Source organism: Staphylococcus argensis, assembly GCF_002902305.1.
In the GTDB taxonomy this organism is placed as follows: domain Bacteria; phylum Bacillota; class Bacilli; order Staphylococcales; family Staphylococcaceae; genus Staphylococcus; species Staphylococcus argensis.
This window is the reverse complement of the sequence record NZ_PPPX01000001.1, coordinates 1071733-1129403: the sequence shown is the minus strand read 5'-3', so window position 1 is coordinate 1129403 and position 57671 is coordinate 1071733. Positions and strand designations below refer to the sequence as shown.

Genomic DNA, 57671 nt, shown 5'->3' with positions numbered 1-57671 from the left:
CAGTTTAGCGAAGATTGCTGCTGAAACGATGAAGATTACTGCCGATGATTTACATCAATTAGGTATTGCAGACGAGATTATCCGCGAACCTTTAGGCGGCGCACATAAAGATGTCGAACAGCAAGCTGAACGTATTAAAGCTGTTTTTGAAAAACAACTCGCTGATTTACAAACTCTAGACCAAGATGCACTTCTCGATCAACGCTACGATAAATTCAGAAGTATCGGTGAAGTGAACGAAGGCTAAACTGAGTTTTAAAATAATAAAAGTGAGTCCAACTCACATATGAACTCCCGCAAATGATTACAGACTTTCATTTGCGGGTTTATTGCATTTTATGCACTTTTTTCAGTATAGCTAATAGCGCTTAACTTTGATTGTGACATACCAATAACATAATCAAATCGATATAATATGACATACTTCTTCAATGTGTTTAATTAGTATAACCTTAAACGTTTTCATTGCTCATAAAGCCCTATATTAATAGCTCTAGAGCCATTTTTATGGTATTTTAAAACTATGAATTCTAAGTAAGAAAGGTAAATCGTTATGAAAAAAATTGCAGTCTTAACTAGCGGCGGAGATTCACCCGGTATGAACGCAGCTGTCCGAGCAGTCGTTCGAACAGCAATTTATAATGATATTGAAGTTTACGGAATTTACCATGGTTATCAAGGTTTAATCAATGATGATATACATCAACTCGACTTAGGTGCAGTAGGGGATACGATTCAACGAGGAGGGACATTCCTCTATTCGGCACGTTGTCCAGAGTTTAAAGAAGAAAGTGTTCGTCAACGAGGGATTGAGAACCTACGTAAAAGGGGTATAGAAGGACTAGTAGTCATCGGTGGCGATGGTAGTTACCGTGGCGCACAACGTATCAGTGAGGAATGTAAGGACATTCAAACGATTGGTGTGCCTGGTACAATTGACAACGACATCAACGGTACAGATTTCACTATCGGTTTCGACACAGCACTTAATACGATTATTGAGTCAGTCGATAAGATTCGCGATACAGCATCAAGTCACGCTCGTACTTTTATCATTGAAGTAATGGGTAGAGATTGTGGTGACCTCGCACTTTGGGCAGGACTCTCTGTTGGTGCAGAAACAATCATCTTACCAGAAGTCGATACGGATATTAAAGAAATTGCTGAACGTATCGAGAACGGTATTAAGAGAGGTAAGAAACATTCAATCATCATGGTTGCTGAAGGTTGCATGTCTGGTGAAGAATGTTCTAAAGAATTATTGAAATATATCAACGTTGATGCACGTGTTTCTGTACTCGGGCATATTCAGCGCGGCGGTAGTCCATCAGGTCAAGACCGTGTATTAGCATCGCGTCTCGGTGGCTATGCAGTTGAGTTATTGCTAGATGGTAAAACGGCACTCGGTGTCGGTATCAGAAATAATGCACTCACTTCTACACCATTTGAAGAAATCTTTAGAAATAATAAACATGAATTTGACTATAATATGTTTAAATTAACGAAAGAACTTTCTATATAGAAAAACAGGAGGTCATTAAATAATGAGAAAGACAAAGATTGTTTGTACAATTGGTCCAGCTTCAGAATCAGAAGAAATGATTGAAAAGTTGATGAAAGCTGGAATGAACGTAGCACGCTTAAACTTTTCACATGGTGATCATGATGAGCATAAAGCTCGTATCGAAACGATTCGTAAAGTGGCAAAACGCTTAAACAAAACGGTAGGTATCTTACTTGATACGAAAGGGCCTGAAATTCGTACTCACAACATGAAAGATGGCGTGATTGAACTTGAGAAAGGCTCAGAGATTATCGTAAGCATGACAGAAGTTGAAGGTACACCGGATAAGATTTCTGTGACATATGATCATCTCATTGATGACGTGGATGAAGGTTCTTACATTTTACTCGACGATGGTCTTATCGAACTACAAGTGAAAAGTATTAATAAAGATAAAGGCGAAGTGCTCTGTGATGTGCTTAACACAGGCGAATTGAAAAATAAAAAAGGTGTGAACCTACCAGGCGTGAAAGTGAACCTTCCTGGTATTACAGATAAAGATGCGAATGACATTCACTTTGGTATCGAACAAGGTATCGATTTCATCGCTGCTAGTTTCGTACGTCGCCCAAGTGATGTATTGGACATTCGTAAGATTCTTGAAGAAGAGAACTGTGACACAATCAGTATCATCCCTAAAATTGAGAACCAAGAAGGTATCGACAACATTAAAGAGATTCTTCAAGTATCAGATGGCCTCATGGTTGCACGTGGTGACATGGGTGTTGAAATCCCACCAGAATCAGTACCAATGGTGCAAAAAGATTTAATCAGACAATGTAATAAACTAGGTAAACCTGTTATTACAGCGACTCAAATGTTAGATTCTATGCAACACAATCCTCGTGCGACACGTGCCGAAGCAAGTGACGTAGCGAACGCTATTTACGACGGTACAGACGCGGTTATGCTTTCAGGTGAAACGGCTGCTGGTCAATATCCTGAAGAAGCAGTGAAGACGATGCGTAACATCGCAGTTTCTGCAGAAGGCGCACAAGACTATAGAAAGTTATTATCAGACCGTACAAATCTAGTACAAACTTCACTCGTGAATGCGATTGGGGTATCTGTAGCCCACACAGCTTTAAACTTAAATGTTAAAGCTATCGTTGCAGCAACAGAAAGTGGATCAACTGCACGTACAATTTCTAAATATCGTCCACATTCAGATATCATTGCAGTAACACCACATCCTGAAACTGCACGTCAATGTGCGATTGTCTGGGGAATCCACCCAGTCGTTAAAGAAGGACGTAAGACTACAGACGCCTTACTCAACAATGCAGTCGCAACTGCTGTAGAAACAGAACGTGTTCAGAATGGTGACCTCATCATCATTACTGCAGGTGTTCCTACAGGTGAACCAGGCACAACAAACATGATGAAACTTCACTTAGTAGGTGACGAACTGGCAAGCGGTACAGGTGTTGGACGTAACTCAGTAGTAGGTCATACAGTGATCGCGAAAGATGCACGTGATTTAGAAGGTAAAGATTTATCTGATGCCGTTATCGTAACGACTTCAGTTGATGAGTCTATCATTCCATACATTGAAGAAGCAGTGGGCTTAGTTACTGAAGAGAGCGGTATTACTTCTCCAAGTGCCATCATTGGTCTCGAGAAAGGTATCCCAACAGTTGTAGGTGTTGAGAATGCAACTAACGAATTTGAAGAGGGTGCTTTAGTAACAGTAGATGCGAACCAAGGTAAGATCTTCGAAGGTTATGCAAACGTACTTTAATTTATAGCTAATGAGTTAGAGGCTCTATGTAAAATAAGAGTGGGACAGGAAATGATCGTATTTCTTGTCCTACTCTTTTTCGTTATATATAGACAAATAGCTAGCGTACGTTGAAACGCGTATTCGTACCCTAGTCTCTTTAGCGCAAATTCTAAATAAAAGCGTAAAAATGCCTGATTGCACGGACGGATGCAATCAGGCGAAATTTATTTAATCGATATTCGAATTGAACATATAATCATATGAGCTTGTGTAATCGACGCGTTAGTTATTCTTAGTTACCTTCTTATAGCGTAGGTACATTAAGATTAAGATAATGAACCAGATTGGTGTGATATAGATTCCGACTCTTGTTTCTTGATTGACGAACAAGAGAGCAAAGATAATTAAGAAGAATACTAATATAATATAACCCATGTACTTTCCACCAGGTAATTTATATTGTGCTTTCTTATGACTTTCAGGATTGTCATGATGATACTTAATATACGCAAGTGTAATAAGCATCCAAACGATGATGAATAATACTGTTGAAAGTGTTGTAACGTATGTGAATACTAACGTTGAGTTCGGAATCACATAGTTTAAGAATGCTGCGATAAAGAGCAATGCTGATGATACGATAATTCCGATATTAGGAACGCCATTTTTATTCGTGTTTTCAAAAATAGGTGGTGCTTGTTCTTTTTTAGATAAACCGAACAGCATACGACTATTTGAGAAGATACCACTGTTACAAGAGGATGCAGCAGCAGTAAGAACTACGAAGTTAATGATACCTGCCGCAAACGGTATACCGATTAACGCAAACAGTTTAACGAAAGGACTATCATCCGGATTGATTTGCGTCCAAGGAATGATCGACATAATAACAGCTAGAGCACCTACGTAGAATACGAGAATACGTAATGGCACGCTATTGATCGCTTTCGGAATAATTGTCTTCGGATCTTTCGTTTCACCAGCCGTCACACCGATTAACTCAATACCTACAAATGAGAAAGTTGCCATTTGGAAGGACATCATGAAACCGTTGAGTCCATCTGAGAAGAAACCATGTTTGTAAATATTTGATAATGATGCGTGGCCGAATGGTGTCTTAAATGCAAAGAGAATCATTACTATACCGATGACGATTAAAGCGATAATCGTTACGACTTTAATGATTGCGAACCAGAATTCTAACTCGCCAAATAACTTAGCGCTCAGTAAGTTTAAGAACATCAAGAAGAGCACACAGAATAGGGCGGTAATCCAGTTCGGAATTTCTGGGAACCAATAACTCACGTATTTCGCTACGGCTGTAACCTCAGCCATACCCGTAATGACCCAGCTGAGCCAATATGTCCATCCAGTGACGAATCCCGCGAAAGGCCCTAAGTAATGGGCAGTCACATCTGCGAAAGACTTAAATCCTGTGTTTGCTACTAATATCTCTCCCAAACCTCTCATAAACATGAAGAGCATAAATCCTATGATGATGTAAGTTAATAGGATAGATGGGCCAGTGAGATGAATCGTTTGTCCAGCACCTAAGAATAGACCCGTACCGATTGCGCCACCGATGGCAATGAGCTGGACATGGCGGCTACTTAATTCTCGCTGTAATTGTTGTTTTGCCATGATAATTACTCCTTTGTTGAATTTCTTTGATCCGTTCATAGCAGCCAAATAAGGTGTGGAACTCAACTACTATGTGTGATCACAAATCTGTGTCATAACTCATCTAGTTGTTAACTAACGTATTGTGATAACACGATCCCCTTTATTAAAAGTGAAGTGAGTATGTCTCTAACAAGCAACTACGTGGCTCCCAATTTATCAAGTTAATTGAATATTGTGAAAGCGATTTCGGTGATTCACAACGTTCATTATATAAGTCGTTCTTCACCTTTGTAGAAGCTTGAGCGCACTCACTTATCTTAATAAACCTATTATGATACTTTTTTATGGATAAGACAATTATTTTTAGTATATAAGTGTAAAACTGCTCTTTAATGTTCATATATTGTTATTAACAGTGATAAAGAATTGAAAAGCATAGAAAAATTGATGTGAAAGCGATTTACCCTTAAAATATAGATATATCAAACTTCATGATGGATCTACACCATAATGAAATAACACAATAATTTCATATAAAAATGGCATGTATTGAGTTTGACGTAAAAGGGTAAAGTATAAGGAAAGTCGTATGTGTTGAATGAGATAATATCGACTTTATGGATAGTTATCATCAACCATACTAAGTTATAAGGTTTCATAATTACATGAATTTCGGTATAATATACGTTGAAAGCCATTTCATTATGAAAGAGAAAAGGGGAATTTATCATGGCAGAATTACAAAAAGGCCTAGAAGGGGTTATCGCAGCTGAAACTAAAGTAAGCTCAATCATCGATAGTCAATTAACATATGCGGGCTATGATATTGATGATTTAGCTGAAAATGCAGAATTTGAAGAAATCATCTATTTATTATGGCATTACAAATTGCCTAATAAACAAGAACTTAAAGAACTCAAAGAGAAGTTACATGAGTATATGCCACTCAATGATAGTGTCTATAACCACTTCAAAGAATACGCTGCAGATCATGTTCACCCGATGACTGCTTTAAGAACTTCAGTATCTTACATCGCTCACTTTGATCCAGATGCTGAAGACGAAGGTAAAGACAAGAAATTTGAACGTGCAATCCGTATTCAAGCTAAGATTGCATCACTAGTAACTGCGTTTGCCCGCGTGCGTGAAGGTAAAGATCCTGTAATGCCTAACAAAGACTTAAGCTATGCGGGTAACTTCCTATACATGTTACGTGGTGAAATGCCTACAGATATCGAAGTAGAGGCATTTAATAAAGCATTAGTGTTACATGCTGACCACGAATTAAACGCATCAGCATTCACAGCAAGATGTGCAGTTTCTTCATTATCTGATATGTATTCAGGTATCGTAGCTGCTGTTGGTTCATTAAAAGGACCTTTACACGGTGGTGCAAACGAACGTGTTATGAACATGCTTTCAGATGTGAAGACTGTTGACGCTGTAGATGACTACATTGATGAAAAAATTAAAAACAAAGAAAAAATCATGGGCTTCGGTCATCGCGTATACAAAGATGGCGACCCACGTGCGAAATACCTTAAAGAAATGAGTAAGAAGATTACAGAAGAAACAGGTCAAAGCCAACTCTTCGATATCTCTGTGAAAATCGCTGATAAAATGCACGAAGAAAAAGGATTAATTCCTAACGTAGACTTCTATAGTGCAACGGTTTATCACAGCTTAAAAATTTCTCACGATTTATTCACACCAATCTTTGCCGTAAGTCGTACATCAGGTTGGATTGCTCATATGTTAGAACAATATAGAGACAACCGTATCATCAGACCACGTGCACAATATATTGGTGAAACAAATCGTACTTACTTACCAATTGAAGAACGTGACTAAGTTCTTCAATTGCTGTAAGGCATAATTGACTCAATACTAAATTTAGTAAAAGCGGAGGTTTAACTCATGGCAGGAGACAAAATTGTAAAACAAAAAGATGGTTTAAACGTACCTAACGAACCAATCATTCCATTCATTATCGGTGACGGTATTGGACCAGATATTTGGAAAGCTGCAAGCCGTGTTATCGATGCTGCAGTTGAAAAAGCATACAATGGTGAAAAACGCATCGAGTGGAAAGAAGTATTAGCAGGTCAAAAAGCTTATGACGAAACTGGCGAATGGTTACCACAAGAAACTTTAGATACAATTAAAGATTACCTTATCGCAATCAAAGGACCTTTAACTACTCCAATTGGTGGCGGTATCCGCTCACTTAACGTTGCGTTACGTCAAGAATTAGACTTATTCACTTGCTTACGCCCAGTAAGATGGTTCAAAGGTGTACCTTCACCAGTTAAACGTCCTGAAGATACTGATATGGTGATCTTCCGTGAAAACACAGAAGATATCTATGCAGGTATCGAATATAAAGAAGGAACTCCAGAAGTTAAGAAATTAATCGACTTCTTACAAAACGAAATGGGCGTTTCAAACATCCGTTTCCCTGAAACTTCAGGTATCGGTGTGAAACCTGTTTCTAAAGAAGGTACAGAACGTCTCGTACGTGCTGCAATCAACTATGCTATTGAAAACAACCGCAAATCAGTGACATTAGTTCATAAAGGTAATATTATGAAGTTCACTGAAGGGGCATTCAAACAATGGGGTTACGACCTTGCACACAACGAATTCGGCGACAAAGTATTCACTTGGCAACAATACGACGAAATCGTTGAAAAAGAAGGTAAAGATGCAGCTAACGAAGCACAAGACAAAGCTGAGAAAGATGGTAAAATTATCATCAAAGACTCAATCGCTGATATCTTCTTACAACAAATCTTAACTCGTCCAGCTGACCACGACGTCGTAGCAACTATGAACTTAAATGGTGACTACGTTTCTGACGCACTTGCTGCTCAAGTAGGCGGTATCGGTATTGCTCCTGGTGCAAACATTAACTACGAAACTGGACATGCGATCTTTGAAGCAACTCATGGTACAGCACCTAAATATGCTGACATGAACAAAGTTAATCCATCTTCAGAAATCTTAAGTGCTGTGCTTATGCTTGAACACTTAGGATGGCAAGAAGCTGCTGATAAGATCACAGAAGCTATTGAAACAACAATCGCTTCTAAAGTAGTAACTTATGACTTTGCACGTTTAATGGAAGGTGCTGAAGAAGTTTCTACTTCAGCATTCGCTGACGAATTAATCAAAAACATTAAATAATTAATGAAATGTGCACATCTGAAATAGATGACGAAGAGGTTAGGCAACAACGCGTTGCTTAACCTCTTTTTTGATACCAGAAGAGGATAGCCAGCATAAAATGCTTGTAAATTTCCATTCTCTCATTAAATTTTTATAATGAATTGTTAAGTTTATGTAAAAGGTATTTTAACCTATAATAATTTAAATTAAACTTGAAGTATAAGCGAGTGAATTCAGTTCTGGAGGTATCCTATGTCTTATAAAGTATTAGTTGTAGATGATGAACAATCAATCGTAACATTATTAAAGTACAATTTAGAACAAGCTGGTTATATGGTCGACGTGGCCTACGATGGCAACGAAGCGTTAAGCAAGCTAGAAACGTTTAACCCCGACCTCATTGTTCTCGATGTCATGTTACCTGAGAAAGATGGTATTGAAGTATGTAAGACCATTCGCACAGAGAAGAATCTTGTGCCGATATTGATGTTGACTGCTAAAGACGACGAATTTGATCGTGTACTGGGCTTAGAGCTAGGCGCTGATGACTATATGACGAAACCATTTTCACCTAGAGAAGTTGTAGCGAGAGTTAAAGCTATATTACGACGTTCAGAAATGGTCCAAACTGCAAACCAAGATGATACAGATGAAGATATAATTATCGGCTCAATTCGTATACGTCCCGATTTCTTTGAAGTGTATAAAGATGATGAGTTATTAGAATTAACACCAAAAGAGTTTGAATTGTTGCTCTATTTAATCGAACGTCAAGGCCGCGTCATGTCACGCGAACACATGTTGAACTCCGTGTGGAATTATGAGTTTGCTGGCGATTCAAGAATTGTAGATGTGCATGTTAGTCACTTACGAGATAAATTAGAAGAGAATCCGAAACAACCGACATTAATCAAGACAGTGCGTGGTTTAGGTTATAAATTGGAGCGACCTAAAGATTAATGCTGAAATTTCATCATAAACTTCTGTTATTACTTTGGACAGTCACAATCGTTAGCTTTATCTTGCTCGGCATTATCGTCACACATGTAGTGACACAGGTGGTCTTCGATAGTCAAGAGCGTGAATTAGCGCATGAGAGTGAGCATTATGTCGATTTACTTAAACATGGTAAGAAAGATCAGCTCAAGAATATTATTGAAAATAAAGCGTTAACGGTCTCGATTCGTAAGCATGGAGAAGAGATTTTTACTGAAAAGGGACAAGTCGCTACGAATCCAAATATAACTGAAGAAGCGAATCCCACGCATTTTATCTATGATCAACACCAAGGGAAGCATCGTTTCACTTCACTGAATCATTCAGGGAACTATCGCGTAATCATCAGTGGTGTGGACGACAAAGTGCACGATTTACGGATACAAATATGGAAATATCTTGCGCTTATCGGTGTCGTAGTCATGATTCTGCTATATCTCATTGTGCGCTACATACATCGGTCTTATATTCGTCCAATCAATGATGTGGCCTATGCGACATCTCTGCTCGTGGAAGGCCATTATCATATTCGAATTCCAGAAAGTAATGTCAAAGAAACGAAAGCACTCTTCGTAACGACGAATAAGTTAGCACGACAACTTCAACGGCTCAACCATGCTCAGAAGTTGCAAGCGCATCGATTAACGACAACGATAGAGAATATCCCTAGTTCCATCTTGATGATCAATAACCGTGGTGAAGTGGTGGTAGTTAACCAAGCTTACTATCATAACTTCAAACCCACTGCTTCACTGAAAGGAGAACGTTACTCGACATGTCTCAATCCTAAACTACAACAATTTGTGGCTGAAAGCTTCAAGACTGAGAAACCGTTGTATGAGCAAATCAATCTGCAACTTACAGACGTCCATGACAAATACTTTGATATGGCTTGTGTCCCTGTACACTCGAGCAATCAGAAGTATCTTTATGGCATTATCGTCGTTCTACACGATATCACGCAGTTAAAGAAATTAGAGAATTTACGTCGAGAATTTGTGGCGAATGTCTCGCATGAGTTAAAGACTCCGATTACATCGATTAAAGGCTTCTCTGAAACATTGCTTGATGGTGCAACTCAGGATACAGATTCCTTAAAGATGTTCTTGAACATTATTCATAAAGAGTCAGATCGTATAGAATCGCTCGTTTCAGATTTACTAGATCTTTCACATATTGAGCAACAGGCGTCATTAACGACCGAACGCTTGAATTTATCTGAACTAACGCTAGAAGCTGTATTGAACTTGAAGCATCTTGCGTCGGAGAAAGCGATTCAAATCAATGATGCTATTGATGAAGATATCTTTGTTAATGGTCATCGCGACAAACTCATGCAGGTCATCGTCAATTTGATCTCTAACGCGATAAGTTATTCGGCTGCGGAAAGTCAAATTCAAGTGCGGTTGTCTCGTCTCACACATCAATGTATGCTTGAGGTTGAAGATCAAGGCATGGGCATTGCGCCAGAAGATCAATCACGTATTTTCGAACGTTTTTACCGTGTGGATAAAGCGCGAAGTCGTGACTCTGGTGGTACAGGTCTCGGCTTGTCGATTACGAAACATATTATTGAGGCGCATGAAGGTCAGATTGAAGTCGACAGTGCGTTGGGCAAAGGTTCAACGTTTAAAGTGACCTTAGATTTGAGCGAGTAATTTAAGTATGCAGGTAATCCAGAACTTATGGCCTGTTTTTGGAAAAGTAGGATAAGTACCGTTGTTAAAATTAATCTGACGGGTTCTAAATCTACTATAAGAGTGGCAAGTATCTCAAAATGACGAGGGCTTGTCACTTTGTTTTATGGATTACGAATACGTTTATAAATATCAGTTCAATCTCTCACTCAGTGTTGCGTCACAGCAATATTTCAATACCTTTTACTCCGCACTATTACTCATTTTAAAAAGGCCTTCCAACACAATCATAAGCATTTACTTAACTTTCTCTCATTCAAGTTATCTGTTGCTTATAGGTTCGAGTGTAGTTCGGTTTATGGTAGAATGGTAGTAAACGAACGTTGGAGGTTACAAGATTGAGTAAATTAGTCTTAGTAGACGGCAATAGTTTAAGTTTTCGTGCTTTCTATGCTTTACCGTTATTACAGAATAAGGCCGGCATACTTACGAATGCAATTTATGGTTTTGCGATGCTGTTAGAGAAAATATTAAAAGAAGAGCATCCTGATCATTTCTTAGTAGCATTTGATGCCGGAAAGACCACTTTTAGACATCAAACCTATGGTGATTACAAAGGCGGTAGACAGAAGACGCCTCCTGAATTAAGTGAGCAGTTTCCATATATTCGTCAATTATTAGACGCATATCAAATTAAACATTACGAACTAGAGAATTACGAAGCCGACGATATCATCGGTACTTTAAGTAAAGAAGCCGATCAAGCTGGAATGGAGACAATCATCATTACCGGCGACCGAGATCTCACTCAACTTGCGACTGATCGAGTGACAATTTACTACACGAAGAAAGGTGTCACAGACGTCGATCATTATACGCCTAAGTTTATCGCAGAGAAATACAACGGCATTCAACCTAAACAGATTATCGATATGAAAGGGCTAATGGGCGATACTTCAGATAACATCCCTGGCGTGGCAGGCGTAGGTGAGAAGACAGCACTGAAGTTGCTCAACCAATTTGAGTCAGTTGAAGGCGTGTATGAGCATTTAGACGATGTCTCAGGTAAAAAGTTAAAAGAAAAGCTAGAGAATGGTAAGTCAGATGCATTAATGAGTAAACAACTCGCAACAATTAATGTAGATAGTCCGCTAGAAGTTAGCTTAAACGATACAAAGCTTCCAGATTCAATGGATGAACAAGATAAAATAGAATTATTCAAGAAATTAGAATTTAATCAACTACTTAACAATTTAGATGTTGAATCTGTTGATAGTGGAGATACAGAATTAGATATTGACGTTCAAACTTCGTTAGACGCTATTGATTATACTCAACTTGAATCAGCTACGATTCATTTCGAAATTGATGGTAGTAACTATTTGAAAGATGATATTCTTAAATTCGGTATTTATGCGCAAGATCAACATGTAGTGGTTGATGCTCAAGATGCTGCTGCACATGGTGCACTCGTTAAATGGTTGGAAGATTCTCATACAGAAAAGGTTGTTTATGATGCTAAGAAGACATATGTCGTAGCACATCGACTAGATATTCAGATCGAAGGTATCCAATTTGATGCCATGCTAGCAAGTTACATCATCGATCCATCACGCTCTATAGGTGATGTGAAATCTGTGGTTGAGCATTATAACCAATATTACGTACCTTCAGATATACAAGTTTATGGCAAAGGTAAAAAACGTGCGGTGCCTGAAGATGATGTTCTGAATGAATACGTAGGCAAGATAGTTCATAGTATTTCAGAAAGTAAGCCAGAAATGATAGAGCAGTTAACTGCGCATCAACAACGTGAATTACTCTATGATATAGAGTTGCCACTTGCTCGCATCCTTAGTGAAATGGAAGAAACAGGTGTTTATACTGATCGATCTGATTTAGAGGAAATGGAACAAGAAATCAAGGAGAAACTTGACGTTTTAGTTCAACAAATTTATGATGCTGCTGGTGAAAAATTTAATGTGAATTCACCTAAGCAATTGGGTGTAGTGCTCTTCGAAAAACTTGAACTTCCTGTGATTAAGAAGACGAAGACAGGTTACTCAACAGCAGTCGATGTACTTGAACAACTACAAGGTGAACACCCAATTATCGACTACATTCTTGATTATCGTCAGCTCGCGAAACTACAATCAACTTATGTTGAAGGCTTACAGAAGATGATCAGTAAAGATCAGCGTATTCATACACGTTTTAACCAAACGCTTGCTCAAACAGGTCGTTTATCATCTATTGATCCTAACTTGCAGAACATTCCTGTGCGGTTGGAAGAAGGAAAACGCATTCGTAAAGCATTCAAGCCTACACATGAAGACAGCGTCATTTTCTCAGCTGACTATTCTCAAATCGAACTACGTGTGCTTGCGCATATTACTGGTGATGAAAGCATGAAACAAGCCTTTATTCATGATCATGATGTGCATACGGCTACGGCTATGAAAGTATTTAATGTGGAAGCGGATGAGGTTGATAGTTTAATGCGTCGTCAAGCGAAAGCAGTTAATTTCGGCATCGTCTATGGTATCAGTGACTACGGACTCAGCCAAAGTCTAGGTATTACGCGTAAACAAGCGAAACAATTTATCGATGATTATTTAGATAGCTTCCCAGGCGTGAAAGAATATATGCATAATATTAAGAAAGAAGCGAAAGCGAACGGTTATGTTGAAACATTGTTACACCGTCGTCGTTATTTACCAGATATTTCAAGTCGCAACTTCAATATGAGAAGTTTCGCAGAACGTACAGCAATGAATACACCAATTCAAGGTAGTGCGGCAGATATTATTAAACTCGCGATGGTCAATTATGCGAAAGCGATTCAAGATACCGACTTTAACGCTACGTTGTTACTTCAGGTTCATGACGAACTCATCTTTGAGATTCCAAAGGACGAAGTGGATGCATTTAGTGAATTTGTCACTGAAATTATGGAACATGCACTTGAGCTCGATGTGCCATTAAAGGTTGAATCAAGTTACGGTGCAACTTGGTATGATGCGAAGTAGAAAGAAGGTGAGCATATGCCAGAGTTACCAGAAGTTGAACATGTAAAACGAGGTATCGTGCCTGATGTTGAAAGTACCACAATTCAATCTGTCACATTTTCAGAAGCGGTTAAGCTAGGTAAAAAGAATCAGCGTGAAACGATTATTAAAGGACTTGAGCTGGATACCTTTAAAACGTTCACAGAAGGCTATAAGATTAACCAAATTGAGCGTCGTAGTAAATATATTTATTTCTACTTAGAACGCGAAGATGACCAACGTATTCTCGTGAGTCATCTCGGTATGGCTGGTGGGTTCTTCGTCGTAAATGAGCTTGATGAAATTCGAGACAAGAATTATCGTAAACATTGGCATGTCATCTTTAATTTAGATAACGATAAGATGCTAGTATATTCGGATATACGTCGTTTCGGTGAGATTCGCAACCTCCCTGAATTAGCCGCATATCCTTCGCTATTGGAAATTGCACCGGAGCCGTTTGACGATGATGCCTTAGATCACTATTTAGCTTATTTTAATGAAAGAAAGTTTTACAACAAACCTATTAAAGCCATGATTCTAGATCATCGTGTGATTGCTGGTTGTGGAAATATCTATGCATGTGAAGCGCTTTTCCGTGCCGGTATTCATCCTGCTCGTAAAGCTGACAGCCTTACGTTGCAAGAAAGAAAAATGTTATTCTACTATATTAGAGAAGTGTTAGAAGAAGGTATCCGCTATGGAGGTACGAGCATTTCAGATTACCGGCATGCCGATGGTCGGCGTGGTGAAATGCAGAACCGTTTAAATGTCTATAAACAAGACACATGCAAAGTGTGCGGAACACCTATCGAAAGGCAGGTCATTGCGACTAGAAATAGTCATTTCTGCCCAGAATGTCAAAGTTAAAGAAAGAGGGAAAGTATGCCTAAAGTAATTGGACTCACAGGTGGAATTGCGACAGGCAAATCTACCGTATCAGAACTACTCTCAGCTCACGGTTTCAAGATTATTGATGCTGATATCGCTGCGAGACAAGCAGTCGCTAAGGGTTCGAAAGGTTTAGAACAAGTGCGTGAAGCCTTTGGTGAAGAAGCGATTACCGAAGAAGGTGAGATGGATCGTTCTTATGTGGGCGACATTGTTTTTAACCAACCTGAGAAGAGAGTGGAATTAAATAATATTATCCACCCGATTGTCCGTGAAATTATGGATAAAAAGAAAGCGGAATATGTTGAACAAGGACACAATGTCATCATGGACATTCCTTTATTATTTGAAAATGAGCTACAAGATACAGTGGATGAAGTGTGGTTAGTCTACACATCTGAAAGTATTCAAATCGATCGTTTAATGGAAAGAAATGATCTTTCTGCTGACGACGCCAAGGCTCGAATTTATAGCCAAATTTCAATTGATAAGAAACGTCGTATGGCTGATCACGTTATCGACAATCGTGATAGTAAACTAGAGTTAAAGCAAAATCTTGAACGTTTGCTACTCGAAGAAGGTTATATTAACCACACACTTGAAGATGATGAAGAGGAAGAGCAAGCATAATGTGAAAACGTGCTCGCCTATGACTGAAATCGAATAAGGTATAGTGTTTGCTTATGCATATACGTTTGTCATAGTTGAACAGATGCGAAATAGCTATAGAAATCTCAAGTAAAGAGAAGTTTCTATAGCTATTTTTTAGCTACAGCTATTAAGTGGGGGAGCGCCTCGCAACCTAATATCGAAATAAACGAGTAGGTGTATATAGTATAGTAGTCGGGTTACAAATCAAGTTCATTGATCGATTATCATTTACTTTAGAAAAGCGATAGCATTATATAGCATAACCTGATTTATAAACTTCAACTCATACGCGTATGTAAGCTTTTTCATAAAGTTATTAGAAACCGCTTTCAAATTAGTAACTTTATGTTATACTAATGCCATAAAGTATAACACATAATTCGAGGGGTGCTTTTTTTATGTCGACAAATATTGCAATTAATGGTATGGGTAGAATTGGCAGAATGGTGCTAAGAATCGCATTAAAAAATGATAATTTAAATGTAGTAGCAATCAATGCAAGCTATCCAGCTGAAACTATTGCGCATTTAATCAAACACGATACAACTCACGGTAAGTTTGATTTAGATGTCGAAGCGACAGACAATGGTATTAAAGTAGAAGGTCATGAAATCAAATTACTTGCTGACCGTAATCCAGCTAACTTGCCATGGAAAGACTTAAACATTGATATTGTTATCGAAGCGACAGGCGTATTCAACCATGGTGACAAGGCACAAGCACATATTGATGCAGGCGCTAAAAAAGTATTACTTACAGGTCCTTCTAAAGGCGGTCATGTACAAATGCTCGTTAAAGGTGTTAACGATAGCGACTTAGACGTGAATGAATACGATATCTTTGGCAATGCGTCATGTACAACAAACTGTATCGGTCCGGTAGCGAAAGTACTTAACGATCAATTCGGCATCGATAATGGTTTAATGACTACAGTTCACGCGATCACAAATGATCAGAAGAACATCGACAATCCTCATAAAGATTTAAGACGTGCACGTTCATGCAACGAAAGTATCATTCCAACTTCAACAGGTGCTGCGAAAGCATTGAAAGAAGTCTTACCTGAACTTGAAGGTAAATTACACGGTATGGCTTTACGTGTACCAACTAAGAACGTGTCTCTCGTTGACTTAGTTGTAGACTTAAATAAAGATGTCACAGTCGATGAAGTGAACCAAGCGTTTAAAGAAAACGATTTAGGTGGCGTGCTTGCAACAGAAGATGCACCACTCGTTTCTTCAGACTTTAATACAAATCCTCATTCAGCTATCGTTGATACACCAAGCACTATGCAAATGGGTCCTCGTAAAGTGAAAGTTATTGCTTGGTACGACAACGAATGGGGTTATTCAAACCGTGTAGTAGATATCGCTGAACAAATTGGCCAAGCGCTTTAATAGATGTTGAGCCAGTGATTGAATCTATTTTAGCACTAACATGTTGAATCAGTAGGGTAGGTTATCAATAAGTTATAAATGTGATTGATGCCATAAATGGAACGAAGGTTTGTCTCGGATTGAGATTCGTCTCACGAGGCAAGCCTTTTTATTATCTAAGGTAAAATGAACCAACAGTGTATCTAATAGAGAACTCATCGCCTTTCGAAACTTCACTCCCTCGATTCAAAGCACCATCGTAGGCCTTTCTTTAGTCTCATAATTATTTATAGTATAATAATGTGTAATCTAGAAGAGAGGATGAATATCGATGAAGTGTCCTAAATGTAGTGCGACCAATTCTCGCGTCGTGGATTCACGTCATGCGGACGATGTTAATGCGATTCGTCGGCGTAGAGAATGTGAGAACTGTGGTACGAGATTTACGACGTTTGAACATATCGAGAAACGACCACTCATCGTCGTTAAGAAAGATGGAACGAGAGAACAATTTCTACGCGAAAAGATCTTAAATGGCTTAGTACGTTCCTGTGAAAAACGACCGGTTGGCTATCAACAACTTGAAGAAATTACGAATCACGTAGAGTGGAAATTAAGACACGATGGTCACGCAGAAATTTCTTCTAGAGAAATCGGTGAACATGTGATGAATCAACTCATGCATGTCGATCAGGTATCCTATGTGCGCTTTGCTTCAGTTTATAAAGAATTTAAGGATGTCGATCAATTGTTAGCTTCTATGCAAGGTATCTTGTCGAAAGATGAGCGGAGTGACGATGAATGAATTTAAAGTCTAAAGATTATGGTTTGAGAGCGAAAGATGACTTTCAAATCCTACGCCAATTTCAATTTCATAGCAATCATATAGATATTCTCAACCGACTCTTCACACCTCTCATAGGCTCTAGTAGTACAGGTTTGTATATTTATTTAGACCAGTTTAGTGAACAGACATCGCAAGCTGAGCTGACACATTATACGATTATGAGTGAGCTCAAGATTAATTTATTAGATTTTCGCAAGCAGATGGATGTGCTTGAGGCGATAGGTTTAGTGAAGACGTACGTTCATCATGATACGGCGCATTCGCATTTTGTCTACGAACTCATTCAGCCACCGACGGGCAAACAATTCTTTGATGATCCAATGCTGTCAGTGTTTTTATATAGTGAAGTCGGACATCAACGGTACCATCAATTGAAGCATTTCTTCGCATCTTCTAAGAAGCAAGTGGACTTGAGCCAGTTTACCGAAATCACGCGTAAATATACAGATGTATTCAATATTCCGCATCAGCGCGTGCCTGAAACAGACATTGAAGTGACGGAAGCACAAACGTATCAAGGGCTTAATTTATCTGATGTCGAATTTGATTTTGAAGTGTTATATGATTTACTGCAAACGCATTTTATCAGTAGTAAAATTATTGGCAGTCAGACGAAACAATTGATTACGCAACTCGCCACATTATATGGACTAACGCCAGAAGCGATGAAGAGTATTATTTTAAAATCACTTACAAGCGACCAAGAACTCTCTTTCGAAGAGTTGAGAAAGCATGCACGAACGTATTACTTGATGGAACATGATCAACAACTTCCGAAGATACAAGTTAAACAACCTCCTCAAACAAAAAAACAGAGCGAAACTAACAAAGAAACGCATAAGGAAGAAGATGAACTCAAACCTGGTTCAGATCGTTGGCTAGAATTGCTCGATAATACGAGTCCAATTGAAATGCTGGCGTCGTGGTCAGAGTCTGAGCCAACTGATCATCAGAAGCGGATGGTTGAAGAATTGATTGAACGTGAAAAGCTTTCTTTCGGCGTGATTAACATCCTCTTACAATATGTCATGTTGAAAGAAGATATGAAGTTACCGAAGAATTATATTATGGAAATTGCTTCGAATTGGAAGAAAAAAGGGTATACCACTGCGAAACAAGCTTATCAACAAACGATGCAGCAAGAAACGAAAAAGAAAGAGAAGAAAGCACAACCTCAAAGAAATTACCGACCACAATACCAACATTATTCACGTGAGTTAACCCCAGAATGGCTGAAGAATCGCGATCAACGTGATCAACAATCAAAGGCTTCATCCGAAGAAGAACATGATGAACAGTTTGAAAAGGAACGTCAAGCCTTCCTGAAGGACTTACAACAGACATGGAATGGAGGTAAGAAAGAATGAAGAGCTTAAATGATATATTAGGCAATTCGAAAGATTTAAATCAGCGGCTCGAAAAGATCAAGAGAGATGTCATTAAAGATCCTGACGTCAAAGCATTTCTAGAAGCACATCGCTCAGAAATTACCAATTCAATGATAGATAGAGATTTAAATATTCTTCAAGAATATAAAGACCAACAGAAACATTATGATGGCCATGCTTTCGAAGATTGTCCTAACTTCGTGAAAGGGCATGTGCCAGAACTATATATAGAGAATGATCATTTCAAAATTAAATACCTTCCGTGTCCTTGTAAGATTAAACATGACGAGGCGAAGTTTAAAGCACATTTAATCACTGCACATCATATGCAACGCGCAACTTTAGATGCTGAGTTGAAAGATATTTATACGAATCGCCGCGATCGCCTAGATGTAGCTATGGCTGCGAATGATATTTGCAAGCGTATTAAAAGTGGAGAAACGGAATACTTGAAGGGGCTTTATCTATACGGTCCATTCGGTACAGGTAAATCATTTATTCTCGGTGCTATGGCGAACCAATTGAAGAGTGAGAATATCCCTTCAACGATGGTTTACTTACCAGAGTTTATACGTACGTTGAAGAGTGGTTTTAATGATAATAGTTTTGAAAAGCGTCTCAATCAAATCATGAAAGCCAATGTCTTATTCCTAGATGATATTGGTGCCGAAGAAACGACACCATGGTCAAGAGATGAAGTGATAGGACCACTACTTCATTATCGAATGGTGCATGAATTGCCAACATTTTTCAGCTCAAATTTAAACTTCAAAGAGCTTGAGCATCACTTTTCACTTACACGCCAAGGTGCAGAGGCAACAAAAGGCGCGCGTATTATGGAACGTATCAAATCACTAGCGCATCCATACTTTCTTGAAGGCGTTAATTACAGGGATGTTTGAAATTTATAATAGATGGTGTATAATAAGAATAAATCTAAATCGACATGAACGTATAAGGATATGATAAACAAAGCTCTGTTACACAGAGAGTTAGCGGTGCTGAGAGTCTAACTGACATCTTTGTTTGTTACTCCCTTTATTATTGATATTTGTAATGAATATCCGGCTCAAGACCGTTATCTTAAGTAAAGTGAGATATGTAAATGTAAGATTGACATATCTAATTAGGGTGGTAACACGGCGTCCTCGTCCCTTTGTGGGTGAGGGCGTTTTTTATTTGGATTATTATACAAGTACTAGAATCATTTCAACCAAGATATCATAGCTTGAATAACACTACGTCTCATGTCGAGAGATCATAAAGTATAAATAGGAGGGTTCTAGATGGAACAAATTAACATTCAATTTCCAGATGGTAATAGTAAGGCGTTTGATAAAGGCACAACTACAGAAGATATCGCACGTTCTATTAGTCCTGGATTGAGAAAGAAAGCGGTCGCAGGTAAATTTAATGGACAAATGGTAGACCTTACTCGTCCACTTGAAACAGACGGTGAAATCGAAATCATCACACCAGGAAGCGAAGAAGCGTTAGAGGTGCTTCGTCACTCCACAGCACACTTAATGGCTCAAGCATTGAAACGTCTTTATGGTGATGTGAAATTTGGTGTAGGTCCTGTCATTGAAGGTGGTTTCTACTACGACTTTGACATGGATGAACGCATTTCTTCAGATGACTTTGAGAAGATCGAAAAGACAATGAAGCAAATCGTGGATGAAAATCATCCTATCGAACGTAAAGTGGTTTCACGTGATGATGCGAAAGAATTCTTCAAAGATGACCCTTACAAATTAGAACTCATCGATGCGATACCAGAAGACGAAAATGTCACACTTTATTCTCAAGGTGAGTTCACTGACTTATGTCGTGGTGTGCATGTTCCATCTACATCTAAAATTAAAGAGTTTAAACTGTTATCAACAGCAGGTGCATACTGGCGAGGAGACAGCAACAATAAGATGTTGCAACGTATTTACGGTACAGCATTCTTCGACAAGAAAGCTTTAAAAGCGCATCTTCAAATGCTTGAAGAACGCAAAGAACGTGATCACCGCAAGATCGGTAAAGAGATGGATTTATTCACTAATAACCAACTCGTCGGCGCGGGATTGCCACTCTGGTTACCAAATGGTGCTGTCATCCGTCGTGAAATCGAACGTTATATTGTAGACAAAGAAACTAGCATGGGTTACGACCACGTCTATACTCCAGTGATGGCTAACGTGGATTTATATAAAACTTCAGGTCACTGGGATCACTATCAAGACGATATGTTCCCACCGATGAAACTCGATGAGAATGAAGAGATGGTGCTACGCCCAATGAACTGTCCGCACCACATGATGGTTTATGCGAACAAACCACATTCTTATCGTGAATTACCTATTCGTATTGCCGAACTCGGCTTACAACATCGTTACGAAGCAAGTGGTGCAGTTTCAGGTTTGCAACGTGTACGAGGCATGACTTTAAATGATGCGCATATCTTCGTACGTCCAGATCAAATTAAAGAAGAGTTTAAACGTGTAGTACAACTTATTCTTGATGTGTATGACGACTTTGGTTTTGAAAACTATAGCTTCCGCCTAAGTTATCGTGATCCAGAAGATAAAGAGAAATACTATGATGACGATGATATGTGGAACAAAGCTGAAGCGATGTTGAAAGAAGCAGTAGATGAATTTGGTTTAGAATATGAAGAAGCGATTGGTGAAGCGGCATTCTACGGTCCTAAACTCGATGTTCAAGTTCAAACTGCGATGGGTAAAGAAGAAACATTATCTACAGCGCAACTTGACTTCTTACTACCACAAAAATTCGATTTAACTTACATCGGTAACGATGGCGACGAACATCGTCCAGTAGTCATTCACCGTGGTGTAGTGTCTACTATGGAACGTTTCGTCGCATTCTTAACTGAAGAAACTAAAGGTGCCTTCCCAACTTGGTTAGCACCGCGTCAAGTTGAAATCATCCCAGTAAACGTAGACTTACACTATGACTATGCGCGTGCTTTACAAGATGAATTGAAATCACAAGGTGTACGTGTCAATATCGACGACCGTAATGAAAAAATGGGGTACAAGATCCGTGAAGCACAAATGCACAAAGTACCTTACCAAGTTGTCGTAGGTGACAAAGAAGTAGAAAATAATGAAGTCAACGTTCGTAAATACGGCTCTAAAGATCAAGAGACTATGGAGAGAGACGACTTCATTTGGAACTTAGTTGATGAAATTCGCTTGAAAAAACAACGCTAAACTTGAAAAAGAATAACGTTTACTGTATATTAAAATCTAGTCAGATAGAAATTTGATGAATATTACAATAAGAGTTAGAGGTTGCGACTTCGATGAGTAATTAAGGTGAGGCAGAATGATGCCGAAGAGACTTAAGTGAAAGGCGAAGCCGCCGAAGCAATATCAATCCTCATTCATTGATATTGTTGGGTCAGTCATCGAAAGGTGCTGGACTGTCACAATTGTGATGTGCTACCTATAATAAATCTTCAATCGGTTGCATATCCCAAGGGTATGCAACCTTTTTTAATAGGATAATAAATAGAGAAATAACCAAATAGCGAGCACTAGTGAAAGAGAGTAACCTCTAAAGACTAGAAAGGGAGCTTCTATGGATAAACATTCAAATCAGAACGAAGGGATTCAAAGAGGTCTGAAAGATCGCCATATTTCGATGATTGCGATTGGAGGCTGTATCGGTACAGGGTTATTTATGACCTCAGGTGGTGCGATTCATGATGCAGGTGCACTCGGTGCATTATTAGCATACGCCATCATTGGTGCTATGGTCTTCTTCCTAATGACCTCACTTGGTGAAATGGCAACTTACTTGCCTGTTTCCGGATCATTCAGTACATATGCCACACGTTTCGTCGACCCATCACTTGGCTTTGCCTTGGGTTGGAACTATTGGTTTAACTGGGTGATCACTGTTGCAGCAGATGTGACGATTGCAGCTCAAGTAATTCAGTATTGGGCGCCGATGAAAGGATTAGCAGCGTGGGGCTGGAGTTTAATCTTTATCGTGATTATTTTTGCGCTCAACGCATTGTCTGTACGTGTCTACGGTGAAAGTGAATACTGGTTTGCTTTGATTAAAGTAGTCACTGTCATTATCTTTATTATTATTGGTTTACTCACTATCGTGGGTATTATGGGTGGTAGTTACGTTGGTTTCGATACATTTACGAAAGGTGACGGACCTATCCTCGGTAATGGTGTCGGTGGCAGTTTACTGTCCATTCTCGGCGTATTCTTAGTCGCTGGTTTCTCCTTCCAAGGTACTGAGCTCATCGGTATCACTGCAGGGGAATCTGAAAATCCAGAACGTGCCGTACCGAAAGCGATTAAACAAGTCTTTTGGCGTATTCTTCTCTTCTACATTATTGCTATTTTTATCATCGGTATGTTGATTCCGTATGATAGTTCAGCGTTAATGGGTGGAGATAGTGATGTAGCGACTTCGCCATTTACTTTAGTGTTTAAAAACGCAGGTCTCGCCTTTGCGGCATCATTCATGAACGCCGTCATCTTGACTTCAGTATTATCCGCCTGTAACTCTGGTATGTATGCGTCAACGCGTATGCTTTATTCAATGAGTAAGGATCGTCTCGCTTTTCCAATCTTTGGCAGAACGAACAAGCACGGTGTACCGTACATCTCACTCATTGCTACTGGTGTGATTGTATTAGCGATCTTCGGCTTACAACACCTTAATGGTGATGCTTACGAGTATATCGTAGCAGCCAGCGGTATGACTGGTTTCATAGCATGGGTCGGTATCGCTATCAGTCACTATCGCTTCAGAAAGGCATTTGACGCACAAAATTATGATAAGTCGAAATTAAAATATCATGCGAAACTGTTCCCATTCGGACCTATATTTGCAGGTGTCCTTTGTGTGATCGTTATCATTGGTCAGGACGTTGATTTCATCAAGACAGGGCACTTTGATTTGAATCGCTTTATCACGACTTACATGGGGATTCCGGTCTTCTTAATCTTCTTTATTTATCACAAGATACGTTATAGAACGAAGAAGATTCCTTTAGATCAAGTGGATTTACGCCAAGATGTTAAAATGGATGATATTAAACACCATTAAAAATCGAATTAAGCATTGACTTATGAATTGAATATTGGTATGATTGTTCATGTTGAATACGAAACGAACCAAGTAGAAGTATCCGCTTCTCACCTGTAGCGACGCGTGAAGCAGTTGGCAGGTCAATAGACATGGACTAATCATGTGATTGAAGAGCGGGTAGAGTCTACCCGCTCTTTTTACTTGGTGTTACTTTCGTAAAAATAATGGAGGTGTCAACCATAGCAAAAAATCAAACTCAAGTTAACGAACGTATTCGTGCAAAAGAGATTCGTCTAATCGGTCAAAACGGTGACCAAATCGGTGTCAAATCTAAAAAAGAAGCTTTAGATATGGCAGACCGAGTAGGATTAGATGTTGTAGTAGTGGCTCCGAATGCTAAGCCACCTGTTGCAAGAATTATGGACTACGGTAAGTACAAATTCGAACAACAGAAAAAAGAAAAAGAAATGAAGAAGAAACAAAAAACAATTAACGTTAAAGAATTACGTTTAAGTCCAACAATTGAAGAACATGACTTCCAAACTAAGTTGAAGAATGGACGTAAATTCTTATCTAAAGGCGATAAATGTAAAGTTTCTATTCGTTTCAGAGGACGTGCAATCACTCATAAAGAGATTGGTCAACGCGTTCTTGAGAAATTCGCTGAAGAAACGAAAGATATTGCGACGATCGAACAAAAACCTAAGATGGATGGTCGTCAAATGTTTATCATGTTAGCACCTAATGCTGACAATGAAAAATAATATTAGGAGGAATTTATCATGCCAAAAATGAAAACACACCGTGGAGCAGCTAAACGTGTTAAAAGAACTGGTTCAGGTAAATTAAAACGTTCTAGAGCTTTCACTTCACACTTATTTGCCAATAAACATACAAAACAAAAACGTAAATTACGTAAAGCTAAATTAGTTCATAAATCAGATATGAAACGCGTAAAACAATTATTAGCTTACAAAAAATAATTTAAAATCAACTATTTGTTAAAGATATTAGAAGGAGGAATTTACTATGCCACGAGTAAAAGGTGGAACAGTAACTAGAAGACGTCGTAAAAAAACGATTAAATTAGCAAAAGGTTACTTCGGTGCTAAACGCACATTATACAAAACAGCTAAACAACAAGTAATGAAATCAGGTCAATACGCTTTCCGTGACCGCCGTCAAAGAAAACGTAACTTCCGTAAATTATGGATTACACGTATCAATGCGGCTGCACGTCAACACGACATTAGCTATTCACGTTTAATGAACGGTTTAAAACAAGCTGGTATCGATATTAACCGTAAAATGCTTGCTGAAATTGCAATTTCTGACGACAAAGCATTCGGTGAATTAGTATCTAAAGCGAAAGAAGCTTTAAAATAATTAACTTTTTATTCCTTCCAAAGATGGCTTTGCTCCATTTGGAAGGAATTTTTTACATACTATAGGTCTAACGTAGTTGAAATTCGTTTCAACAGTTGAGTACGAATGTTGAGAAATGAACGGGCACGAATACTAATCACTATATTTACGATTGATATGTGTGCAACGTTTGATAAAATAAAGCCAGATGACAAATGATAAAGGAGATTACTATGTCTAAATTTGATGAGATGATTACAGTCGTACCACGAGATTTAGTCTTCGATAATGAACGCAATCAATTTAATGGATTTTTAAACAAATCAACAGCTCAAGGGCAAGAGATCTTTAACTCACTTTCACACTATGAGGTGAAACGTCGCGGTGATATGGAAGAAGATCCTAACTACAAGCAACTCGTATCCTATTGCTTACTCGAGAATCATCAAGGCGAGCTGCTCGTGTACAAACGCTTGTCTGGTGGCGGCGAGTCACGTTTGCACGGTCAAGGTTCTATTGGCGTAGGTGGACATATGAACGATGTGTCCGGTGCAGAGTCCATTAACGAAGTCTTACGTACGAATGCGCAACGTGAGCTCGAAGAAGAAGTCGGTCTTTCACCAGCTAAGAGTCAGAACCTTCAATACTTAGGGTTTATTAATGATGATACGAACGAAGTAGGTAAGGTTCACTTAGGTGTAGTATTTAAGATTACTGTTGATAAAAATGACGTTGAAGTTCAAGAAACTGATACCCTAGCGATTGAGTGGGTTGAGCAAGGTAAGATAGAGGATACGAGCAACTTTGAAACATGGAGTAGCCTGATATTAGAAGCGCTATAAGAGAGGTGGCTCATTATGTCTGACATTATACCCTTTCCACGAGCAAAGCAGAAGTTAATCAAAGAGATTAAAACGGCTTATTATGACAGCTCGTATGAACATGCTTCAGATCTCTTTGAAGAATATGAACGGTACTTTGAACTTGATGATCTACTCGCTGAATTGAAATGTGATATCTTGTATCAACTTGAACGATATTTAGAGCTACGCGAAGAAGCGATTATCCTGCTCAAACAAGGTTTAGGTAGTTATGATACGCTCATGATTTACTATGTACAAGCATTGAACGGTCTAGGGCAGTATTTCGAAGTGGTTAAAGTCATTGATCAAGTCATTGATGAAGTGAGTAACCATCAGTCTCGCATGCGTCTCTTTCCATTGAAAGAATATGCTGAATCTCAGCTCGAAGCATACAATAGACAGGCAGCACAACAACTCGAAAGCTTTGACCAATTGGCTTTACACGAACAGGTACAAACGATCTTAACACTCATCGACTACAGTCAATTTAATTACAAGTCGAGCGTAGCTAATTTGATTGAGACACTTGATTTAGCACCTAATCTCATCAGTATTATGCTCGAATATTTACGTTTAGCACATTACGAAGAACGTTTAACGCTGACTAAATACGGGCATGAGATGACTGTTATACCTGATGACTTACCTGGGATTGAATATTCTGAGATGAAACAACAATTGATACCTCAGGTGTTGGAATTTGTTGAACAAGAGGCATCACAGCTAGTTCGAGAGGCATATCGTTTATTGACGAACCATGCCATTATGCTCTATCCATTGGATATTTTTAATCTTGGCTCACAGGAAGCATGGATTGCGGCATATCAGAATTATTTCAGATCAATGCTCGGCATGAGTGAGCTCGACGATCAGAACGAATTAGTTCAATTAATCATAGCGATTGATCGAGAGCCGTAATATGCTTCAAGAGAGCGAATGGTAATAAATCTAGTCATTTGTGTAGGTTCTAGACCTGTGCTATAATGATGAAGTTGAAAAATTAAAATAGGATTATCATGGAGGTTTTTATACATGACAGCAACTTGGGAAAAAAAGGAAGGTAATCAAGGCGTACTATCTGTTACAGTACCCGCAGAAAAATTTGATAACGCTTTAGATAAAGCTTTCAAAAAAGTAGTTAAACAAATCAATGTACCAGGTTTCCGTAAAGGGAAAGTACCTCGTCAAATCTTCGAACAACGTTTCGGCGTTGAAGCATTATATCAAGATGCAGCTGACATCGTATTACCTGAAGCTTACGGTGAAGCAATTGAAGAAACAGGTATCAAACCAGTAGATCAACCAGAAATCGAAGTACAACAAATTGAAAAAGGTCAAGATTTCAAATTTGATGCTACAGTAACAGTAGAACCAGAAGTAGAACTTGGTGACTACAAAGGTCTTGAAATTGAAAAACAAGATGCTGACTTAACTGACGAAGAAGTTGACGAAGCCATCAATCAACAACTTAACCAACTTTCAGAAATGGTTGTTAAAGAAGACGGCGCTGTTGAAGAAGGCGACACAGTAAACATCGACTTCGACGGCTATGTTGATGGTGAACAATTCGAAGGTGGCCAAGCGGACAGCTATGACTTAGAAATCGGTTCAGGTTCATTTATCCCTGGATTCGAAGAACAATTAGTTGGCGTGAAAGCTGGCGAAGAGAAAGATGTTAACGTGACATTCCCAGAAGAATATCACGCTGAAGAATTATCAGGTAAAGAAGCAACTTTCAAAACGAAAGTAAATGAAATTAAATATAAAGAAGTTCCTGAACTTGACGACGAAATCGCTAATGAACTTGATTCAGATGCTGAAACTGTTGATCAATACAAAGAGAACTTACGTAAACGCTTAGCAGAGCAAAAGCAAACTGAAGCTGAAAATGCTCAGAAAGAAGAAGCGATCCAAAAAGCTTCTGACAATGCTAAGATTGATATCCCAGAAGCAATGGTTAACACTGAGTTAGACCGCATGCTTCAAGAGTTTGGTCAACGTATGCAACAACAAGGTCTTAGCCTTGAAACTTACTTCCAAATCTCAGGTCAAGATGAATCTCAACTTAGAGAACAAATGAAAGACGATGCTGAAGCTCGTGTACGCACTAACTTAACACTTACAGCAATCGCTGATAAAGAAGACATCGAAGTATCTGAAGAAGATATCGATAAAGAACTCGAAAAAATGAGCGAGCAATTCAACATCTCAGTTGAAGATATCAAGAATACTCTAGGTAATACTGACATCGTGAAAAACGATGTACGTATTCAAAAAGTAATCGACTTACTCGTAGACGAAGCGAAATTAGTCGAACCATCTGAAGACGATAAAGACAACAAAGACGAAGAGTAATTTTAATAAAGCAACCTAATTTCATAAATTGCAATCACATATTGCTGTTTTGAAGTAAATAATTTGAGGCCCCAGCATAACTAAAGTTTAAATTTTATGCATGCTGGGGCTTATATTTTTTAACAAACGGGGAAGTTAAGTCAGAACTCTCAAAAATAAGGCATTTAACTTGTAGTTACCGTCAGTTGCATATTAAAATTCATTCTAGTATAGTCTTTAGGGAATAGGGGTGTAAATATAATGTTTAAATTCAATGAAGATGAAGAAAACTTAAAGTGTTCTTTCTGCGGAAAGGATCAAGATCAAGTTAAAAAATTAGTTGCTGGTAGCGGCGTTTACATTTGTAATGAGTGTATCGAATTATGTTCTGAAATCGTAGAAGAAGAGCTCTCACAATCCGCGCCAGAAGGTTTAACTGAATTACCTACTCCTAAAGAAATCATGGATCAGTTAAATGATTACGTTATTGGACAAGAGAAAGCTAAGAAATCCCTAGCAGTTGCAGTCTACAACCACTATAAACGTATTCAACAACTCGGGCCGGATGACGACGATGTAGAACTACAAAAGAGTAACGTTGCGTTAATCGGACCTACAGGTAGCGGTAAGACATTACTCGCGCAAACATTAGCTAAGACACTCAACGTGCCTTTCGCTATTGCCGATGCGACGAGCTTAACTGAAGCAGGTTATGTGGGTGATGATGTTGAGAACATCCTCTTACGTTTAATCCAAGCCGCTGATTTCGATGTAGATAAAGCTGAAAAAGGAATTATCTATGTCGACGAAATCGATAAAATTGCACGTAAATCAGAAAATACGTCAATCACACGTGACGTTTCAGGTGAGGGTGTACAACAAGCCTTACTCAAGATTCTTGAAGGTACGAGCGCAAGTGTTCCACCACAAGGCGGACGTAAGCATCCGAACCAAGAATTGATTCAAATCGATACAACTAATATCCTCTTCATCTTAGGTGGTGCCTTTGATGGCATCGAAGACGTGATTAAACGTCGTCTAGGTGAAAAGGTTATCGGATTTGCTAGTAGTGAAGCATCTAAATATGACGAAGATGCCTTATTAGAACAAATTCGACCAGAGGACTTACAATCTTATGGTTTAATTCCAGAATTCATCGGTCGTGTTCCTATTGTTGCTAATCTCGAACAATTAGACGTAGAAGCACTGAAAAACATTTTAACTCAACCTAAGAATGCGTTAGTTAAACAATATACGAAGATGCTCGAGTTAGATAATGTAGAACTCGAATTTACTGATGAAGCATTAGCAGCAATCAGTAACAAAGCCATCGAGCGTAAGACTGGTGCACGTGGTCTGCGTTCAATCATTGAAGAAGCATTAATCGACATTATGTACGATGTGCCTTCAAGCGATGGTGTAGTTAAAGTTGTCATTACTGAACAAACGATTACTGATGAAACTGAACCAGAACTGTATGATAAAGAAGGTAATTTAGTTAACAAAGAACAAACTTCTGCATAGCTAAAGTGCTATAATTTTTAAAAGTTTGTACTATAATAGTGTCGCTCATTTGTCTTTATAAGACAGATGAGCGATTTTTTATTTGTGTAAGAAATCGTAACAAGAGGTTAAAAGCAAGTGGTGCGGAATTCGGTGCATTTTAAACTGAACTGAAATCATAATTTAGAATGGATAATATGAAACTTTCGTGACAGCGCTCGCATCTCGAGACGCAATATAATATAATGAAACAGTTAGATTAAAAGAGAAAAGAGGGTAGCTATGAAAGTTAATCCGAATAAAATTGAACTACTCATCAGTGCGGTAAAGCCAGAGCAATATCCTGAAACAGGACTAAGTGAAGTGGCGTTGAGTGGGCGTTCTAATGTGGGGAAATCGACCTTTATCAATAGTATGATTGGGCGAAAGAATATGGCGCGCACATCCGCTCAACCAGGCAAGACGCAAACTTTGAACTTCTATGATATCGATAGTCAGCTTATCTTCGTTGATGTACCAGGATACGGGTATGCCAAAGTGAGTAAGAAGAAGCGTGAAGAGTTTGGCAAGATGATCGAAGCTTACCTTACACAAAGAGAAAGTCTGAAACTCGTGGTGCAACTCGTAGATATTCGTCACAAACCGACCGAAGACGATGTGTTGATGTATGACTACCTGAAGCACTTTGAGATACCCACACTAATTGTGTTGACGAAAGAGGATAAGATTAAAAGAGGTCAAGTACAGAAACAACTCGCTATGGTAAAACGGGAATTAGAGCTTGAAGAAAGCGACCAAATCATTAGTTATTCTTCAATTAAAGGAAACAAGCAACAACAAATTTGGGACGCTATTGAAAGTTATTTATAATTATTCTAATGTGATAGCAGGTTGTAAGAAAAAGAGAGTTCAAAAAACTGTAATTTAAAGTGAAATCGAGGCTAGATTAGAATGAGCTGACATACGTTTGAGTTCATTCTCAAGTGAACCTCTTTCTATAAGTGGGACTAGTACTCAAGTATAGAATTACGGTGCAGTTCGTTCACTTTTAAACCATAAATAGTTAACCTACGGATTCTTACATTAGAATATTTATAAATAAATCAAGCAGAGTGCTTAACTACGGGATAAATTGTGTTATAATGTAGTTATTGTAATATGTATGGAGGGCGTTATAAATGCATTTAATTGCGATAAGTATTAACCATCGCACTGCAGATGTAGCATTAAGAGAGAAAGTTGCCTTCAAAGAAGATACCATACGTTCAGCGAATGTTGATTTATTTGAAACGAAAGCGATCTTAGAGAACGTCATTTTATCAACATGTAATCGCACAGAAGTATATGTTGTCGCAGACCAAATTCATACGGGACGCTATTACGTTCAACGCTTTTTAGCGCGTAATTCTGGTCTTGAAGTGGAGGATATTAAAGCAATTTCAGAAGTTAAAGTGGGGGACGAAGCAGTAAATCATTTATTGCGTGTAACTTCTGGATTAGATTCCATCGTACTTGGCGAGACGCAAATTCTTGGTCAAATGAGAAACGCGTTCTTCATCGCGCAAGAAGAAGATACGACTGGAACTATCTTCAACCACTTATTTAAACAAGCAATTACTTTTGCGAAGAAAGCGCATAATGAGACTGACATTGCGGACAATGCCGTAAGTGTATCTTATGCAGCTGTTGAACTCGGTAAGAAGATCTTCGGTAAGATCGATAATAAAAAGGCAATCATCATCGGTGCAGGGGAAATGAGTGAACTCTCACTCTTAAATCTTAAAGGATCAGGTGTTAATGATATTACAATCGTTAACCGCACTGTTTCAAAAGCAGAAACACTTGCAAATAATCATGGTGTTTCTTATGCTTCAATTGATTCATTACCAGCTTTATTAACAGATGCTGATATGGTTATCAGCTCAACAAGTTCAAGTGACTACATTATTACTAATGAGATGATGCAAAGTATTGCACCTCAACGTAAGAATGACTCACTTGTACTCATCGATATTGCGTTACCACGTGATGTGGAACCGAATATTAACGCAATCACGGATGTCTTTAATTATGATGTAGATGATCTTAAAGGATTAGTGGATGCTAACTTGAGAGAACGTCAACTTGCAGCGGATGCAATCGCCGCGCAAATTCCTCAAGAAATAGATGCACATAACGAGTGGGTGAACATGCTAGGTGTTGTACCTGTCATTCGTGCTCTACGTGAAAAAGCCATGAATATCCAATCTGAAACAATGGATAGCATCGACAGAAAGCTACCACATCTTTCTGAACGAGAAAGAAAGGTTATTTCTAAGCATACGAAAAGTATCATCAATCAAATGTTGAAAGATCCAATTAAACAAGCGAAAGAGCTAGGTAATGAGAAGAAAAGTAATGAAAAACTAGAGCTATTCCAAAATATTTTCGACATCGAAGCAGAAGATGCGCTTCCTAAGAAAAAGGAAAGACGCCAAAGTTCTAAACAAGATCTTCGCACTCAAATTCTAAGTTTTGAATAAGCTCAAGCTAATATGGTGATGATATGCAAGATACGTTGTTCATTCGTTTTCATGAACTCATATTACTCGTTTATTTAATCAGTATTGCTTGTTATTTTTATGATTTTCTGAATAAAAATTATAGAATAAGAAATTTTGGGTTCATCACTTTAGGTATTGTTTGGGTATTACAGACAATCTCTTTGTCTATCTATATCAATATGACGCGACACGTGCCTTTAAATAATATTTTTGACGTGTTCTTCGCATTGACTTGGCTCATCATTTCGATTTCTATAGTCATAAGCGTAATCAAGCAACTTAATTTCTCGATATTTTTATTCAATATTATCGGGTTTACTTTGCTTGCGCTCAATACATTTCAACCGACCTATAATCAAACTGAAGGTCAGAAATTAACGCTTATCAACGAGTTACTTATTGTACACGTATGCTTTGCGACGTTGAGTTATGCCGTGTTCGCTTTCGCATTCGTGAATTGCTTGTTGTATTTGATTCAATATCGTAATCTAAAGGAGAAACGATTTACACAGAAGTATTTCCGTATAGGAAGTGTAGCGACGTTAGAGAAGACAGTATTCTACAGTTCACTCATTGGTTTTATATTACTCATCGTCAGCACCATTCTAGGTGCACAATGGGGTGTGAACTCTTTAGATCATCAGTTCGTCATTGACTCGAAGATGATTCTCTCTATCGTTATTATCGTCTTGTACGGTTTATATCTTCTATGTAGGGTAAAGCAATTATTGAATAAACAACTGCTTATCTATTTCAACATCGTTCTATTTGGATTATGTATGGTGAATTTGCTTTTCGCATCCCATATACCGAATTTCCATCAATGGACGTCATTGTAATTAATAATATTTATATAGGAGGTTGCGCGAGATGCGTAAACTAGTCGTAGGTTCACGACGTAGCAAATTAGCTATGACTCAGAGCCGACAATTTATTGATACGCTTAAAAAGGTAGATCCTTCTTTAGATATTGAAATTAAAGAGATCGTAACTAAAGGAGATCAAATCGTCGATAAGCAATTATCCAAAGTAGGTGGAAAGGGCTTATTCGTTAAAGAAATAGAGAACGAATTGTACAACCACGATATCGATATGGCGATTCATTCATTGAAAGATGTGCCAAGTGTAATTTCATATGGCTTAACTTTAGGCTGTATACCTGATCGCGAGAATCCATTTGATGCATATGTAGCAAACGACCATGTCGCGCTTGAAGACTTACCTGAAGGAAGTATCGTGGGTACAAGTTCTTTAAGACGTGGGGCGCAGATAAAAGCGAAATATCCCCATGTTGAGATTAAATGGATTCGTGGTAATATCGATACGCGATTACAGAAATTGCAAGATGAAGATTATGATGCGATTATTCTTGCAGCCGCTGGTTTAAAACGTATGGGTTGGTCAGATAATATTGTCACAAGTTATCTAGATAAAGAAACGCTCGTCCCTGCCATAGGCCAAGGCGCATTAGGTATCGAATGTCGTTCAGATGACCAAGAATTACTCGATTTACTAAATCAAGTTCATAATCAGAATGTAGCCGATTGTGTCACAGCAGAACGCACTTTCTTAAAGCAAATGGATGGTAGTTGCCAAGTGCCTATCGGTGGTTATGCGACGAAAGATGAAGATGGTACAATTGAGTTTACCGGCCTCATCATGTCTACAGATGGTCAAGAACGCTATCAACATACAGCACGCGGTAAAGATCCCGTTCAATTAGGTCAAGAAGTAAGTCAAGTATTGAAAGATCAAGGGGCTTACGAAATTATTCGCAAGCTCAACGAAGAATTATAAGAGGATGACGAATATGAATTCAGTTATAGTAATGACACAGACAAGTAATTATAGTCAGGACGGCTTATCTATAGTTCATAAACCACTGATTAAGATTGAGCCACTTTCTTTTAATTTAGACTTGTTAAAGTTAAACTATGACTGGATTCTTTTTTCATCTAAAAATGCTGTGAAATACTTTTATCCCTATCTACAACAAACCTCATATCGTTATATAGCTGTAATCGGTAAGAAGACGAAAGCGTATTGTGAAGACCAAGGTATAGCGGTTGATTTCTGCCCAAATGATTATTCACAAGAAGGCTTTCTAGCTGACTTTCAAGCATCAGCACACGCCAAAATCCTCGTGCCATCGAGTCAAGCTGCTCAACCGTTACTCGTTGATACTTTGCGAGACAGAGGTTTGAATGTAACTAAGATTGATCTCTACAAACCGAGTGCGTGGTCGTCGCATGTTACAGACATTGATCAATTGTTGGCACAACACAAAGTGGGTGCCATCACTTTTGCTAGTTCTTCAGCAGTAAATGCCTTCTTTAATCGCTCGCTTCCAGAGACCACGAAGGCATTTTCAAATATATATGCGATAGGGCAACAGACTTTGTCTACAATCCAGCAATACGGGGTAGAGGCTAAAGTAGCAGATGAACAAACTTTAGATGGATTAATTGAAAAAGTTAAAGAAAGTTGGATGTAAAGTATGAAATTCGATAGACACAGACGTTTACGTAGTTCTAAAACGATGCGAAATATGGTGACTGAAACACGTATCAATAAAGAAGATTTAATCTATCCAATCTTCGTTGTTGAACGTGATAACGTCAAAGAAGAAATTCCTTCTATGCCAGGAATTTACCAATTAAGCTTAAATATCTTGGAAGAAGAATTGAAAGAAGCATATGATTTAGGTATCAGAGCAATTATGTTCTTCGGCGTGCCTAACGAGAAAGATGCGACTGGCTCAGGTGCGTACGATCACAACGGTATTATTCAAGAAGCGACGCGTAAGGCGAAAGCGATGTATGATGATTTACTCATCGTTGCCGATACGTGCCTCTGTGAATATACAGATCATGGTCACTGTGGTGTCATCAACCATGAGACGAAAGATGTGGATAACGATCAATCATTAACATACTTGGTTAAGACAGCGATATCACAAGTTGAAGCTGGTGCAGATATTATCGCGCCAAGTAACATGATGGATGGTTTCGTTACTGAAATCCGTCAAGGTCTTGACGACGCAGGTTATGAAAATGTACCGATTATGAGCTACGGTATTAAATACGCATCTAGTTTCTTCGGTCCATTCCGTGATGCAGCAGAATCTACACCACAATTCGGTGATCGTAAGACTTACCAAATGGATCCAGCGAACCGTCGCGAAGCTATGCGTGAACTCGAAAGTGACTTACGTGAAGGTGCTGACATGATGATTGTTAAGCCTGCATTGAGTTTCTTAGATATTATTCGTGATGTTCGTAATAATACTAACGTTCCAGTTGTCGCTTACAATGTAAGTGGTGAATATAGCATGACGAAAGCAGCTGCACTTCAAGGTTGGATTGATGAAGAAGCTGTAGTTATGGAACAAATGATTTCTATGAAACGTGCAGGTGCGGACTTAATTGTCACTTACTTTGCCAAAGATATTTGTAAATATTTAGATCAACAATAAAGGAGGATTACTATGTCTCGTTACGCTAAATCAGAGCGCGCAACGGAAGAAGCTCTACCGCTTATGCCAGGAGGCGTTAACAGCCCGGTGCGTGCATTCAACTCTGTAGATACACCAGCGATCTTCATGGATCATGGTGAAGGTTCTCATATCTATGATATTGATGGAAATGAATATATTGATTATGTGCTAAGTTGGGGACCACTCATTCTAGGTCATAAAAATCCACGTGTGATTGAGAAGTTACACGAAGCCGTTGATAAAGGTACAAGCTTCGGTTCTTCAACTTTACAAGAGAATAAACTCGCTCAACTCGTGATCGACCGTGTACCGTCTATCGAGAAAGTACGTATGGTATCTTCTGGTACAGAGGCGACATTAGATACGCTACGTTTGGCTAGAGGTTATACAGGACGTAACAAAATTATCAAATTTGAAGGCTGTTACCACGGTCACAGTGATTCACTTTTAATCAAAGCAGGATCAGGCGTAGCAACATTAGGTCTACCTGACTCTCCGGGTGTTCCAGAAGGTATTGCCAAGAATACGATTACGGTACCTTACAATGACTTAGATGCCATTCAAACGGCATTTGAGAACTTTGGTGACGACATTGCCGGTGTGATTGTTGAACCTGTCGCAGGTAATATGGGTGTTGTGCCTCCTCAAGAAGGTTTCTTACAAGGCTTACGTGATATTACTAAAGAGTACGGTTCACTCTTGATCTTTGACGAGGTTATGACAGGTTTCCGTGTAGGTTACAACTGTGCTCAAGGCTACTTTAATGTCACTCCAGACTTAACTTGTTTAGGTAAAGTAATCGGTGGTGGACTTCCAGTCGGTGCCTTTGGTGGTAAAAAAGAAATCATGGATCACATCGCACCAGTAGGAGACATCTACCAAGCAGGTACACTTTCTGGTAACCCACTTGCTATGACAAGCGGTTACGAAACGTTAAGTCAATTAACTCCAGAGTCATATGATCACTTCAATCATTTAGGTGATTTACTCGAAGAAGGCCTTAAAGAAGTGTTCGCTAAACACAATGTGCCAATTACTGTTAACCGTGCAGGCTCTATGATCGGTTACTTCTTAAACGAAGGCCCGGTGACTAATTTCGATCAAGCCAATAACAGTGATTTAGAGCTCTTTGGTCAAATGTATCGCGAAATGGCGAAAGAAGGCGTCTTCTTACCGCCATCTCAATTCGAAGGTACATTCTTATCAATGGCGCATACTGAAGAAGATATTAAGCAAACAATACAAGCATTTGATACGGCATTAGGTCGTATTACAAAGTAATTCAATAGATTATGTTCATGTTGAGGAAATCGGATGACGATTGTTTCAAAGTAGAAAGATTAAATTTACTTATCACTTTGATTTATCGTTATTCGGTTTCCTTATTTTTATTTATTAACAATCGAAATCATAACTTATACTTAGTGCGATGATGGGATTTTGATAAGAATCACTTATTTATATTGTGTACGGGGTATTGCATTTTTGTTGCTACAGGGCGCGTTTTGTGTCACTTTTAAGGTAACAACAATAAGGGAAGTAGTGATAAGTATGAAACGTAATTGGTTAAATAATCTCATCGTATTACTGCTTGCTATTGTAATCAGTTTATTACTCAAAGCAGTTCATATGTTGCTTCCATTCATGTTCGGCCCAATCATCGCCGCACTCATATGTGTAAAGCTGTTCAAGATGGAAGTCAAATGGCCATTCTGGATTAGCCAGCTCGGTTTAATCTTGCTCGGTGTTCAAATTGGTTCAAGTTTCACTAAACGTGTCATCGGCGATATTAAAGACGATTGGTTAACTGTTGTGTTAATATCGGTATTATTATTAGTCATCGCATTAATTGTATCTATCTTCTTTAAGAAAATAGCTAAGGTGAATACAGAAACTGCCATATTAAGTGTTATACCTGGCGCCTTAAGTCAAATGTTGCTCATGGCTGAAGAAGATAAAAATGCCAATATTATGGTAGTCAGTTTAACGCAGACTTCACGTATCATCTTCGTGGTTATACTCGTTCCATTTATTTCTTATTTCACAAGTACATCTAGTGGACAGAAATCGAGTCAAGGTGCAGTCCAACCTGATTTTACTCAAGCGATTAATATTCCTAATTTCTTAATACTCGTTGCAGCCATAGCTATCGTATATTTCATCATGGCTAAGATCAATTTCCCGACGAAACAAATGTTAGCGCCTATCGTCGTGTTAATCGCTTGGAACTTAATTACAGGAATTACGTTTACTTTAGATAATTATCTCATTGCGGCGGCGCAAGTGATGTATATGATTCGCATCGGTATCCAAATTGCGAAGCTCGTTGATCAACTGAAAGGACGTATTGCTGTAGCAATTGCTTTCCAAAATATTATGCTTATTCTCGTAGCGTTTGTGATGGTTTGTATTATAGGTTACGCGACGCATCATCCGATTAACGATCTCTTCCTCGGAGCAGCTCCAGGAGGAATGAGTCAAATTATTTTAGTGGCGATGGAAACTGGGGCAGATGTAGCGATGATTTCGAGTTATCACATCTTCCGGGTATTCTTCATCTTATTCTTAATCGCTCCGTTGATTAATTATTATTTAAAATATCGGGCGCGACGTTAGCTGACGCAGATAAAAGGATTTTGTGACACTAGAAATTGACATGTATCGTTAGATAAAATACAAAATTTGAATTTCAAAATAAAGAAGGTGCACCCTAATTGTCATTCACTTCAATAGGGTGCACCTTCATAATTTAATGCGATAGCATTTATCATGGTGGCGTGTTCTGATCATCAATTTAATCTATATTCAAACTTTACAGTTCTCTTTCAGGTTCAGTAAATCGGTTTATCGGATTATACGGACAATCTACTAAATGACTATTATATAATCCTGCCGCTTCTAAAAATGAAAATACAGTCACTGGCCCTAAAAATTTAAATCCATAACGCTTTAAATCTTTAGAAAGTTGGGTCGCACGTTCATCTACAGTAATGCGCTCTGAAGCTGAGTGATAATTCATGTTCACAGGTGTATTATCTACATACGACCATAAGAAATCACTAAAGCTACCATAATCTTGCTCTATTTGTAAATATCCACGTGCTTGATCGATAATCGCCTCTAGCTTCTTGCGATTGTGTACAATATTTGGGAAGTCCATTAACACGTCTACATCTTCATCAGTCATTTCCGCAATCTTCTCAGGATCAAAGTCATAGAAAGCATCTTCATAGGCTTCTTTCTTTTTTAAAATAGTTAACCAAGACAAACCAGCATGTTGCGACTCTAAAGCAAGCAACTTAAAGAGTTCAAGACTGTCGTAATGGGGTTGTCCCCAATAATGATCATGATAGTCAATATATAACGGATCCGTCGCGTTGAAAGCACAAGCGTTCATAAATTTCCCTCCAGTACATTGACTTATTGTGCGTTCCATTATACTATAATTAAAGTAAATATAATAACGTAAGTGGGAAGAGTAACTATGATTTCATATTTCCAGAGAGTATACATGAGCTGAAAGTATACATATGAACGTAGTGAAGGTAGCCCGATTGAACTTTAGTTGAAAGCGAGTATTGCCATTAGACTAAAGCGTGAATTGAGCGTTAATCAAGCAAACAAGTGCGTAAGTCGGTGCGATATTTCATCGTGAGCTTACGAAGTTAGGTGGTACCACGGAAGATCCGTCCTATTATTAAGTTAATAGAACGGATTTTTTTACGTTAAGGAGGAAATGCTATGGAAATGAAACCTAAATACAATCCACGTGAAGTGGAGCAAGGGCGCTATGAAGAGTGGGTCGATAAAGGCTACTTCAAAGCGGCTGAAGATGACAAAAAAGAAACGTATACGATTGTTATTCCACCCCCAAATGTCACAGGTAAATTGCATTTAGGGCACGCTTGGGATACAACATTACAAGATATCATTACGCGTATGAAACGTATGCAAGGTTATGACACATTATATTTACCTGGTATGGACCATGCAGGTATCGCGACACAGTCTAAAGTTGAAGCGAAGTTACGTGAAGAAGGGATTTCTCGTCATGATTTAGGTCGTGAGAAATTTTTAGAAAAAGCATGGGACTGGAAAGAAGAATATGCAACGTTTATCCGCAAACAGTGGGCGAAGCTCGGCTTAGGATTAGATTATAGTCGTGAACGTTTTACGCTAGATGAAGGGCTCAGTAAAGCTGTGCGTAAAGTCTTCGTTGACTTGTACAATAAAGGTATTATCTATCGTGGCGAATACATCATCAACTGGGACCCAGTAGCGCAAACTGCGTTGTCTGATATCGAAGTTATTCACGAAGATGTGCAAGGTAAGTTCTATCACTTCAAGTATCCTTACACAGATGGTGATGGCTATATCGAAATTGCGACAACACGTCCAGAAACAATGCTCGGTGATACAGCGATAGTAGTTAACCCTAATGACGAGCGCTATCAAGACGTGATTGGCAAGACAGTATTACTGCCTATCGTCAATCGTGAACTCCCTATTCTCGCTGACGAATACGTTGATATGGAATTTGGTAGTGGGGCGATGAAAGTAACGCCAGCCCATGACCCTAATGACTTCGAAATTGGTAATCGTCATGATCTTGAACGTATCGTTGTGATGGATGAAGCAGGTAAAATGAACGCAGAAGCAGGCAAATACGAAGGTTTAGATCGTTTCGAATGTCGTGAACAGCTCGTTGAAGATCTTAAAGCCGAAGATTTAGTTATTGATATCAAAGACCACGAACACTCTGTAGGTCATTCAGAACGTTCAGGTGCGGTCGTAGAACCTTATTTATCCACTCAATGGTTCGTGAAAATTAAACCGCTCGCTGAACAAGCACTCAATAACCAAGATACAGATAATCGCGTGAACTTTGTTCCACCTCGCTTTGAAAAAACATTCAATCGTTGGATGGAAGAAATTCGTGATTGGACGATTTCAAGACAACTATGGTGGGGTCATCAAATTCCAGCTTGGTATCATAACGAAACGGGTGAACTTTACGTTGGTATGGAAGCACCTGAAGATGCGGAGAATTGGACGCAAGACGAAGATGTGCTCGACACATGGTTCTCTAGTGCATTGTGGCCATTCTCAACGCTAGGTTGGCCGGATGTTAGCAATGAAGATTTCCAACGCTATTATCCAACAAATGCCTTAGTTACAGGTTATGATATCATCTTCTTCTGGGTTGCTCGTATGATCTTCCAAGGTCTTGAATTTACAGATCAACGTCCTTTCAGTGATGTGTTACTTCACGGTCTTGTACGTGCTGAAGATGGTCGTAAGATGAGTAAATCTCTTGGTAACGGCGTGGATCCTATGGATGTTATCGACGAGTATGGTGCAGATAGCTTAAGATACTTCCTAGCTACTGGATCTTCTCCAGGTCAAGATTTACGTTATTCAACTGATAAAGTCGAATCAGTGTGGAACTTTATTAACAAGATTTGGAATGCGGCTCGCTTTAGCATTATGAATATTGGTGACGACTTTAAAGTAGAAGATGTGGACTTGTCCGGCAACTTATCTCTTGCAGATCAATGGATTCTTACACGCTTGAACGAAACGATCCAAACTGTAACAGATTTAAGTGATAAATATGAATTTGGTGAAGTAGGTCGTGCACTTTACAACTTTATTTGGGATGAGTTCTGTGACTGGTATATCGAAATGAGTAAAATCCCTATGAACGGTGATGACGAAGCTCAGAAACAAGTGACGCGTTCAGTCTTAACGTATGTTCTCGATAATACGATGCGTATGCTACATCCATTTATGCCGTTTGTGACTGAACAAATTTGGCAGAACCTTCCACATGCTGGTGAAACAATTGTGACTGCAAGTTGGCCAGAAGTAAAAGAGGCGTTCACTTTTACCGAAAGTAAGGAAACGATGGAACAACTCGTAGAAATCATCAAGTCTGTGCGTCAATCACGTCAAGAAGTGAACACGCCAATCTCTAAAGCCATTCCGATTTATATTCAAGCGAAAGATGATAATATCAAAGCTACGCTTGAAGCGAATGCAAACTATATCGATCGATTCTGTCACCCTAGTGAATTAGTGATTGAAACAGATATCGATATTCCTGAAAAAGCAATGACATCTGTAACTACAGCAGGTGACGTAGTGCTCCCACTTGAAGGATTAATCGATATGGATAAAGAAATCGCACGTCTAGAGAAAGAATTAGACAAGTGGCAGAAAGAATTAGATCGCGTCAATGGTAAGTTGGCAAACGAGAACTTTGTCAATAAAGCACCAGAAAAGATTATTAACGAAGAGCGTCAGAAGAAAGAGAACTATCAAGATAAATATGATGGTGTGAAACTTAGAATCAAACAATTAAAATCGTAGGAGTCCTTATCATGAATTACCTAGATAGCTTATATTGGATACATGAGAGAACGAAATTTGGCATCAAGCCAGGTGTGAAACGTATGGAGTGGATGTTAGAGCGTTTAGGGCATCCTGAACGTCATATTCGTGGCATCCATGTAGGTGGGACAAATGGTAAAGGTTCAACGGTCGCTTACCTTAGAGCAGCCTTAAATGACAACGGCTACACGGCGGGGACCTTTACCTCTCCATTTATTGAAACATTTAATGAACGAATTAGTATTGACGGTCAACCTATTTCTGATGACGCCATTGTTGAATTGGTTCAGAAAGTGAAACCTGTGAGCGAGGAATTAGAACAAGAGACCGAATTGGGTACGGCAACCGAATTTGAAATTATTACGACGATGATGTATCTGTTCTTTGGTGAACTTCATCCTGTTGATTTCGTCGTGATTGAAGCTGGGCTAGGCGTTAAGAACGATTCAACGAACGTCTTTGATCCTATTTTGACGATCTTGACGAGTGTAGGCCTCGATCACACTGAGATTCTTGGCGATAGCTATACCGATATCGCTAAGGATAAAAGTGCGATCGTCAAACCTCACACGCCCGTGATTTACGCCGTGAAGAACGAAGCAGCTTTAAAAATTATGCGCGATCAGGTTGAACAACTTGATGCGAAAGGTATCGAGTTTGATCGTGATATCACAATTGTGTCTGAAGACGACGAATTCACTTATCGTTATAAAGATTATGAGCTCGAAACATTAGCTTTAAATATGGTTGGGGAACATCAGAAGGAGAACGCTTCACTTGCGATTACTGCATTGATTGAGTTAAACGAAGCAGGTTACGTTAATCTTGATTTTAATAAAATGATCGATGGCATCGAACATGTGCAATGGACGGGTCGTATTGAGCGCGTTCAAGATGAACCATTGATTATTATCGATGGCGCCCATAATCGCGAAAGTGTTGATGCGTTGATTGATACGTTGCAACATTATTATCATATTGAAGATATTGATGTGCTCTTTTCAGCGATTAAAGGGAAGCCGATCGATGATATGGTCAGTCGTTTGAAAGGGATTGCACGTCAGTTTTACGTGACTGATTTTGATTTTCCTAAAGCATTGCCGAGTGAAGAGATTATAGAAGCGGTCCCTGGAGACAACAAAGAAATCGTCGAAGATTATGTTAATTTTATTAAAAATTATCAAGGTGATGCTTTACTCATTACAGGAAGCTTGTATTTTATTAGTGAAGTGAAATCTAAGATTGATTTTGATGCTTAATCGATGAGTGAGATAGGCTGATGGATTAAGTTATTTTGAAGAAAATTTTTCAGTAGTGCTGTTTTTATTTTTATTGAATGAAAACAGCGCTACTTTTTTATGTTTCGATAGGAGTAGGTTGCAATTTTCGATATTTATTGTGTTTTACTTTGAAATGTTTAAAATAAATAAATTTGTTATTTAATGTTAATGCGTGCTATAATCGTTCTGAGGAGGTTCGGATGATTTTAGCGTTTATAATGTTTCCTATCTTATTTAGCTTTTTGTATCAACTCTCTAGTGAAGAACAACTCACGTTCAAATATTTCCTACAGCGTTCTACTTGTGACCACTGCCATCAACCTTTAAGATTCTATAATTTAATCCCTATACTTAGTTTCTGCGGCCAGAAAGGGAGGACATCGTGCTGTAGACAACGATTATCTATATACTATTTTATAGGTGAATGCTTAGCAATGGCAGGTGCGCTTTTACTTTATTGGCAGCTACCCATTTCACGCTCATTATTTATCGCTCTATTTCTTCTATTGCTTACTACTGCAATAAGTGATATCGCAACTTTAACAATTTCACTCAATCTCTTGTTTGTTTTTGTGGTGGCTTGTTGCGTTTTATTTCACTGTGAATGGCTCCAATTTCTAATTGTACTACTTATTTCTCACATTTTATTTTTCATTGTTCGCTCTGGTATAGGCTATGGCGATATACTGTTGATTAATTTTCTTGCTTTATTTTTACCTTTTCATCTATTTACTTATGTTTTATTATTTACTTTCATTTTTGCGGGACTGTTTGCGGTTATAGTTATCCTCTCTGGTTACTACCGTCGACGTCTCATGATACCACTCGTTCCTTTTATCTTTAGTGCCTTCTGTTTTGTAATGGTAAGTTATACCACTTTATTATTTGGAGGAGAAATTCTATGAAAATTAAAGAACTCGCACCTACTGAAAAACCTCGTGAACGTTTATTACATTACGGGGCAGATAAATTATCACACACTGAATTACTAGCAATACTTTTAAACACAGGAAGAAAAGGCTACTCAAGTGTAGAAATTGCTGGAGAACTGTTGAAGCAGACAAAATCGTTAAAAGCGTTAAAACAGTTATCGATTAATGAACTCACGGAAGTTAAAGGAATAGGTATGTATAAAGCAATCATACTAAAGGCTGCTTTTGAACTAGGAGAACGCATGCATTCTGCAGATACTTCTGAGAAATTTCAAATTAAGAGTCCAGAAGACGTGGCCAGATTTGCGATGGGACGTATGCAGCATCTTTCTCAAGAACAATTTGTCGTTCTGTACTTGAACGCTAAAAATATTGTGATGAAATATAAAGAGATATTTCGTGGCACACTTACTTCTTCAGTCGTCCATCCTAGAGAAGTATTTAATGAGGCGGTCAAGATTGCATGTAACTCTATTATTGTAATGCATAACCATCCATCCGGAGATGCAACGCCGTCAGCTGAAGATATTGAAACGACAAAGCGACTCATGCATTGTGGAGCGCTGTTAGGTATTGAACTTATCGATCATGTCATCATAGGCGATAATCAATTTACGAGTTTAATTGAAGACGGTTATTTAGAAGGATAGTGGAAAGGAGAAGATTATCATGTGGTTAAAAGTGATTGAGATCAAAAAATAAACAGCCTATTTAAGCGTCTATCACAAACACTTAAAAAGACTGTTGGAACTTGGATATATTATTAGTAATGTGTTGCGTATAGTTAATTGAGAAATTGCTGGTAATTCTCGGAGATCCACAAGATTCCTTGATAAATAAGATATATACACAATGCTAGAATACCCAGCGATATAATGAAACGTAATAACCGTATGCCAATTTTAAATAAGATAATTGCGAGAAAAACAATTAATATAATCGCAAGTACGTTCATGTAGTTCACTCCTTTATAATATATTATAATAGTTGATGGCTAGACGTGCATCGGTCTTGAGCAGTCGTTTAAGTCGTGCTTAAGACGGATTCATATTCGTATAATTTTAAGTATAATTGATGTAATCATATAGGAGGGTGTAGTATGCGTTTTATCTTTTCAATAATAAAAAACATCATAGCAATTGTACTCATTATAGCAATAGTACTTGTCGCTTTAAAATACGCACCTTTCTTAAAAGATAAGGATTGGAATCCTGTAAATCATCACACACCCTCGATGATACAGAGCGATAATCCACCAGAACTAGAGCATGGCGAGCGTTATAGTCTAGAGAAGAATGATATTCTAAATAATGTGCCTCTAAGCCAAACTGAAAATGTTTTTAACTGGATAGATAAAAAAGAGTTTATGTCTGTCACAGGTTTCTCTAAAATGGGGTATAATGATGAGTTCCTCATCGGTCAACGAGACGAACAGTTCATCATGTATCGATTTGGTTCAGATGAGATGCGTGTCTATGCTACTGAAATTGAAATGAAACAAGATTTGAAGCAGCTCGGTCAAGATATCGAACTCAAACCTGCTTCAAGCTTTGAATAGAGTATTTGAAATACGCAATTAAATGCGTTAGCGTTATATTGTATAAAGCTAATAAAGGTTGGTGTCAAAGAATGAGTGAACAATCTAAAGCGAAAAAAGCGGATGAACAAGCAAAAGCGCAAAATTTATTCGCACGTTGGAGAAAAGACGAAACTTTATATAAAGAAGACGAAAAAGATAACGATAAAGAAGAAACGGATTCAGACAATCAAAACAAAGATGACTAAAATAAAATAGCAACGTCTTCGAACATGATTGTAAGGGTTTAGGTTGATGATGAAGTAACTTCAACTTAAACCCTTTATTTATTTCTAACTTTATAAACAATGAGTCAATCTTCTTTAACTTCGCTCATGACTTTAGACTTTGTACTTTATTTAGGGGGATCATTTAGATAGAATATATAAAGAACATTAAATTTCGGGTTATATTAGAGGTGTTTAGGTTGTCAAAGTTTTTCAAGAATAACAAGCTAGTGGTGATATTATGCTCGATTATCGTATTTATCGCCCTCATCGGCTTGTCTATACGTTCGCAGTCGCAATCTTCTGTTGAACAATACATAGGGGACTCATCATCAGCAGGTCAACGTATAGTCAGCTATCCTGTTCAATTTGTAGCAGGCTCTATCGGAAAGGTCTTTTCTGGAGACGAGTCCAAAGCTACTAAGAATAAAATCAAACAGCTCGAGGCTAAGAATGAAAGTCTTGAAGCTGAAAATAAAAAGTATAAAAAAGAATTAGATATTGAAGATATTTCTAAATATGATCCTATTTCAAGCACTGTCATCGGACGTAATCCTGATCAGTGGATGAACACGATTGTCATTAATAAAGGTGCGAAAGATGGAGTCAAAAATAATATGGCTGTCATGACTTCAGAGGGGCTTGTGGGGCGTATTACGAAAGTCAATCAATTCTCTTCACAAGTCGATCTCATCTCTACAAATACGCGAAATAATCGCTTATCTGTGAATATTCAACATAAAGACGCTAATGTCTTTGGATTAATCGATCACTTTGATGATAAGACTGGGGAACTCGTAATTAGTGATATTAATAATAAAGATTCAGTCAAAAAGGGTGATAAAGTCGTTACGAGTGGTCTCGCAGACCAGTTGCCAAGTAAGCTATACATAGGCGAGGTAACGAAGGTTGAGAACGATGGCTATGGCTTAGCGAAACAAGTTCGCGTGAAGACAGGTTCAGAACTCAGTGATCTTAATCATGTTTACGTAGCTCAACGTGAAGCAAGCTCAGCGGATAGCGAAAGTGGGGATAACTAATGCGCGCACTTTCTTACTTTCTCATCGGTCTCTTACTTTTCTATATTGATGTCGCTATCAGTCTAGTTATCCCTATGCATATCGGACACACAAGTATCATCTTCGTGCCACATCTCACACTCATGTATTTAGTGATGATATGTATTTATCGAGGTCTCAATGTAGCTTTGATCTTGTCCATCGTATTAGGCATCATTACCGATGTCACGATTGGCACGATTTACGGTATTTACTTATTTGGGTATTTACTACTTGTCGTGTTATTCGATCAGCTATTTAAAGTGTTCTATCGCGACAAGTCGATGTTATTTGTCTTGGTGTTACTCAGTACGCTATGTTTTGAAATTTTTTCAGCTATCATTTATGGCGTGCTTGGTCTTATCGACTTTAACATTATATCGTTTATCTTTTTCCGGATCGTACCAACACTAATTATTAATCTAATACTGTTGATTATTTTATTTCCGATCTTACACAAGTTTTTTTAAAATATTCAACGTAAGATTGACAATCTACATGGGTAATGCTAAAATGCAGAAGTTGAGTAGTTTATAGCTACATACAACCGCTCGATTTCAGGTTTAAGTACATGACTGTCACCTGAAATTGGCGTGACTTAGATTATAGGAGGTGCAAAGTATGTTTGCTATTATCGAAACAGGTGGAAAACAAATCAAAGTAGAAGAAGGTCAAGAAATCTTCGTTGAGAAATTAGATGCTAACGAAGGTGACTCATTCACATTTGATAAAGTCTTATTTGTAGGTGGAGATTCAGTTAAAGTTGGTGCGCCAACAGTTGACGGTGCTTCAGTTACTGCTACAGTTAACAAACAAGGCCGCGGCCGTAAGATCACTGTATTCACTTACAAACGTCGTAAAGACTCTAAACGTAAAAAAGGTCATCGTCAACCGTACACTAAATTAACAATCGACAAAATCAACGCTTAATTATGATTACTGTTGATATTTCTTTGAATGAAGAAGGTCAAGTGACGGATGTAATCATGGATGGCCATGCAGACCACGGAGAATACGGTCATGATATCGTGTGTGCCGGTGCATCTGCAGTCGTGTTCGGCAGTGTAAATGCCATCATGGGTCTAACAGCTGAACAACCAGACATCGATTACGATGATGACGGAGGACACTTCCATATACGAAGTGTTGATACGAATAATGAACAAGCTCAATTGATATTACAAGCGATGCTCGTTTCATTACAAACGATTGAAGAAGAATATCATGATAATATAAGATTAAATTATAAGTGAGGTGTAAACCCTATGCTAAAGTTAAATTTACAATTCTTCGCCTCTAAAAAAGGGGTAAGTTCAACAAAAAACGGTCGTGACTCAGAATCTAAACGCCTAGGTGCTAAACGTGCTGACGGTCAATTTGCAACTGCAGGTTCAATCATCTTCCGCCAACGTGGTACTAAAATCCATGCAGGCCAAAACGTTGGTCGCGGTGGAGACGACACTTTATTTGCTAAAATTGATGGCGTTGTTAAATTCGAACGCAAAGGCCGTGACAAGAAACAAGTTTCTGTATACGCAGCAGCTGAGTAATACTTGTCTATGTTAACACCAGTAGGTTTCGACCACTGGTGTTAATTTTTTTGTTTTATTTTCTAAGTGCTAAGTTAATGATATAATTGTTAGGATACATTTTAAGAAAAAGAGGTGAGACGATGTTTGTCGATCAAGTCAAGATTCTACTTAAAGCGGGTGACGGTGGTAATGGTATCACTGCATATCGTCGTGAAAAATATGTACCTTTCGGCGGACCTGCTGGCGGTGACGGCGGTAATGGTGCATCAATAGTACTTGAAGTAGACGAAGGTTTACGTACGTTAATGGATTTCAGATACCAACGTCATTTCAAAGCGAAAAAAGGTGACAACGGCCAAAGTAGTAATATGCATGGCAAAAATGCAGAAGATCTCGTGTTACACGTACCACCAGGCACAATCGTCAAAGATGTCGAAGATGGAGAGGTATTAGCAGATCTAGTCGAACATAAACAGAGAGCTGTCATTGCTAAAGGCGGGCGAGGAGGCCGAGGCAACTCACGTTTCGCATCTCCACGTAACCCAGCACCAGACTTTAGTGAAAATGGCGAACCTGGTGAAGAAATAGAAGTTACACTAGAACTTAAACTATTAGCAGATGTAGGTCTCGTCGGGTTCCCAAGTGTTGGTAAATCTACATTATTGTCCATCGTTTCAAAAGCCAAGCCGAAAGTGGGTAATTACCACTTTACAACGATTAAACCTAATTTAGGTGTAGTCTCCACACCTGATCAACGTAGCTTCGTTATGGCAGACTTGCCAGGACTTATCGAAGGTGCATCCGATGGCGTAGGTCTGGGACATCAATTCTTGAGACACGTTGAACGTACGAAAGTGATCGTTCATATGATTGATATGAGTGGATCAGAAGCGCGTGATCCTTATGAAGACTACCAAATCATTAATAAAGAATTAAAGGCTTATGAGCAACGTCTAGAAGATCGTCCACAAATTGTCGTTGCAAACAAGATGGACTTACCAGAAGCTGAAGATCAGTTAGAACTCTTTAAAGAGCAACTCGCTGAGGATGGTCAAGAAGATGTACAAATCATTCCATTATCCACGGTGACGCATCACAACGTTGATCAACTCTTATTTGCTATAGCGGATAAACTTGAAGAAGTGAAAGATATCGACTTCTACAAGACAGAAGAAGATCTCGGCGTGAACCGTGTGCTTTACAAACATACACCAAGTCAAGATCACTTTACGATTACACGTGATGACGACGGTGCATATGTAGTTCAAGGTAAAGCCATTGAACGTATATTCAAGATGACTGACTTTAACAGTGATCCTGCAGTACGACGCTTCGCTAGACAAATGCGTTCTATGGGTATTGATGAAGCATTACGTGAACGTGGTTGTGAAAATGGTGATATCGTTAGAATACTAGGTGGAGAATTTGAATTTGTCGAATAGAGGTGGCGTAAATGAACAATAAGGATTATAAAAAGTTCTTTCTCATTCGAGAAGATGTGCTGCCAGAATCTGTAGTGAAAACATTAAAAATTAAAGAAGCACTCAAACAAGACCCGGATATGTCCATATTTGAAGCAGTAAAACAATTTGACCTATCCAGAAGTGCATTCTATAAATACCGTGATACGATTTTTCCAGTTGAAGAAAAAATGCAGACGACGAAAGAATTCACACTTATCCTATATGTGAATGACGTCGTTGGTATGCTCGCAAATGTGTTAAATAAATTATCCACTTGGCATCTCTCGGTACTGACTATCCATCAAAGTATCCCGATGAAAAATCGAGCGACGATTACGCTTTCGCTCGATGCGACGGATACTGATCTTGAACTCGACGATGTTGTCGATTTATTGAAAGAAATTGATAATGTGACCAAAGTTGAACTTATAAGTATGACGATTTAAGAGGAAGTGTAAATGTGTACGCATATATCAAAGGAACATTAACGCAACTCTTTCCTACTCATGTAGTAGTTGAAGTACAAGGCGGAGTAGGTTACGAAATTCAAACGCCTAATTCATATCGTTTCCAACGTCATTTAGACCAAGAAGTGACGATTTATACCTCTCTCATTGTACGTGAAGATTCACAGTTACTGTATGGTTTCCACGATGAAGAAGAGAAATCGATGTTTTTAAGTTTAATCAAAGTAACAGGTATAGGTCCGAAATCCGCGCTTGCCATCTTAGCAAGTAGTTCCCCTAACGATGTGAAGAGAGCGATTGAGAACGAAAACGATGCCTATTTAACTCAATTTCCAGGCATTGGTAAAAAGACAGCCAGACAAATTGTGCTTGATTTGAAAGGGAAAGTCGAAATTACAGACGAAAGTCAAATGGATTTATTACAGCCAACAGCATCTCAAGATGAATCACAAACTATCGTTAAAGAAGCATTACTTGCGTTAGAAGCTTTAGGCTATTCTAAACGTGAATTGAAGAAAGTTGAGAAGAAATTAGCAGCTGAGACACCGGATAGTGTAGATGACGCTGTTCGTCAAGGCCTACAGATGCTCGTATCTTAACATACTTCATACCAAGTAGAGAGGAGGCACAGCAGTGGACGACAGAATGGTAGATCAACACATGCATAACGAAGAGTCATCATTCGAGTTGTCATTGCGCCCGACACGGTTACGACAATACATCGGTCAGAACTCGATTAAATCTAATCTAGAAGTATTTATTAAGGCTGCGAAATTAAGAGAAGAACCGTTAGATCACGTTTTACTATTCGGGCCACCAGGACTAGGGAAGACGACGCTCTCAAATATTATCGCAAATGAAATGGATGTCAATATCCGTACAATTTCAGGCCCTTCAATTGAAAGACCGGGTGATTTAGCAGCGATATTATCCGGGCTACAACCTGGTGATGTGTTATTTATTGACGAAATTCATCGACTTAGTAGTGTGGTTGAAGAAGTATTGTACCCGGCAATGGAAGATTTCTTCCTAGACATTGTGATTGGTAAAGGAGAAGAAGCACGAAGCATTCGTATCGATTTACCACCTTTTACGCTTGTCGGAGCTACAACGCGCGCAGGAAGTTTAACGGCACCATTAAGAGACCGTTTCGGTGTGCATTTAAGACTTGAATACTATCGCGAAGAAGAATTGAAAGAAATCATTACGCGTACTGCTGAAGTATTGGATACTGCAATAGATGAGGAAAGTGCACTCGAATTAGCTAAACGTAGCCGAGGTACACCACGTGTTGCTAACCGTTTATTAAAACGTGTTAGAGACTTCCAACAAGTGAACGAAGATGATCAAATCTATATCGAAACGACGAAGAAAGCGTTGAATTTACTGCAAGTCGATGATCATGGCTTAGACTATATTGACCATAAGATGCTCAATTGCATTATCGATCAATATAACGGTGGACCTGTAGGTTTAGACACGATAGCAGTTTCGATTGGCGAAGAACGCATCACAATTGAAGATGTCTATGAACCTTTCCTTATACAGAAAGGCTTTATTGAACGTACGCCAAGAGGACGTCGTGCTACAGCTTTAGCTTATGAGCATTTTCAAAAAGGAGAAAAGAGGGACCAAAGTGGATATTGAGGAATTTGACTATGACTTGCCAGAATCGCTCATTGCGCAGACGCCGTTGAAGCATCGCGACCAAAGTCGCCTGCTTGTAATGGGGCGAGAATCTGGTGAGACGACCCATCTACACTTTGCGGATGTGATTGACTATCTCAAAGAGGGCGATACTTTAGTACTCAACGATACACGAGTGATGCCTGCACGTCTATTCGGTATCAAGGAGGAAACAGGGGCTAAAGTTGAAATGCTCATGTTAACACATCTCGAGGACAATGATTGGGAAGTCTTATTGAAACCTGCAAAGCGTATTAAAGTTGGACAACGTTTGTCATTTGGTGAAGGTAAGATTGTAGCTGAATGTATTAAAGAACTTGACCAAGGTGGTCGAATCATGCGTCTACACTACGAAGGAATCTTGCAAGAGCGTTTAGATGAACTCGGTGAAATGCCTTTACCACCGTATATTAAAGAGCGTTTAGATGATCCTGATCGCTATCAAACCGTGTATGCCAAGGAAAGTGGTTCTGCTGCAGCACCAACAGCTGGATTGCACTTCACAGATGAGTTGTTGGAATCCATTAAAGCGAAAGGAATTCGAATTGCTTTTATTACGTTACATGTAGGACTAGGTACATTTCGCCCAGTGAGTGTTGAAAATATTGACGATCACGAAATGCATAGTGAATATTATCAAATCTCAGAAGAAACTACGCAACTTCTCAATGAAACGCGACGTGAAGGTGGTCGTATTATTTCTGTCGGTACGACAACAACTCGAACGTTAGAAACAGTGAGATCACAACATGATCAATTTGTAGCGACGAGTGGTTGGACGGATATCTTTATTTATCCTGGTTATCAATTTAAAGCCATCGACGGCCTCATCACGAATTTTCACTTACCGAAATCAACATTAGTCATGCTCGTCTCAGCTTTTAGCACAAGAGAGAACGTACTTAACGCTTATCGAGAAGCCGTAGAACGCAAGTACCGTTTCTTCAGTTTCGGCGACGCAATGTTAATTATTTAATAGGGAGGAACAGTTATGCCTGCTGTTACATACGAACATATTAAGACTTGTAAACAATCAGGTGCACGTCTAGGCATTGTACACACCCCACACGGTTCGTTTGAAACACCGATGTTTATGCCTGTGGGAACGAAAGCTACAGTTAAGACGATGAGTCCTGAAGAGTTGCACCAAATGGAGGCTAAGATTATCTTGGGAAACACCTATCATTTGTGGTTGCAACCCGGAAATGATATTATCAGAAAGAGTGGGGGACTACATCAATTTATGAATTGGGATGGTCCCATCCTTACAGATTCAGGTGGTTATCAAGTCTTTAGTTTGAGTAACTTAAGACAGATTTCTGAAGAAGGTGTAGCATTTCGACATCATAAGAACGGTTCTAAACTATTCTTAAGCCCAGAGAAATCTATGGCGATACAGAATGATTTAGGCTCCGATATTATGATGGCCTTCGATGAATGTCCACCAATGCCAGCTGAATATCAATATGTTAAGGATTCAATCGAACGTACGTCGCGTTGGGCGAAACGCTGTTTAGAAGCGCATCAACGACCAGAGGAACAAGCGTTGTTTGGAATTATACAAGGTGGCGAGTACAAAGACTTACGTAAGCAAAGTGCTGAAGAACTCGTTGCGCTTGATTTCCCAGGCTATGCGATTGGAGGCCTCTCTGTAGGTGAGCCGAAGCCCACAATGTACGAGATGGTTGAGTATACGGAACAATTTATGCCATTTGATAAACCACGCTATTTAATGGGAGTAGGATCTCCAGATGCATTAATTGAGTGCAGTATCCGTGGTATGGATATGTTCGATTGTGTGCTACCTACACGTATAGCGCGTAACGGTACTTGTATGACTTCTGAGGGACGTCTCGTCATTAAGAATGCCAAGTACAAAGATGATTTAGGATCGCTTGATTCAAACTGTGATTGCTATACTTGTCGTAATTATAGTCGTGCTTACATCAGACATTTAGTAAAAGCAGAAGAAACTTTCGGAATCCGTCTTACTACTTATCATAATTTACATTTTCTTCTCAAATTGATGGAGCAAATTCGACAAGCGATTAGAGAAGATCGACTATTAGATTTCAAAGAAGAATTCTTTGAACAATATGGTCTCAATGTAGATAACCCTAAAAACTTTTAACAATACTGAGGAGGAATATATTAATGGGTTCAATGACGACACTTATCATTCCTATTATTCTATTAATCGTCTTAGTTGTGTTTATGATTATCCCACAACAAAGAAGAGCGAAGAAACATCGTGAAATGGTACAACAATTAAGTGAAGGCCAAAAGGTAACAACAATTGGCGGTATTAAAGGAACTGTACATTCTGTTGACGAAACAACAGTTGTGCTCAAATTACACAAAGGCACAGAAATTACAATGGAGAAACCTGCAATTAAGCAAGTTGACCCATCTTAATCATACAAATATTGATCAATAAAGGAGTTAATTAACTGTGCAAATTATAATTATCGTTGTACTCTTCCTTGTGATGTATTTGTTCATGGTACGTCCACAACAGAAGAGACAGAAACAACATCGTGAAATGTTATCACAACTCGAGTCAGGTCAACATGTGACTACTTTAGGTGGTATTAAAGCGAAAGTTCGCAGCGTTGATGACAATGTTGTAGTGCTCGTGTTAAACGATAAAGGTGAAGAACTCGCTATAGAGAAACAAGCGATCAAACAAATTGATCCATCATAATTAATCACTATGACAAAGCGTTATAGGGTGAGGAAGGGTTCAAGTTGTACTGAATAGTATCAACTTGAACCTTTTTTAATCCACTGAGAAATATAATAAGTGGAATCTTACTATTCACATAGATATTAAGTGACTTCAACTGAACAAAGATACATAATAGATTGTGAAATACTTTGATAGTTTGGATTATAAATGTTGTATGTTATTATAAGTAGGTCATAGACAAAGAGAAAGACCGATAATAGCTTGAACTAACGCATACGTATCAAGTATGATTAAGACATTAGTTAACAATGAGGTGTTCATGTGAAGAAAGGAAGTAGAATAGCTGCGTTCATACTGTTAGTCGTATTATTATTCGCTGGTATGGGACTTGCATATAAGAGCGTAGTTAAAAACGTAAACTTAGGTCTAGACTTGCAAGGGGGATTCGAAGTCCTCTATCAAGTTAACCCTCTAGACAAAGGTGATAAGATTGACGACAAAGCGGTTAAATCCACTTCTAAAACGTTGGAGAACCGCGTTAACTCTCTCGGTGTATCTGAGCCGAAGATTCAAGTAGAGGATAAGAACCGTATCCGTGTACAACTTGCTGGTATTAAGAACCAGTCACAAGCACGAGATATCCTCTCTTCTAAAGCGAAACTCACTGTACGTGACGCTGATGATAACGTCAAACTTACAGGTAAAGACTTGAAACAAGGGACAGCGAAACAAGAATTCAAACAGAATACAAACTCTCCAACCGTTACTTTCAAAGTGAAAGACTCTGACAAGTTCAGAAAGGTTACGGAAGAAATTTCTAAGAAAAAAGAGAATGTCATGGTCGTTTGGTTAGACTATGAAAAAGGTGATTCTTACCATAAAGAATCTAAGAAAGAACAAGAAGGTAAGAAACCGAAGTATGTTTCTGCAGCCAACGTAGACCAACCAATCAACAGTGATAGTGTTGAAATTTCTGGTGGCTTCAATGGTAAGGAAGGCGTAGAACGTGCAAAACAAATCGCTGACTTACTCAATGCAGGTTCACTTCCAGTCGACTTAAAAGAAATTTACTCTAACTCAGTCGGCGCACAATTCGGTCAAGATGCGTTGAACAAGACGCTCTTTGCATCTCTTGTTGGTGTAGCAGTAGTGTACTTATTTATGCTTGGATTCTACAGACTTCCAGGTTTAGTCGCTAACATCGCATTGACTGCATATATTTATTTAACACTCGTCGCTTTCAACTTTATCTCTGGTGTACTCACACTTCCAGGTATCGCAGCGCTCGTGCTCGGTGTAGGTATGGCAGTAGACGCCAACATTATCATGTACGAGCGGATTAAAGACGAATTGAAAGTCGGACGAACGTTGAAACAAGCTTATAAGAAAGCGAATAAGAGCTCGTTCTTAACGATTGTCGATGCCAACTTAACGACAGTTATCGCTGCTGCTGTACTGTTCTTCTTTGGGGAAAGTTCAGTTAAAGGTTTCGCAACGTTACTCTTACTCGGTATCTTAATGATCTTCGTGACAGCCGTCTTCTTATCAAGAATTCTGATGTCATTATTGATTTCTTCAAACTACTTCAAGAAATCATACTGGCTATTCGGTGTGTCTAAGAAAGATCGTCACGATATCAACGAAGGTAAAGATGTTCATGATCTCAAGACGCCTTATGAACGTCTGGACTTTATGAAATTGGCGAAACCATTATTAACACTAAGTGTACTTATCGTTATCGTCGGTGCAGTCATTCTCTTCATCTTTAGATTGAACTTAGGTATCGACTTCTCAAGTGGTACACGCGTAGACTTCACTACAGATAACAAAGTGAAACAAGATAAAGTCACTGAGACATTCGATAAAGCGAATTACAAGCCTGACCAAATCTCAATTGGTGAAAGTGGTAAAAATGTTACCGTGCAATTCAAGGATGACTTAAATAAAAACCAAGTTTCTAAATTGAAAAACATGGTACATGATAAATTCGGTCACGATCCAACAGTCAATACGGTATCACCACTCATTGGTCAAGAGTTAGCTAAGAACGCGATGAAAGCTCTCGCACTCGCTTCGATCGGTATCATTATTTACGTCACACTACGTTTCGAGTGGCGCATGGGTCTTTCCGCAATTCTCGCTTTACTCCACGACGTCTTTATCATGGTTGCGGTATTCAGTATCTTTAGATTAGAAGTAGATATTACCTTTATCGCAGCTGTACTCACCATCGTAGGTTATTCAATCAACGATACTATCGTTACGTTTGACCGTGTACGTGAG

General features: G+C 38.7%; 53 protein-coding genes, 1 riboswitch and 3 other annotated features (2 of these 57 only partly in view). Of the genes, 51 read left to right on the top strand and 2 right to left on the bottom strand.

What is annotated here, in order from left to right; translation table 11 throughout:
* The 3 genes from CD039_RS05470 to pyk form a co-directional block, all read left to right on the top strand.
* A protein-coding gene (locus tag CD039_RS05470; protein ID WP_103371454.1) for an acetyl-CoA carboxylase carboxyltransferase subunit alpha crosses the window boundary here: on the top strand, positions 1–247 show its final stretch. The gene continues 701 nt to the left of window position 1, outside the view; only the last 247 of its 948 coding nucleotides appear in the window; its start codon lies beyond the left edge, outside the window; the stop codon is at positions 245–247.
* Between the two features lie 306 nt (positions 248–553).
* Positions 554–1522, top strand: a complete 969-nt coding sequence (gene pfkA / locus CD039_RS05465) for a 6-phosphofructokinase (protein ID WP_049411358.1) — start codon at positions 554–556, stop codon at positions 1520–1522.
* A 22-nt stretch (positions 1523–1544) separates the two neighbouring features.
* Positions 1545–3305, top strand: a complete 1761-nt coding sequence (gene pyk / locus CD039_RS05460; RefSeq protein ID WP_103371453.1) for a pyruvate kinase — start codon at positions 1545–1547, stop codon at positions 3303–3305.
* Positions 3306–3569: 264 nt separating this feature from the next.
* On the opposite strand, the gene CD039_RS05455 is transcribed toward pyk, so the two are convergent.
* On the bottom strand, positions 3570–4928 hold the full coding sequence (locus CD039_RS05455) for an amino acid permease (RefSeq protein ID WP_103371452.1): 1359 nt from the start codon (positions 4926–4928) through the stop codon (positions 3570–3572).
* A gap of 711 nt (positions 4929–5639) precedes the next feature.
* On the opposite strand from CD039_RS05455, the gene CD039_RS05450 reads away from it, so the two are divergent.
* From CD039_RS05450 to CD039_RS05315, 28 genes are all read left to right on the top strand, one after another.
* A complete protein-coding gene (locus tag CD039_RS05450) occupies positions 5640–6761 on the top strand; it encodes a citrate synthase (RefSeq protein ID WP_103371451.1) in 1122 nt (373 codons plus the stop codon).
* Between the two features lie 66 nt (positions 6762–6827).
* On the top strand, positions 6828–8096 hold the full coding sequence (gene icd, locus CD039_RS05445; protein ID WP_103371450.1) for an NADP-dependent isocitrate dehydrogenase: 1269 nt from the start codon (positions 6828–6830) through the stop codon (positions 8094–8096).
* A gap of 234 nt (positions 8097–8330) precedes the next feature.
* Complete coding sequence (locus CD039_RS05440) at positions 8331–9038, top strand: response regulator transcription factor (protein WP_103371449.1); 708 nt, start codon at positions 8331–8333, stop codon at positions 9036–9038.
* Positions 9038–10732, top strand: coding sequence for a two-component system histidine kinase PnpS (pnpS, locus tag CD039_RS05435; RefSeq protein WP_103371448.1), 1695 nt, complete (start codon positions 9038–9040; stop codon positions 10730–10732). Before CD039_RS05440 ends, pnpS begins: the two co-directional genes overlap by 1 nt.
* 377 nt (positions 10733–11109) lie before the next feature.
* Positions 11110–13740 (top strand): DNA polymerase I, encoded by a 2631-nt coding sequence (gene polA, locus CD039_RS05430; RefSeq protein ID WP_103371447.1) that lies wholly within the window; start codon positions 11110–11112, stop codon positions 13738–13740.
* A gap of 15 nt (positions 13741–13755) precedes the next feature.
* Positions 13756–14628: a bifunctional DNA-formamidopyrimidine glycosylase/DNA-(apurinic or apyrimidinic site) lyase gene (mutM, locus tag CD039_RS05425; protein ID WP_103371446.1), complete on the top strand. Its 873-nt coding sequence runs from the start codon at positions 13756–13758 to the stop codon at positions 14626–14628.
* A gap of 15 nt (positions 14629–14643) precedes the next feature.
* Complete coding sequence (gene coaE / locus CD039_RS05420) at positions 14644–15279, top strand: dephospho-CoA kinase (RefSeq protein ID WP_103371445.1); 636 nt, start codon at positions 14644–14646, stop codon at positions 15277–15279.
* A gap of 419 nt (positions 15280–15698) precedes the next feature.
* On the top strand, positions 15699–16697 hold the full coding sequence (gene gap, locus CD039_RS05415) for a type I glyceraldehyde-3-phosphate dehydrogenase (protein WP_103371444.1): 999 nt from the start codon (positions 15699–15701) through the stop codon (positions 16695–16697).
* A gap of 310 nt (positions 16698–17007) precedes the next feature.
* Positions 17008–17481 (top strand): transcriptional regulator NrdR, encoded by a 474-nt coding sequence (gene nrdR, locus CD039_RS05410; RefSeq protein WP_002470932.1) that lies wholly within the window; start codon positions 17008–17010, stop codon positions 17479–17481.
* A complete protein-coding gene (locus CD039_RS05405) occupies positions 17478–18890 on the top strand; it encodes a replication initiation and membrane attachment family protein (protein WP_103371443.1) in 1413 nt (470 codons plus the stop codon). The genes nrdR and CD039_RS05405 overlap by 4 nt, the downstream gene beginning before the upstream one ends.
* Complete coding sequence (dnaI, locus tag CD039_RS05400) at positions 18887–19813, top strand: primosomal protein DnaI (protein ID WP_103371442.1); 927 nt, start codon at positions 18887–18889, stop codon at positions 19811–19813. Before CD039_RS05405 ends, dnaI begins: the two co-directional genes overlap by 4 nt.
* Positions 19814–20197: 384 nt before the next feature.
* Positions 20198–22135, top strand: a complete 1938-nt coding sequence (gene thrS / locus CD039_RS05395) for a threonine--tRNA ligase (protein WP_103371441.1) — start codon at positions 20198–20200, stop codon at positions 22133–22135.
* A 67-nt stretch (positions 22136–22202) separates the two neighbouring features.
* Positions 22203–22377: riboswitch (Lysine riboswitch) on the top strand.
* A gap of 128 nt (positions 22378–22505) precedes the next feature.
* Positions 22506–23999: an amino acid permease gene (locus CD039_RS05390; RefSeq protein WP_103371440.1), complete on the top strand. Its 1494-nt coding sequence runs from the start codon at positions 22506–22508 to the stop codon at positions 23997–23999.
* Between the two features lie 64 nt (positions 24000–24063).
* Positions 24064–24187: a sequence feature (ribosomal protein L20 leader region), on the top strand.
* A 24-nt stretch (positions 24188–24211) separates the two neighbouring features.
* Positions 24212–24745, top strand: a complete 534-nt coding sequence (gene infC / locus CD039_RS05385; RefSeq protein WP_040805965.1) for a translation initiation factor IF-3 — start codon at positions 24212–24214, stop codon at positions 24743–24745.
* An 18-nt stretch (positions 24746–24763) separates the two neighbouring features.
* Complete coding sequence (gene rpmI / locus CD039_RS05380; protein ID WP_049407353.1) at positions 24764–24964, top strand: 50S ribosomal protein L35; 201 nt, start codon at positions 24764–24766, stop codon at positions 24962–24964.
* A 46-nt stretch (positions 24965–25010) separates the two neighbouring features.
* A complete protein-coding gene (gene rplT, locus CD039_RS05375) occupies positions 25011–25367 on the top strand; it encodes a 50S ribosomal protein L20 (RefSeq protein WP_002470931.1) in 357 nt (118 codons plus the stop codon).
* 212 nt (positions 25368–25579) lie between these two features.
* Positions 25580–26188 carry an NUDIX domain-containing protein gene (locus CD039_RS05370; protein ID WP_103371439.1) on the top strand — a complete coding sequence of 203 codons (609 nt, stop codon included), beginning with the start codon at positions 25580–25582 and terminating at the stop codon, positions 26186–26188.
* 15 nt (positions 26189–26203) lie between these two features.
* On the top strand, positions 26204–27127 hold the full coding sequence (locus CD039_RS05365; protein ID WP_103371438.1) for a hypothetical protein: 924 nt from the start codon (positions 26204–26206) through the stop codon (positions 27125–27127).
* Positions 27128–27241: 114 nt separating this feature from the next.
* Positions 27242–28564, top strand: coding sequence for a trigger factor (gene tig, locus CD039_RS05360; protein ID WP_103371437.1), 1323 nt, complete (start codon positions 27242–27244; stop codon positions 28562–28564).
* A gap of 240 nt (positions 28565–28804) precedes the next feature.
* On the top strand, positions 28805–30067 hold the full coding sequence (gene clpX, locus CD039_RS05355) for an ATP-dependent Clp protease ATP-binding subunit ClpX (protein ID WP_002471524.1): 1263 nt from the start codon (positions 28805–28807) through the stop codon (positions 30065–30067).
* Between the two features lie 261 nt (positions 30068–30328).
* On the top strand, positions 30329–30916 hold the full coding sequence (gene yihA / locus CD039_RS05350) for a ribosome biogenesis GTP-binding protein YihA/YsxC (RefSeq protein ID WP_103371436.1): 588 nt from the start codon (positions 30329–30331) through the stop codon (positions 30914–30916).
* A gap of 308 nt (positions 30917–31224) precedes the next feature.
* A complete protein-coding gene (hemA, locus tag CD039_RS05345; RefSeq protein WP_103371435.1) occupies positions 31225–32568 on the top strand; it encodes a glutamyl-tRNA reductase in 1344 nt (447 codons plus the stop codon).
* Between the two features lie 23 nt (positions 32569–32591).
* Complete coding sequence (gene ccsA, locus CD039_RS05340) at positions 32592–33428, top strand: cytochrome c biogenesis protein (protein WP_103371434.1); 837 nt, start codon at positions 32592–32594, stop codon at positions 33426–33428.
* 31 nt (positions 33429–33459) lie between these two features.
* Entirely contained in the window at positions 33460–34386 is a 927-nt protein-coding gene (gene hemC, locus CD039_RS05335; RefSeq protein WP_103371433.1) for a hydroxymethylbilane synthase, read from the top strand.
* A 13-nt stretch (positions 34387–34399) separates the two neighbouring features.
* Positions 34400–35083, top strand: a complete 684-nt coding sequence (locus CD039_RS05330; RefSeq protein ID WP_103371432.1) for a uroporphyrinogen-III synthase — start codon at positions 34400–34402, stop codon at positions 35081–35083.
* A 3-nt stretch (positions 35084–35086) separates the two neighbouring features.
* The gene (gene hemB, locus CD039_RS05325) at positions 35087–36064 is read left to right on the top strand and encodes a porphobilinogen synthase (protein ID WP_103371431.1); all 978 of its coding nucleotides are present in this window, start codon (positions 35087–35089) and stop codon (positions 36062–36064) included.
* A 12-nt stretch (positions 36065–36076) separates the two neighbouring features.
* A complete protein-coding gene (gene hemL, locus CD039_RS05320) occupies positions 36077–37366 on the top strand; it encodes a glutamate-1-semialdehyde 2,1-aminomutase (RefSeq protein ID WP_103371430.1) in 1290 nt (429 codons plus the stop codon).
* Between the two features lie 270 nt (positions 37367–37636).
* Entirely contained in the window at positions 37637–38701 is a 1065-nt protein-coding gene (locus CD039_RS05315; protein WP_103371429.1) for an AbrB family transcriptional regulator, read from the top strand.
* Positions 38702–38897: 196 nt separating this feature from the next.
* Here CD039_RS05315 and CD039_RS05310 read toward each other — a convergent pair whose 3' ends face one another.
* Complete coding sequence (locus CD039_RS05310) at positions 38898–39482, bottom strand: DNA-3-methyladenine glycosylase I (protein ID WP_103371428.1); 585 nt, start codon at positions 39480–39482, stop codon at positions 38898–38900.
* Positions 39483–39542: 60 nt separating this feature from the next.
* Positions 39543–39782: a binding site (T-box leader), on the top strand.
* Between the two features lie 44 nt (positions 39783–39826).
* Here CD039_RS05310 and CD039_RS05305 point away from each other — a divergent pair.
* From CD039_RS05305 to secDF, 20 genes are all read left to right on the top strand, one after another.
* Positions 39827–42457 (top strand): valine--tRNA ligase, encoded by a 2631-nt coding sequence (locus CD039_RS05305; RefSeq protein ID WP_103371427.1) that lies wholly within the window; start codon positions 39827–39829, stop codon positions 42455–42457.
* Positions 42458–42468: 11 nt separating this feature from the next.
* Complete coding sequence (locus CD039_RS05300; RefSeq protein ID WP_103371426.1) at positions 42469–43737, top strand: bifunctional folylpolyglutamate synthase/dihydrofolate synthase; 1269 nt, start codon at positions 42469–42471, stop codon at positions 43735–43737.
* Between the two features lie 221 nt (positions 43738–43958).
* Positions 43959–44663, top strand: a complete 705-nt coding sequence (locus tag CD039_RS05295; protein WP_103371425.1) for a prepilin peptidase — start codon at positions 43959–43961, stop codon at positions 44661–44663.
* A complete protein-coding gene (gene radC / locus CD039_RS05290) occupies positions 44660–45340 on the top strand; it encodes a RadC family protein (protein ID WP_103371424.1) in 681 nt (226 codons plus the stop codon). Before CD039_RS05295 ends, radC begins: the two co-directional genes overlap by 4 nt.
* A gap of 449 nt (positions 45341–45789) precedes the next feature.
* Positions 45790–46248, top strand: coding sequence for a DUF4930 family protein (locus tag CD039_RS05285; protein WP_103371423.1), 459 nt, complete (start codon positions 45790–45792; stop codon positions 46246–46248).
* 71 nt (positions 46249–46319) lie between these two features.
* Positions 46320–46475 carry a hypothetical protein gene (locus tag CD039_RS11840; protein WP_167386230.1) on the top strand — a complete coding sequence of 52 codons (156 nt, stop codon included), beginning with the start codon at positions 46320–46322 and terminating at the stop codon, positions 46473–46475.
* A 218-nt stretch (positions 46476–46693) separates the two neighbouring features.
* Complete coding sequence (mreC, locus tag CD039_RS05280) at positions 46694–47533, top strand: rod shape-determining protein MreC (RefSeq protein WP_167386229.1); 840 nt, start codon at positions 46694–46696, stop codon at positions 47531–47533.
* Positions 47533–48021, top strand: coding sequence for a rod shape-determining protein MreD (gene mreD, locus CD039_RS05275; protein ID WP_103371421.1), 489 nt, complete (start codon positions 47533–47535; stop codon positions 48019–48021). Before mreC ends, mreD begins: the two co-directional genes overlap by 1 nt.
* Positions 48022–48086: 65 nt before the next feature.
* Positions 48087–48160, top strand: a sequence feature (ribosomal protein L21 leader region).
* Positions 48161–48172: 12 nt separating this feature from the next.
* On the top strand, positions 48173–48481 hold the full coding sequence (gene rplU / locus CD039_RS05270; protein ID WP_002471542.1) for a 50S ribosomal protein L21: 309 nt from the start codon (positions 48173–48175) through the stop codon (positions 48479–48481).
* 2 nt (positions 48482–48483) lie between these two features.
* Complete coding sequence (locus tag CD039_RS05265) at positions 48484–48804, top strand: ribosomal-processing cysteine protease Prp (protein WP_103371420.1); 321 nt, start codon at positions 48484–48486, stop codon at positions 48802–48804.
* A 12-nt stretch (positions 48805–48816) separates the two neighbouring features.
* Positions 48817–49101: a 50S ribosomal protein L27 gene (rpmA, locus tag CD039_RS05260; protein WP_002471533.1), complete on the top strand. Its 285-nt coding sequence runs from the start codon at positions 48817–48819 to the stop codon at positions 49099–49101.
* 122 nt (positions 49102–49223) lie between these two features.
* Complete coding sequence (gene obgE, locus CD039_RS05255) at positions 49224–50525, top strand: GTPase ObgE (RefSeq protein ID WP_103371419.1); 1302 nt, start codon at positions 49224–49226, stop codon at positions 50523–50525.
* A gap of 11 nt (positions 50526–50536) precedes the next feature.
* On the top strand, positions 50537–50992 hold the full coding sequence (locus CD039_RS05250; RefSeq protein ID WP_002471528.1) for an ACT domain-containing protein: 456 nt from the start codon (positions 50537–50539) through the stop codon (positions 50990–50992).
* 14 nt (positions 50993–51006) lie between these two features.
* The gene (gene ruvA, locus CD039_RS05245; protein ID WP_103371418.1) at positions 51007–51612 is read left to right on the top strand and encodes a Holliday junction branch migration protein RuvA; all 606 of its coding nucleotides are present in this window, start codon (positions 51007–51009) and stop codon (positions 51610–51612) included.
* A gap of 34 nt (positions 51613–51646) precedes the next feature.
* Complete coding sequence (ruvB, locus tag CD039_RS05240; protein ID WP_103371417.1) at positions 51647–52660, top strand: Holliday junction branch migration DNA helicase RuvB; 1014 nt, start codon at positions 51647–51649, stop codon at positions 52658–52660.
* Positions 52650–53675, top strand: coding sequence for a tRNA preQ1(34) S-adenosylmethionine ribosyltransferase-isomerase QueA (queA, locus tag CD039_RS05235; RefSeq protein WP_103371416.1), 1026 nt, complete (start codon positions 52650–52652; stop codon positions 53673–53675). The genes ruvB and queA overlap by 11 nt, the downstream gene beginning before the upstream one ends.
* A 15-nt stretch (positions 53676–53690) precedes the next feature.
* Positions 53691–54830, top strand: coding sequence for a tRNA guanosine(34) transglycosylase Tgt (gene tgt / locus CD039_RS05230; RefSeq protein ID WP_103371415.1), 1140 nt, complete (start codon positions 53691–53693; stop codon positions 54828–54830).
* Positions 54831–54853: 23 nt separating this feature from the next.
* Positions 54854–55114 carry a preprotein translocase subunit YajC gene (gene yajC / locus CD039_RS05225; RefSeq protein WP_002473120.1) on the top strand — a complete coding sequence of 87 codons (261 nt, stop codon included), beginning with the start codon at positions 54854–54856 and terminating at the stop codon, positions 55112–55114.
* 37 nt (positions 55115–55151) lie between these two features.
* A complete protein-coding gene (gene yajC, locus CD039_RS05220) occupies positions 55152–55403 on the top strand; it encodes a preprotein translocase subunit YajC (protein WP_082144720.1) in 252 nt (83 codons plus the stop codon).
* A gap of 306 nt (positions 55404–55709) precedes the next feature.
* On the top strand, positions 55710–57671 hold the 5' portion of the coding sequence (gene secDF, locus CD039_RS05215) for a protein translocase subunit SecDF (protein ID WP_103371414.1). The gene runs 324 nt beyond the window's last position; the window shows 1962 of its 2286 coding nt (coding positions 1–1962); the start codon lies at positions 55710–55712; the stop codon falls past the right edge of the window.

What these genes read in the sequence shown, in the direction of transcription:
- CD039_RS05300 (WP_103371426.1), top strand. Translation starts at nt 42,469, where the DNA reads ATGAATTACCTAGATAGCTTATATTGGATACATGAGAGAACGAAATTT.
- rpmA (WP_002471533.1), top strand. Translation starts at nt 48,817, where the DNA reads ATGCTAAAGTTAAATTTACAATTCTTCGCCTCTAAAAAAGGGGTAAGT.
- dnaI (WP_103371442.1), top strand. Translation starts at nt 18,887, where the DNA reads ATGAAGAGCTTAAATGATATATTAGGCAATTCGAAAGATTTAAATCAG.
- yajC (WP_002473120.1), top strand. Translation starts at nt 54,854, where the DNA reads ATGGGTTCAATGACGACACTTATCATTCCTATTATTCTATTAATCGTC.
- rplU (WP_002471542.1), top strand. Translation starts at nt 48,173, where the DNA reads ATGTTTGCTATTATCGAAACAGGTGGAAAACAAATCAAAGTAGAAGAA.
- rpmI (WP_049407353.1), top strand. Translation starts at nt 24,764, where the DNA reads ATGCCAAAAATGAAAACACACCGTGGAGCAGCTAAACGTGTTAAAAGA.
- gap (WP_103371444.1), top strand. Translation starts at nt 15,699, where the DNA reads ATGTCGACAAATATTGCAATTAATGGTATGGGTAGAATTGGCAGAATG.
- ccsA (WP_103371434.1), top strand. Translation starts at nt 32,592, where the DNA reads ATGCAAGATACGTTGTTCATTCGTTTTCATGAACTCATATTACTCGTT.
- CD039_RS05390 (WP_103371440.1), top strand. Translation starts at nt 22,506, where the DNA reads ATGGATAAACATTCAAATCAGAACGAAGGGATTCAAAGAGGTCTGAAA.
- CD039_RS05455 (WP_103371452.1), bottom strand. Translation starts at nt 4,928, where the DNA reads ATGGCAAAACAACAATTACAGCGAGAATTAAGTAGCCGCCATGTCCAG.
- CD039_RS05295 (WP_103371425.1), top strand. Translation starts at nt 43,959, where the DNA reads ATGATTTTAGCGTTTATAATGTTTCCTATCTTATTTAGCTTTTTGTAT.
- clpX (WP_002471524.1), top strand. Translation starts at nt 28,805, where the DNA reads ATGTTTAAATTCAATGAAGATGAAGAAAACTTAAAGTGTTCTTTCTGC.
- CD039_RS05285 (WP_103371423.1), top strand. Translation starts at nt 45,790, where the DNA reads ATGCGTTTTATCTTTTCAATAATAAAAAACATCATAGCAATTGTACTC.
- coaE (WP_103371445.1), top strand. Translation starts at nt 14,644, where the DNA reads ATGCCTAAAGTAATTGGACTCACAGGTGGAATTGCGACAGGCAAATCT.
- CD039_RS05250 (WP_002471528.1), top strand. Translation starts at nt 50,537, where the DNA reads ATGAACAATAAGGATTATAAAAAGTTCTTTCTCATTCGAGAAGATGTG.
- nrdR (WP_002470932.1), top strand. Translation starts at nt 17,008, where the DNA reads ATGAAGTGTCCTAAATGTAGTGCGACCAATTCTCGCGTCGTGGATTCA.
- hemC (WP_103371433.1), top strand. Translation starts at nt 33,460, where the DNA reads ATGCGTAAACTAGTCGTAGGTTCACGACGTAGCAAATTAGCTATGACT.
- pfkA (WP_049411358.1), top strand. Translation starts at nt 554, where the DNA reads ATGAAAAAAATTGCAGTCTTAACTAGCGGCGGAGATTCACCCGGTATG.
- mutM (WP_103371446.1), top strand. Translation starts at nt 13,756, where the DNA reads ATGCCAGAGTTACCAGAAGTTGAACATGTAAAACGAGGTATCGTGCCT.
- CD039_RS05305 (WP_103371427.1), top strand. Translation starts at nt 39,827, where the DNA reads ATGGAAATGAAACCTAAATACAATCCACGTGAAGTGGAGCAAGGGCGC.
- hemA (WP_103371435.1), top strand. Translation starts at nt 31,225, where the DNA reads ATGCATTTAATTGCGATAAGTATTAACCATCGCACTGCAGATGTAGCA.
- rplT (WP_002470931.1), top strand. Translation starts at nt 25,011, where the DNA reads ATGCCACGAGTAAAAGGTGGAACAGTAACTAGAAGACGTCGTAAAAAA.
- CD039_RS05405 (WP_103371443.1), top strand. Translation starts at nt 17,478, where the DNA reads ATGAATTTAAAGTCTAAAGATTATGGTTTGAGAGCGAAAGATGACTTT.
- CD039_RS11840 (WP_167386230.1), top strand. Translation starts at nt 46,320, where the DNA reads ATGAGTGAACAATCTAAAGCGAAAAAAGCGGATGAACAAGCAAAAGCG.
- CD039_RS05330 (WP_103371432.1), top strand. Translation starts at nt 34,400, where the DNA reads ATGAATTCAGTTATAGTAATGACACAGACAAGTAATTATAGTCAGGAC.
- radC (WP_103371424.1), top strand. Translation starts at nt 44,660, where the DNA reads ATGAAAATTAAAGAACTCGCACCTACTGAAAAACCTCGTGAACGTTTA.
- pyk (WP_103371453.1), top strand. Translation starts at nt 1,545, where the DNA reads ATGAGAAAGACAAAGATTGTTTGTACAATTGGTCCAGCTTCAGAATCA.
- CD039_RS05450 (WP_103371451.1), top strand. Translation starts at nt 5,640, where the DNA reads ATGGCAGAATTACAAAAAGGCCTAGAAGGGGTTATCGCAGCTGAAACT.
- mreD (WP_103371421.1), top strand. Translation starts at nt 47,533, where the DNA reads ATGCGCGCACTTTCTTACTTTCTCATCGGTCTCTTACTTTTCTATATT.
- tig (WP_103371437.1), top strand. Translation starts at nt 27,242, where the DNA reads ATGACAGCAACTTGGGAAAAAAAGGAAGGTAATCAAGGCGTACTATCT.
- CD039_RS05315 (WP_103371429.1), top strand. Translation starts at nt 37,637, where the DNA reads ATGAAACGTAATTGGTTAAATAATCTCATCGTATTACTGCTTGCTATT.
- yihA (WP_103371436.1), top strand. Translation starts at nt 30,329, where the DNA reads ATGAAAGTTAATCCGAATAAAATTGAACTACTCATCAGTGCGGTAAAG.
- CD039_RS05265 (WP_103371420.1), top strand. Translation starts at nt 48,484, where the DNA reads ATGATTACTGTTGATATTTCTTTGAATGAAGAAGGTCAAGTGACGGAT.
- tgt (WP_103371415.1), top strand. Translation starts at nt 53,691, where the DNA reads ATGCCTGCTGTTACATACGAACATATTAAGACTTGTAAACAATCAGGT.
- obgE (WP_103371419.1), top strand. Translation starts at nt 49,224, where the DNA reads ATGTTTGTCGATCAAGTCAAGATTCTACTTAAAGCGGGTGACGGTGGT.
- CD039_RS05310 (WP_103371428.1), bottom strand. Translation starts at nt 39,482, where the DNA reads ATGAACGCTTGTGCTTTCAACGCGACGGATCCGTTATATATTGACTAT.
- CD039_RS05370 (WP_103371439.1), top strand. Translation starts at nt 25,580, where the DNA reads ATGTCTAAATTTGATGAGATGATTACAGTCGTACCACGAGATTTAGTC.
- pnpS (WP_103371448.1), top strand. Translation starts at nt 9,038, where the DNA reads ATGCTGAAATTTCATCATAAACTTCTGTTATTACTTTGGACAGTCACA.
- hemL (WP_103371430.1), top strand. Translation starts at nt 36,077, where the DNA reads ATGTCTCGTTACGCTAAATCAGAGCGCGCAACGGAAGAAGCTCTACCG.
- hemB (WP_103371431.1), top strand. Translation starts at nt 35,087, where the DNA reads ATGAAATTCGATAGACACAGACGTTTACGTAGTTCTAAAACGATGCGA.
- icd (WP_103371450.1), top strand. Translation starts at nt 6,828, where the DNA reads ATGGCAGGAGACAAAATTGTAAAACAAAAAGATGGTTTAAACGTACCT.
- CD039_RS05365 (WP_103371438.1), top strand. Translation starts at nt 26,204, where the DNA reads ATGTCTGACATTATACCCTTTCCACGAGCAAAGCAGAAGTTAATCAAA.
- CD039_RS05440 (WP_103371449.1), top strand. Translation starts at nt 8,331, where the DNA reads ATGTCTTATAAAGTATTAGTTGTAGATGATGAACAATCAATCGTAACA.
- thrS (WP_103371441.1), top strand. Translation starts at nt 20,198, where the DNA reads ATGGAACAAATTAACATTCAATTTCCAGATGGTAATAGTAAGGCGTTT.